53 protein-coding genes and 1 pseudogene (1 of these 54 running past the window's edge) are annotated in these 57,671 nt (G+C 37.1%); 35 read left to right on the forward strand and 19 right to left on the reverse strand.

What is annotated here, in order from left to right; translation table 11 throughout:
* From AC1M9L_RS03525 to AC1M9L_RS03560, 8 genes and pseudogenes are all read left to right on the forward strand, one after another.
* Positions 1–2,451, forward strand: a 2,451-nt coding sequence (locus tag AC1M9L_RS03525) for a DUF2345 domain-containing protein (RefSeq protein ID WP_481591347.1), incomplete at its 5' end; no start/stop codon positions are given.
* Between the two features lie 17 nt (positions 2,452–2,468).
* On the forward strand, positions 2,469–7,202 hold the full coding sequence (locus tag AC1M9L_RS03530) for a glycohydrolase toxin TNT-related protein (protein WP_481591348.1): 4,734 nt from the start codon (positions 2,469–2,471) through the stop codon (positions 7,200–7,202).
* A 20-nt stretch (positions 7,203–7,222) separates the two neighbouring features.
* Positions 7,223–7,600 (forward strand): hypothetical protein, encoded by a 378-nt coding sequence (locus AC1M9L_RS03535; protein WP_481591349.1) that lies wholly within the window; start codon positions 7,223–7,225, stop codon positions 7,598–7,600.
* A gap of 157 nt (positions 7,601–7,757) precedes the next feature.
* Positions 7,758–7,877, forward strand: a pseudogene (locus AC1M9L_RS03540) (helix-turn-helix domain-containing protein); the annotation flags it as partial.
* A 201-nt stretch (positions 7,878–8,078) separates the two neighbouring features.
* Complete coding sequence (locus AC1M9L_RS03545) at positions 8,079–8,267, forward strand: hypothetical protein (RefSeq protein WP_481591350.1); 189 nt, start codon at positions 8,079–8,081, stop codon at positions 8,265–8,267.
* Between the two features lie 235 nt (positions 8,268–8,502).
* Positions 8,503–8,739 carry a helix-turn-helix domain-containing protein gene (locus tag AC1M9L_RS03550; protein WP_481591351.1) on the forward strand — a complete coding sequence of 79 codons (237 nt, stop codon included), beginning with the start codon at positions 8,503–8,505 and terminating at the stop codon, positions 8,737–8,739.
* A gap of 106 nt (positions 8,740–8,845) precedes the next feature.
* A complete protein-coding gene (locus AC1M9L_RS03555) occupies positions 8,846–9,160 on the forward strand; it encodes a transposase (protein ID WP_481591352.1) in 315 nt (104 codons plus the stop codon).
* Between the two features lie 3 nt (positions 9,161–9,163).
* On the forward strand, positions 9,164–9,316 hold the full coding sequence (locus tag AC1M9L_RS03560; protein ID WP_481591441.1) for a transposase: 153 nt from the start codon (positions 9,164–9,166) through the stop codon (positions 9,314–9,316).
* A 233-nt stretch (positions 9,317–9,549) separates the two neighbouring features.
* Here the strand turns inward: AC1M9L_RS03560 and AC1M9L_RS03565 are convergent, their stop codons facing one another.
* A complete protein-coding gene (locus tag AC1M9L_RS03565; RefSeq protein WP_035267346.1) occupies positions 9,550–10,329 on the reverse strand; it encodes a ferredoxin--NADP reductase in 780 nt (259 codons plus the stop codon).
* Positions 10,330–10,434: 105 nt separating this feature from the next.
* On the opposite strand from AC1M9L_RS03565, the gene tsaA reads away from it, so the two are divergent.
* The 5 genes from tsaA to AC1M9L_RS03590 all read left to right on the forward strand — a co-directional run bounded on the left by tsaA (position 10,435) and on the right by AC1M9L_RS03590 (position 15,676).
* Positions 10,435–11,154 (forward strand): tRNA (N6-threonylcarbamoyladenosine(37)-N6)-methyltransferase TrmO, encoded by a 720-nt coding sequence (gene tsaA / locus AC1M9L_RS03570; RefSeq protein ID WP_481591353.1) that lies wholly within the window; start codon positions 10,435–10,437, stop codon positions 11,152–11,154.
* A gap of 128 nt (positions 11,155–11,282) precedes the next feature.
* Positions 11,283–13,040, forward strand: a complete 1,758-nt coding sequence (gene tfpB / locus AC1M9L_RS03575; RefSeq protein WP_035267342.1) for a type IV pilus assembly ATPase TfpB — start codon at positions 11,283–11,285, stop codon at positions 13,038–13,040.
* Between the two features lie 102 nt (positions 13,041–13,142).
* Positions 13,143–13,520 (forward strand): NirD/YgiW/YdeI family stress tolerance protein, encoded by a 378-nt coding sequence (locus tag AC1M9L_RS03580; protein ID WP_481591354.1) that lies wholly within the window; start codon positions 13,143–13,145, stop codon positions 13,518–13,520.
* 146 nt (positions 13,521–13,666) lie between these two features.
* On the forward strand, positions 13,667–14,332 hold the full coding sequence (locus AC1M9L_RS03585) for a response regulator transcription factor (protein ID WP_481591355.1): 666 nt from the start codon (positions 13,667–13,669) through the stop codon (positions 14,330–14,332).
* Between the two features lie 60 nt (positions 14,333–14,392).
* Positions 14,393–15,676: a sensor histidine kinase gene (locus AC1M9L_RS03590; protein WP_481591442.1), complete on the forward strand. Its 1,284-nt coding sequence runs from the start codon at positions 14,393–14,395 to the stop codon at positions 15,674–15,676.
* 101 nt (positions 15,677–15,777) lie between these two features.
* Here the strand turns inward: AC1M9L_RS03590 and hemP are convergent, their stop codons facing one another.
* The gene (gene hemP / locus AC1M9L_RS03595) at positions 15,778–15,948 is read right to left on the reverse strand and encodes a hemin uptake protein HemP (RefSeq protein ID WP_035267337.1); all 171 of its coding nucleotides are present in this window, start codon (positions 15,946–15,948) and stop codon (positions 15,778–15,780) included.
* A 136-nt stretch (positions 15,949–16,084) separates the two neighbouring features.
* Between hemP and AC1M9L_RS03600 the strand changes: the two genes are divergently transcribed.
* Entirely contained in the window at positions 16,085–16,987 is a 903-nt protein-coding gene (locus AC1M9L_RS03600; protein WP_481591356.1) for a thiamine phosphate synthase, read from the forward strand.
* A gap of 30 nt (positions 16,988–17,017) precedes the next feature.
* Here the strand turns inward: AC1M9L_RS03600 and AC1M9L_RS03605 are convergent, their stop codons facing one another.
* The gene (locus AC1M9L_RS03605; protein ID WP_481591357.1) at positions 17,018–17,587 is read right to left on the reverse strand and encodes a tetratricopeptide repeat protein; all 570 of its coding nucleotides are present in this window, start codon (positions 17,585–17,587) and stop codon (positions 17,018–17,020) included.
* Between the two features lie 26 nt (positions 17,588–17,613).
* Entirely contained in the window at positions 17,614–20,010 is a 2,397-nt protein-coding gene (mrcB, locus tag AC1M9L_RS03610) for a penicillin-binding protein 1B (protein WP_481591358.1), read from the reverse strand.
* Positions 20,011–20,237: 227 nt separating this feature from the next.
* Between mrcB and AC1M9L_RS03615 the strand changes: the two genes are divergently transcribed.
* Positions 20,238–21,179: an NAD(+) kinase gene (locus AC1M9L_RS03615; protein ID WP_092767167.1), complete on the forward strand. Its 942-nt coding sequence runs from the start codon at positions 20,238–20,240 to the stop codon at positions 21,177–21,179.
* A 2-nt stretch (positions 21,180–21,181) separates the two neighbouring features.
* Positions 21,182–21,448, forward strand: coding sequence for a YeaC family protein (locus AC1M9L_RS03620; protein ID WP_481591359.1), 267 nt, complete (start codon positions 21,182–21,184; stop codon positions 21,446–21,448).
* Between the two features lie 49 nt (positions 21,449–21,497).
* On the opposite strand, the gene AC1M9L_RS03625 is transcribed toward AC1M9L_RS03620, so the two are convergent.
* Positions 21,498–22,499: a glycosyl transferase family protein gene (locus AC1M9L_RS03625; RefSeq protein WP_481591360.1), complete on the reverse strand. Its 1,002-nt coding sequence runs from the start codon at positions 22,497–22,499 to the stop codon at positions 21,498–21,500.
* A gap of 211 nt (positions 22,500–22,710) precedes the next feature.
* Here AC1M9L_RS03625 and AC1M9L_RS03630 point away from each other — a divergent pair, with 211 nt between their 5' ends.
* From AC1M9L_RS03630 to AC1M9L_RS03645, 4 genes are all read left to right on the forward strand, one after another.
* A complete protein-coding gene (locus tag AC1M9L_RS03630) occupies positions 22,711–23,853 on the forward strand; it encodes an acyl-CoA dehydrogenase family protein (RefSeq protein WP_035267322.1) in 1,143 nt (380 codons plus the stop codon).
* Positions 23,854–24,134: 281 nt separating this feature from the next.
* Positions 24,135–25,244 carry a prephenate dehydratase gene (gene pheA, locus AC1M9L_RS03635; RefSeq protein ID WP_035267321.1) on the forward strand — a complete coding sequence of 370 codons (1,110 nt, stop codon included), beginning with the start codon at positions 24,135–24,137 and terminating at the stop codon, positions 25,242–25,244.
* Positions 25,245–25,263: 19 nt separating this feature from the next.
* Positions 25,264–27,510, forward strand: coding sequence for a bifunctional prephenate dehydrogenase/3-phosphoshikimate 1-carboxyvinyltransferase (locus tag AC1M9L_RS03640; RefSeq protein ID WP_481591361.1), 2,247 nt, complete (start codon positions 25,264–25,266; stop codon positions 27,508–27,510).
* 111 nt (positions 27,511–27,621) lie between these two features.
* Positions 27,622–27,996: a hypothetical protein gene (locus tag AC1M9L_RS03645; protein ID WP_481591362.1), complete on the forward strand. Its 375-nt coding sequence runs from the start codon at positions 27,622–27,624 to the stop codon at positions 27,994–27,996.
* Between the two features lie 67 nt (positions 27,997–28,063).
* Here the strand turns inward: AC1M9L_RS03645 and AC1M9L_RS03650 are convergent, their stop codons facing one another.
* Positions 28,064–28,693 carry an alpha/beta hydrolase gene (locus AC1M9L_RS03650; RefSeq protein WP_481591363.1) on the reverse strand — a complete coding sequence of 210 codons (630 nt, stop codon included), beginning with the start codon at positions 28,691–28,693 and terminating at the stop codon, positions 28,064–28,066.
* A 123-nt stretch (positions 28,694–28,816) separates the two neighbouring features.
* Between AC1M9L_RS03650 and yaaA the strand changes: the two genes are divergently transcribed.
* Together yaaA and AC1M9L_RS03660 are read left to right on the forward strand one after the other, a co-directional pair.
* On the forward strand, positions 28,817–29,596 hold the full coding sequence (yaaA, locus tag AC1M9L_RS03655) for a peroxide stress protein YaaA (protein WP_481591364.1): 780 nt from the start codon (positions 28,817–28,819) through the stop codon (positions 29,594–29,596).
* Between the two features lie 33 nt (positions 29,597–29,629).
* Positions 29,630–30,214: an HD domain-containing protein gene (locus tag AC1M9L_RS03660; RefSeq protein WP_481591365.1), complete on the forward strand. Its 585-nt coding sequence runs from the start codon at positions 29,630–29,632 to the stop codon at positions 30,212–30,214.
* A gap of 37 nt (positions 30,215–30,251) precedes the next feature.
* Here AC1M9L_RS03660 and AC1M9L_RS03665 read toward each other — a convergent pair whose 3' ends face one another.
* The 4 genes from AC1M9L_RS03665 to AC1M9L_RS03680 all read right to left on the reverse strand — a co-directional run bounded on the left by AC1M9L_RS03665 (position 30,252) and on the right by AC1M9L_RS03680 (position 35,133).
* A complete protein-coding gene (locus AC1M9L_RS03665) occupies positions 30,252–31,664 on the reverse strand; it encodes a cryptochrome/photolyase family protein (protein ID WP_481591366.1) in 1,413 nt (470 codons plus the stop codon).
* Between the two features lie 131 nt (positions 31,665–31,795).
* A complete protein-coding gene (locus AC1M9L_RS03670; protein ID WP_092767151.1) occupies positions 31,796–32,278 on the reverse strand; it encodes an FKBP-type peptidyl-prolyl cis-trans isomerase in 483 nt (160 codons plus the stop codon).
* A 135-nt stretch (positions 32,279–32,413) separates the two neighbouring features.
* On the reverse strand, positions 32,414–33,700 hold the full coding sequence (locus AC1M9L_RS03675) for an NAD(P)/FAD-dependent oxidoreductase (RefSeq protein WP_481591367.1): 1,287 nt from the start codon (positions 33,698–33,700) through the stop codon (positions 32,414–32,416).
* Positions 33,701–33,822: 122 nt separating this feature from the next.
* Entirely contained in the window at positions 33,823–35,133 is a 1,311-nt protein-coding gene (locus AC1M9L_RS03680; protein WP_481591368.1) for a D-alanyl-D-alanine carboxypeptidase family protein, read from the reverse strand.
* A gap of 179 nt (positions 35,134–35,312) precedes the next feature.
* Between AC1M9L_RS03680 and AC1M9L_RS03685 the strand changes: the two genes are divergently transcribed.
* Positions 35,313–37,016, forward strand: a complete 1,704-nt coding sequence (locus AC1M9L_RS03685; protein WP_481591369.1) for a M61 family metallopeptidase — start codon at positions 35,313–35,315, stop codon at positions 37,014–37,016.
* A gap of 64 nt (positions 37,017–37,080) precedes the next feature.
* Positions 37,081–37,824, forward strand: coding sequence for a hypothetical protein (locus tag AC1M9L_RS03690; protein ID WP_481591370.1), 744 nt, complete (start codon positions 37,081–37,083; stop codon positions 37,822–37,824).
* On the opposite strand, the gene uraH is transcribed toward AC1M9L_RS03690, so the two are convergent.
* Together uraH and AC1M9L_RS03700 are read right to left on the reverse strand one after the other, a co-directional pair.
* Positions 37,804–38,199 (reverse strand): hydroxyisourate hydrolase, encoded by a 396-nt coding sequence (gene uraH, locus AC1M9L_RS03695; RefSeq protein ID WP_481591371.1) that lies wholly within the window; start codon positions 38,197–38,199, stop codon positions 37,804–37,806. The genes AC1M9L_RS03690 and uraH overlap by 21 nt on opposite strands.
* A 126-nt stretch (positions 38,200–38,325) precedes the next feature.
* The gene (locus AC1M9L_RS03700; RefSeq protein ID WP_035268720.1) at positions 38,326–39,108 is read right to left on the reverse strand and encodes an rRNA large subunit pseudouridine synthase E; all 783 of its coding nucleotides are present in this window, start codon (positions 39,106–39,108) and stop codon (positions 38,326–38,328) included.
* A 304-nt stretch (positions 39,109–39,412) separates the two neighbouring features.
* Here AC1M9L_RS03700 and AC1M9L_RS03705 point away from each other — a divergent pair, with 304 nt between their 5' ends.
* From AC1M9L_RS03705 to AC1M9L_RS03725, 5 genes are all read left to right on the forward strand, one after another.
* A complete protein-coding gene (locus tag AC1M9L_RS03705) occupies positions 39,413–39,952 on the forward strand; it encodes a M23 family metallopeptidase (RefSeq protein ID WP_481591372.1) in 540 nt (179 codons plus the stop codon).
* Positions 39,953–40,187: 235 nt separating this feature from the next.
* Entirely contained in the window at positions 40,188–40,379 is a 192-nt protein-coding gene (locus AC1M9L_RS03710; RefSeq protein ID WP_035268717.1) for a hypothetical protein, read from the forward strand.
* Between the two features lie 104 nt (positions 40,380–40,483).
* Positions 40,484–40,609, forward strand: a complete 126-nt coding sequence (locus AC1M9L_RS03715; RefSeq protein WP_257219857.1) for a hypothetical protein — start codon at positions 40,484–40,486, stop codon at positions 40,607–40,609.
* Positions 40,610–40,782: 173 nt separating this feature from the next.
* A complete protein-coding gene (locus AC1M9L_RS03720) occupies positions 40,783–41,610 on the forward strand; it encodes a PhzF family phenazine biosynthesis protein (protein ID WP_481591373.1) in 828 nt (275 codons plus the stop codon).
* 72 nt (positions 41,611–41,682) lie between these two features.
* Positions 41,683–44,472 (forward strand): M16 family metallopeptidase, encoded by a 2,790-nt coding sequence (locus AC1M9L_RS03725; protein WP_481591374.1) that lies wholly within the window; start codon positions 41,683–41,685, stop codon positions 44,470–44,472.
* A gap of 53 nt (positions 44,473–44,525) precedes the next feature.
* Here the strand turns inward: AC1M9L_RS03725 and AC1M9L_RS03730 are convergent, their stop codons facing one another.
* Both AC1M9L_RS03730 and AC1M9L_RS03735 read right to left on the reverse strand, forming a co-directional pair.
* Positions 44,526–45,590, reverse strand: coding sequence for an amidohydrolase family protein (locus tag AC1M9L_RS03730; protein WP_481588990.1), 1,065 nt, complete (start codon positions 45,588–45,590; stop codon positions 44,526–44,528).
* 141 nt (positions 45,591–45,731) lie between these two features.
* The gene (locus tag AC1M9L_RS03735) at positions 45,732–46,121 is read right to left on the reverse strand and encodes a DUF3144 domain-containing protein (protein WP_092767127.1); all 390 of its coding nucleotides are present in this window, start codon (positions 46,119–46,121) and stop codon (positions 45,732–45,734) included.
* Between the two features lie 115 nt (positions 46,122–46,236).
* On the opposite strand from AC1M9L_RS03735, the gene AC1M9L_RS03740 reads away from it, so the two are divergent.
* Positions 46,237–46,869 (forward strand): hypothetical protein, encoded by a 633-nt coding sequence (locus AC1M9L_RS03740; RefSeq protein ID WP_035268706.1) that lies wholly within the window; start codon positions 46,237–46,239, stop codon positions 46,867–46,869.
* 144 nt (positions 46,870–47,013) lie between these two features.
* Positions 47,014–48,723, forward strand: coding sequence for an ATP-binding cassette domain-containing protein (locus AC1M9L_RS03745; protein ID WP_481586408.1), 1,710 nt, complete (start codon positions 47,014–47,016; stop codon positions 48,721–48,723).
* A gap of 170 nt (positions 48,724–48,893) precedes the next feature.
* Here AC1M9L_RS03745 and AC1M9L_RS03750 read toward each other — a convergent pair whose 3' ends face one another.
* The 3 genes from AC1M9L_RS03750 to AC1M9L_RS03760 form a co-directional block, all read right to left on the reverse strand.
* Positions 48,894–49,583 carry an aspartate/glutamate racemase family protein gene (locus tag AC1M9L_RS03750; RefSeq protein WP_481591375.1) on the reverse strand — a complete coding sequence of 230 codons (690 nt, stop codon included), beginning with the start codon at positions 49,581–49,583 and terminating at the stop codon, positions 48,894–48,896.
* 383 nt (positions 49,584–49,966) lie between these two features.
* Entirely contained in the window at positions 49,967–50,191 is a 225-nt protein-coding gene (locus AC1M9L_RS03755) for a hypothetical protein (RefSeq protein ID WP_180028591.1), read from the reverse strand.
* Between the two features lie 401 nt (positions 50,192–50,592).
* Positions 50,593–51,813 (reverse strand): MFS transporter, encoded by a 1,221-nt coding sequence (locus AC1M9L_RS03760; protein WP_481591443.1) that lies wholly within the window; start codon positions 51,811–51,813, stop codon positions 50,593–50,595.
* 135 nt (positions 51,814–51,948) lie between these two features.
* On the opposite strand from AC1M9L_RS03760, the gene AC1M9L_RS03765 reads away from it, so the two are divergent.
* Positions 51,949–52,596 carry a TetR/AcrR family transcriptional regulator gene (locus AC1M9L_RS03765; protein ID WP_481591376.1) on the forward strand — a complete coding sequence of 216 codons (648 nt, stop codon included), beginning with the start codon at positions 51,949–51,951 and terminating at the stop codon, positions 52,594–52,596.
* Positions 52,597–52,635: 39 nt separating this feature from the next.
* On the opposite strand, the gene AC1M9L_RS03770 is transcribed toward AC1M9L_RS03765, so the two are convergent.
* Positions 52,636–54,102 carry a CYTH domain-containing protein gene (locus AC1M9L_RS03770; RefSeq protein WP_481591377.1) on the reverse strand — a complete coding sequence of 489 codons (1,467 nt, stop codon included), beginning with the start codon at positions 54,100–54,102 and terminating at the stop codon, positions 52,636–52,638.
* Between the two features lie 215 nt (positions 54,103–54,317).
* Between AC1M9L_RS03770 and AC1M9L_RS03775 the strand changes: the two genes are divergently transcribed.
* Both AC1M9L_RS03775 and AC1M9L_RS03780 read left to right on the forward strand, forming a co-directional pair.
* Positions 54,318–54,698: an Mpo1-like protein gene (locus AC1M9L_RS03775; protein ID WP_180028595.1), complete on the forward strand. Its 381-nt coding sequence runs from the start codon at positions 54,318–54,320 to the stop codon at positions 54,696–54,698.
* Positions 54,699–54,992: 294 nt separating this feature from the next.
* Positions 54,993–55,667 carry an HAD family hydrolase gene (locus AC1M9L_RS03780; protein WP_481591378.1) on the forward strand — a complete coding sequence of 225 codons (675 nt, stop codon included), beginning with the start codon at positions 54,993–54,995 and terminating at the stop codon, positions 55,665–55,667.
* Between the two features lie 100 nt (positions 55,668–55,767).
* Here the strand turns inward: AC1M9L_RS03780 and AC1M9L_RS03785 are convergent, their stop codons facing one another.
* Entirely contained in the window at positions 55,768–55,965 is a 198-nt protein-coding gene (locus tag AC1M9L_RS03785) for a hypothetical protein (protein ID WP_481588997.1), read from the reverse strand.
* Positions 55,966–57,189: 1,224 nt separating this feature from the next.
* Between AC1M9L_RS03785 and thiE the strand changes: the two genes are divergently transcribed.
* A protein-coding gene (gene thiE, locus AC1M9L_RS03790) for a thiamine phosphate synthase (protein WP_481586403.1) crosses the window boundary here: on the forward strand, positions 57,190–57,671 show its 5' portion. It continues 139 nt past the right edge of the window; only the first 482 of its 621 coding nucleotides appear in the window; the start codon lies at positions 57,190–57,192; the stop codon falls past the right edge of the window.

A 57,671-nucleotide genomic window follows, 5' to 3' on the forward strand; every position in this document is an offset into this window, starting at 1 on the left:
GGCAAACGCTACTACAACCAAAACAACCTACCCAAAGACTTAGACCAACAAGTCCAACAACTGCTACAACGCAGCCAATGGACGCCAAAACACAAGACAAACACCAACCAAGCAACCCACAGCGACCAAGAACGCCAAGCCAGCGAACTCATCCTACAACGACGCAACATCAAAACCGTACCCGAATACAACCCCTTACAACATCGACCTAGCACCCATCCGCAACGCGCCAAAGTGGTGGGACCTGCAGGAGAAGAAATCCATGTCGATGAATGGGGACGCATCAAAGTACGCTTCCTGTTTACCCGAGCAGAAGACCACCAATTTGATGGCGGTGCCGGCAGTAACAACAACGACACCGATTCAGCTTGGGTCGATGTACTGACCCCATGGGCAGGCGAAGGCTATGGCGCACGCTTCCTTCCTCGAATCAATGAAATCGTGGTCATCGACTTCTTTGACGGCAACATCGACCGTCCCTTTGTGGTGGGCCGCCTACATGAAGCCCAACGCAGCCCAACCCGATTCGACAGTCAAGGCCAACTGCCGGACACCAAAAAACTCGCAGGGATTAAAAGTAAAGAAGTCCAAGGCGAAGGTTATGGACAACTCCGCTTTGATGACACCACAGGACAAATCTCCACCCAACTGCAAAACACCCACGGGGCGAGCCAACTTAACCTAGGGAATCTCAGTCATCCCAAAGCAACAGCAGAAAGTGAAGGACGAGGCGAAGGCTTCGAACTCAGAACTGACCAATGGGGTGCAGTACGAGCGGGCGAAGGCATACTCATCTCCACCTACAAACAAGAACAAGCCAAAGCAAACCATTTAGATGCAAGCGAAGCCAAACAACAACTCGAAAGTAGCTTAAACAACGCCAAAGCCCTCAGTGAAGTGGCAAAAAATCAACAAACTGATCCACTGAGCTTACTCGAAAACCTACAGGGCTATCTCAAGAACTTAGAGAGCGAAGACCAAAGCAAAGCCGCGGCTTTTAAACAAGCGATCATGCTCTTGGCTTCACCAAGTTCAATTGCCGTAGAAAGTAACGAAGAAATCCACCTCAGTGCAGATGGGCAGATCAACCAGATTGCACAAGGAAGCATTAACACCAGCACCCAAGACAGCATCATCGGACATGCCAGCAAGAAGATCAGCTTATTTGCCGCGCAAGAGGGAGCGCGACTGTATGCAGGCAAAGGCAAGATCGAGATTCAAGCTCAAGGAGATGGTGCTGATCTGATTGCAAGAAAGGGGGTGCAGATTATTTCGACGGAAGATCGAATTGAAATTAAAGCGGCAAAAAAAATAGTGTTGATCGGTGGCGGCTCACAGATTGAAATTAGCAGTTCGGGAGTTTTACCTACCACAGCTGGTAAGTTTGAAGTCAAAGCTGGACAACATTTATTTAAGCCGGGAGCGAGTGTAAGTACTTCAGCTCAATTGCCAACAATGCAACCGTTAAAAGGCGCATTGAATCTTTTAAGAAGTTATGGTGGAAGTGAATTCTTTAAAGGAGCTGGATATAAAGTTATTGACTCTCTTGGTAAGACAATAACAGGGAAATTAGATGCGAATGGTTTTGCTCAAGTAACAGGAATTGCTCCTGGTGGTGCACAAGTCATTTTTGATAAAGATGAGCGAAGTCCTTGGGCATTATCAAGTCATTTTTCGCGAAGTTATGATTGGGCAGATGCAGTAATTCCTGGTACATCTAATTTTGTGAACTCGAGCTTAAATCAGCTGGGTCAGAATTTAATGGCTCAAGTTAAAAATAATTTGACTCAACTTGATAGTATGAATTTAAAGGATATAGGCAAGAATGCTTTAAAAGGTCTAGCAGACCAAACTGTTGGGCAACTCAAAAATCAAGTGGCAACTTCTACATTAGGTGGAATTTCTGAAAAATTAAATTTAGGTTTAAGTCCTAATCAATTGAAGACTATAAGCCAAATGGCAGTAAATCCTTCTCAATCACTAGATATGATTCGTACGCAAGGCGTTGATTTTATAACTCAGCAGGCCACATCGAAGTTGATTCCGAATTTTATGAATTCAACTGGGTTTATGCCAAATACAAATTTTGATACAGCATTGGATCAGGAAAATATTCCGAATCAATCTGAAAAGGTCATTGTAACTGACGACTACATTGCACAGAAATATTATCAATCTGGCGGATTAACGTATACAGAAACGACAAGAATCAGTACGAAATCGAATCCAGCTCCATTGTTAACAAATCAAAAGATTGTTGAAGTTAATAAACCTATACAAGTGAATAAAGTAGACGTGAGTACAAAGAATTCAACATCAGCAGATGATCAGTTTATTTCACAAAAATATTATCAATCTGGCGGCATTAAATATACGGAAACAACTCGATTAAAAACGAGTAATGATCGTCCTGATTTAGAACAATATAACGCGAAAAACTTAAAAGATTAAAAATATATAGGTTAGTCATGGCAACTGAAAACGAACAAGTTTCTAATAATGCACAATCGAGTGTTGAACTTGCTGTATTTAATTTAGACAGTATGGGTAGTGTAGCTGACCTACAAGTTATTGCTAATCAAATTGAAAATTTCCTTGTGGTCTGTGGGCAAACATCATTACTTAAAGTCAAAGCAAATGCCAATATAACTACTGTAGCTAATATATATGCTTTAAGTGGAAGTGTGCTTGATTTATTGTTGTATGCAATGTCTCCTCAAACAGAAGTGCTTTCAATACAACGAAATGCTTTGCTTGGTGCGAATTTAATTGGATTGTTTGCAGAGCCTAAACATGAAGCACATGCAAGGATGGGTTTACGTCCTATTTTAGGATTAATGGCTGAATGTCTATATCCTGAAAATGGTAAAATTAAGTCAACTGACATTCGACGTATGGAATTACATCTTAATGCAAGAATGGCAGGTAATTTAGAGACCTATCTAAAAGAGACACAAGCTAAATTAGCGGACTTATTAACGAATGCAAATGCCTTGGCTGTTCAGATTCTAAAATCTCTTCAATCATCTTCATTATCGTCTGTTGTAACGGAAATAACATCGAGCGCATCAGCTGAAAAAAGAGATCCAAATTTACAATTTCAAAATTGGGCAATACCATTAATAGATTTACTCAGTGTTGAGCCTCAAGCAGATTTAACGCCTAAAATTGAAGCAACTCCAAGTCATTTTGAAACTTTACTTGTAGAGGCGATTAGTTCGATTAGTAACGATTTGCAGAATCAGACAAACCCAAGCTTGCAATACAGTCTTGGTTGGCTCATTCAACAAACACTTAAGGCTATTCAAGATAATCAAAATAAGGGTAATGCCAGTGTTCCGATTAATCAAACTGGTGAATTTGAGCGTCAAACTGATGGCGATATCCTTGAATTTGTCAGTTTGCAAGCAGATGCATTAATGGATCCTCCATGTTTGAATCCAGCTGAACCAACAACAAGTGCTGAAACCAATACTGCTCATAGTATTAGCTATTCTATAGGTGCTGAACGAGTTTCCCATGTAGACTTCAGCCTACCTAAGCTGGGATTAGTATTCAATCGACTTTATAACTCCCAAATGTGGGAATTCGATAACGGTGCTTTGGGTGCTCGTTGGTTAACGCCTTTTTCTAATTTGATTGTTCCAAATGAACAGGGTTATTTGTTTATTGATGCGAAAGGCAGAAAACAACAATTGCCATCGATCATTATGAGTGAATCCTATGAAGTTCCAATCCAAGGTATTACAACGCGTCTAAATGAACAGGGTGAATTAGTCCTAAATTTTGGAACAGAATGGGATTATCAATTTAGTACATTCGATCAAGGTCAAAGTTATCAGCTTACGCAAGAGAGAAATTCATCAACTCAAGAACAAGTCGATCTTCGTTATATCTTGCTAAATGGCAAAGCTTATTTACAAACCGTCCATTTTAATTTTAAGAAGACTCAGCAAATTTTGAAATTTGCGTACAATGATCAAGCAAAAATTATTGCTATATTTGTGGATGATCAAGAACAACCACTTGCTCGTTATGGGTACGATCATGACGGAAATTTAGTAGAAGCATATGATGAGAATGGTCACGCTCGTCAGTATTCATACAATGCGTATCATCAATTAACACGTTATACCGATCGATCAGGTCGTGGTCAAAATATTCGTTATGATTCGAATGAACCAAATGCAAAAGCCATTGAAGAATGGGCGGATGATGGAAGTTTTAAAACAACTTTAAAATGGCATCCTCGTCTGCGCCAAGTTGCTGTGTATGATGCTTACAACGTGCCGACTTATTACTACTTTGATTTAGATGGTTTTACTTATCGTATTCGATTAGCAGATGGTCGTGAAAAATGGTATTCACGTGATCAACAAAAACGCATCACCCGAGAGATTGATTACAGTGGTCGTGAAACTCAACAGCAATATAATGAAGAAGGTCAGCTGAGTAAAATCATTCAACCAAATGGCGGAGTGATTCGATTTGCTTATGATGAACATAAAAATCTAACAGAAATAAAAGATCCTGAAGGTCATATTTGGAAACGCGAATACAATGCAGATGGCTTGATGACCAAAGAAATCAATCCATTGGGTCACACAACACAATATAATTACAATGCCGAAGGTCAATTGATTGAAATTACTGATGCCAAAGGTGGTGTTAAAAAAATCCAATACAACGACCTTGGACAAATGATCTCATATACCGATTGTTCGGGTAAAGAAAGTGCTTGGCAATATGATGAGGAAGGGCTACTTAAGCAACAACAAGCCGCAGATCAAACAGGTGTGCAATACATCTATAGTGATCAAGGTATAGACAAAGGACAACTTAAATCCATCATCTATCCAGATGGACAAAAAGAACACTTTGAACATGACCAAGAAGGGCGCCTTCTCAAACACATTGATACCAAAGGACAGGTGACTCAATACCACTACAATGTAGTGGGTCTATTAGAAAAACGCCTTGATGCCAACAAACACCAAATTGCCTATCAGTGGGATAAACAAGGGCGTATTCAGAAACTTATCAACCAAAACCATGCAGAATATGTATTCGAATACAACAGTTATGGTTATCTTACACGAGAACAAGCCTTTGATGGTGAAGAAAAACACTATAGTTACGATGAGCTTGGTCGACTTAGCCACATTCAACAACCGAATATCATCACACAATTTGGCTACTATGAAGACGGACAAATTGCGTCAAAAACCTACATCCACCGCGAAAGCAAACAACACCAAACAGAAGAGTTTAATTACAATCTGAATAGCCAGTTAATTCAAGCAAAGAACCAACAGAGCCAAAACGACTTCTACCATAATGCGATAGGACAATTGGTTAGAGAACACCAACACTACCAAGTGCCAAATCTGAAACCAATGACTGCAGTACTACGCTATGAATACGATGAACTCGGCAATCTCATCAAAACTGTTCGTCCGGATGGTCAGGAAATTAGCCACTTAACTTATGGATCAGGACACATCTATGGTATTGCTCTGAATAAACAAGACATGGTGGGTTTTAAACGTGATGACCTACACCGAGAAACAGAACGTTACCTTGCCAATGGTTTAAGCCAAAGCAACCAATATAATGACGTTGGATTGCTGATTGCACAGCATATACACGCAGAACAAGAAACAGCAGATCGAACACAACATCAGACACAACGCCAATACACTTATGATGCCAACTATTTGTTGACTCAAGTTCAAGATAGTCAAAAAGGTAAACTTAGTTATCAATACGATGCGATTGGTCGCTTAATACAAGCGCAAAGCTCAAAGCAAACTGAACGTTACCATTTTGACCCAGCGGGCAACTTAATAGATCCAGTTGCAACGCAAAGTGCAGAAATCAAAAACAACTTGGTGAAACACTATCAAGGCAAACACTACAAATACGATGCCCAAGGTAATGTGATTGAAACCCAGCAGGCAGATCAACAGTTGAAACTGAAGTGGGACAACTTAAATCGCTTAATCGAAAGCGACCACAACGGGCAAATTATTGAATACGGCTACGATGTCTTTGGACGACGCCTCTATAAAGCCAATAAATCAAATAACAGCCTGACCTTATTTGGTTGGGATGGTGATTTAATGATCTGGGAATCAAAAATCAGTTCAAATCCAACAGATATAAACAATACAGATCAGAGCTATACCAAACACTATATCTATGAGCCGAATAGCTTTGTACCGCTATTACAAGCAGGTTATCAAACTTTCATTAAATTGATAGAAACACCGAATTACGAAAGGTTTAAAACAGAGCCATACTCAATTCATAAAGACCCTGTTTGGCGAACGGATACAAGAAAAAATAGAGCGGAGTTAGAACGGATTGCGTTCTACCATTGTGACCAAGTTGGAACACCTCAAGCCTTAAGTAATGAACAAGGCGAATGTATTTGGGAGTTAACGCTGAATACATGGGGACAAACACAACAGATCAAAGTGAAGCACCAAGAGAACCCATTAGAACAAAGTGATATCCGTTTCCAAGGGCAATATTACGATGAGGAAACAGGATTACATTACAACCGTTACAGATATTACGAACCATTTAGTGCACGTTATATCAGTAAGGACCCAATAGGGTTGTTTGGTGGTATTAATACTTCAGCTTATGTAAGTGATCCGAATCAGTGGGTGGATCCGTTGGGATTAGAGGATATTAAATGGCCTCCAAATAATGGGGCGGTAAAAGGAACAGAAGTAAAAGATTATACACTCAAAGGAAGTAAATGGTACAAATCACGATATATAGATAGATTTGGTAGTGAGCGTGGTTGTTATACTGGTAAATGTGGTACTGCATTTGAGCAAAGGAGTTTACCGCCAAACACTGATAGAAGCCCAAAAAACTTCCATAAATATAAAATATTGAAGGATATAAAAGGGGTTGAGAAGGCTAAAATTGCTCCTTGGTTTAATCAACCTGGTGGAGGAACACAGTATAAACTTCCAAAGTCGGTAGGTGAATTAATTAAAGAAGGTCATTTAAAAGAGGTTAAACCTTTACAATTAGGTAATATAGCTTCAAAAGCTCTAAATGTAGTAGGTCGTGTTGGTACTGTTACCCTTTTGCTTACACCTACATCAATTAGTAAGTGTCAAGACTTGGATTATAGCATCCAGAATCCTAAAGAATGTCATTTTGGGCAATATTCACATTAATATACTTAAAGGTTTAAACTATGAGTAAAATAATAGATTTGTTAAGAAAAAGTTATCTTATTGGTAGGTTAACGAAAGAAGAAAGAATTGATATTGATGAAAATATGGAACTTTCTAGTGATAGTAAAAAAATTGTGAAATATACTCAGCTAGAAAAATATTTACACGAAAAAAGAATACCTAAAAAGTATTATTCGATTGGTAAAGATAAAGAGGATTCAATCTGTATTACATTTGAAAATATTTGGGTGATTTATTATAGTGAAAGGGGGGAGAGAAGAATTTTTTTAGAAACTTTTAGTGAAGTGGAAGCATGCCAAAATTTTTTGCTAACTATCAAGAAAACCATAGCTACAGATACTGGTAGAGATAGTATATATCTCTATGAAAATTTATAAGATATTATAGAAAGGCTTCGTTGCATAATGCTGTATTTATAGGCGTATTTAACAACGTAGATTCAAATCACAAGTGCGACACATTTGTAATTAGTTGAAAAATTAGGTGTATTCATAGCATCTTAGACTTTTTCAACTCGCAATTGGAAAGTACACAATGAAGAAATATTCCCAACTTTCTCAAAACGAAAGATACGAAATTTATACCACTTTGAAAAGTGGGAGTTCAATCACTAGCCATGCTAGGGAGTTAGGGCGTTCACGATCAACTATTTTTATGTTTATCTACTAGTGCATTCTTAAGTTTAGTTTTTATGATTCTGTTTGGTGTAAGAAATTCAAAATTTTAATCTGACATAAAAGAGTTTATTTGAGATATTATTATGGATAAAAAAGGTATCTTTCACTTATTACAGTGATTTTAGCTATTCCATTTTCAGTATTCGCTTTTAACTATGATAATAACAAAAGAAATGAGGTGTTAGACAAAAAATTAAGATCTGTTGCTAATGAGGAACGTGAAAAATTACCTTTAGATGTGGGAAATAGTACTACCTGGGTTAAAGTTGAATACAACAAATTTAAATATGTTTATATTGTTGATACATCAAAAATAGAATGGAATCCATCTTTCTATGAGGAATCGATAAATTATTCTTTAAAATAAATATGTAATCAATTAAAAGATGAGATAGGAAATGATGTTCAGTATGAGTATGAATATCAAGATGAAAAAATAATAAATTAGTTGCTTTTACTGCTAATAAAAAGATATGATCAAATTTATAGCTTTTTAAATAATAAATTTAGGATAATAGATCTCTTTCATAAATCAAAAAACGATCTACCCCTTGCTGATTATTTGTACCGAATAATTTTAAATATTCATGCATAATTTGCGAATGAAATACATCGACTCAAAGAAGCTTTCTGAAACACAGTTTAAACGATATACAGGCATCTCATGGTCAACCTTTGATTTAATGGCTAAACAGCTAAAAATGCTTGTACCTGCTAAAGGTAGACCATCTAAGTTAAGTGTAGAAGATCAAATCCTTCTGTGCTTAAGTTATTGGCGTGAATATCGAACATTGTTTCATGTCGCAACGAGTTATGGTGTGTCAGAGCCTACTGCTTAAAGAATCGTCCGCCACGTAGAGGATTGCCTGATCAAGTCCAATCTATTTAATTTACCCAAGAGTTTGCCTGAAGGCGAAAGTATCGACTGGAATGTGGTGATCGTAGATGCCACAGAAATTCCAATACAAAGACCTAAAAAAACAGAAGAAAAGCTATAGTGGTAAGAAGAAAGCTCATACTTTCAATGTACAAGCCATCATCCACTATAAGACTCAGCAAATTCTGAGTTTATGTACGAGTCGTGGTGCAGTACATGATTTCGAGCTCTTCAAACATAACCTGAATCAAATTCCTAAAGGGTCTTTTATCCTTGCAGATAAAGGCTATCAAGGGATTTATACGGTGTATCCAAATAGTCTATTGCCATTAAAAGCAAAAAAGCACTGTAAACTAGAACCTGAGCTAAAAGTTTACAATTAAGAAATCAATAAAAGAAGAATTGGGATTGAGCATGTATTTGGGACTTTGAAGACCTTCAAAATCCTTGCTGAGCGATATCGCAACCGTGGCAAAAGATTGGGATTAAGATTCAGTTTAATCGCAGGGATTTATAATTTAGAACTGAGTAAAAAATGATTTATGAAAGAACCCTATTGTTTACTAGTATTAAAGTTAATACATTAGAAACTAAGTGTTAGTGATTACTGTGAATGTTGAATATCTGAAATGACGATATTGCTTCTAGTTCAGCATTGCTGAATAAAGTTACTACAGAGTTAAATCAAGATAAAATCGATTTAAATAATAGGGAAAATAAAACACTCCATAAAAAAACCGAGCAAAAAAGCTCGGTTTTTTTTGTACGTTATTTATTTTTCAACAAAAGCACGTTCAATCACATAATCACCAAGAACACCCATACGTGGAGATTCTTTTAAGCCATGTTGATCAAGAAGTGCAGCTACATCGTCAAGGAATGCAGGAGAACCACATAACATTGCACGGTCAGTTTCAGGATTAAAACGAGGTAAGCCGATTTTCTCGAAAAGAGCACCAGTTTCAATCGCAGTTGTAACACGACCTTGAGTATGGAAGTCTTCGCGTGTAACTGTTGGGTAATAAATTAACTTTTCTTTCGCACCAAGTTCCCCAAAGAACTCATGGTTTGGAATTTCATTTTGAATAAGGTCTTGATAAGCCAATTCTGAGATATAGCGTGTACCGTGTACAACGATGATTTTCTCGAAACGCTCATAAGTTTCAGGATCACGGATAGTCGAAAGGAAAGGAGCTAAACCAGTACCTGATGATAAAAGATACAAGTTTTTACCAGGATTTAAATCATCAAGAACAAGTGTACCAGTCGGTTTTTTAGAAACTAAAATTTCATCACCAACTTTTACTTTTTGTAGGATTGATGTCAAAGGACCATCTGGAACTTTAATAGAGAAAAACTCAAGTTCTTCTTCATAGTTCGCGCTAGCAATCGAATACGCACGCATTAAAGGCTTGCCATTGACTTCTAAACCAATCATCACAAATTGACCATTTTTAAAACGCAATGCTGTATCGCGAGTCGTTTTAAAACTGAATAATGTGTCATTCCAGTGGTGTACGTGAGTAATCTTTTCGACGTTAAAAGCAGCCATTAAAGGTCTCAATAAATTATCAAATTAGAACAGCTTGCTATTCTAAACTAAAACCATTCTCGATAAACTGAATATATTTAATTGAGCTTATCAAAAAAAGTGATTATGAATGAGCTGACTTTACCTGTGATTGGTATAATGAGATCTCCCTACAAAGAAAAGTTTGGTATTCCACGTCAGCCAAATTTAGTAAATGTTGAAAGTTATATTGAACTATTGGCGCCATATAATGATGAATTGGCTTTTGAAGGTATACATGATTTCAGTCACTTATGGCTGATTTGGCAGTTTCACGATAATAAAAATCAGAATAATCAAAAATTTAAGCCTCAAGTCAGACCACCACGTTTAGGTGGAAATAAAAAAATGGGGGTCTTTGCGACAAGAAGCATGTACCGTCCAGCACCTATCGGTATGTCAGTCGTACAATTCAAAAAACTTTTTAAAGAAGGTGATTCTTTGAGATTGTATGTGTCTGGCAGTGATTTACTAGATGGAACACCCATTATCGATATCAAACCATATATTCAATATTCTGATGCCGTGGTTGAGGCGACGAGCGGTTATGCACAGGATAAGCCAATTCAAAAAAAAGTTGTTTGGTCAAAAACTGCTGAAATTCAGCGAAATCAACTGTTGGATCAACAATGTGTCGCTGAAAGTTTAATCAAGGAATTGGAACAAGTTTTGTCATTTGATCCAAGACCATCTTATCAAAATGATCCTGAGCGAATTTATGGGCTAAGTTTCGGCCCCTTAAATGTCAAATTTAAAGTGGATACTGAGGTTGAGATCGTTGCACTGGAACTTTGTTCAAACGAATAAATTGTTGGACTGATGTATTTAAAGCTGAATTTGATCTAATGAATTTAATTGTAAATTCTGAATAGGCTAAAGGCTAATGTTGAATAAAGAATTTGCTATAGTTGGGCTCAAGGAATGGGGCAATTTGAATGAATTTTAATTTTGAAATTGATACAACATGGTGTTTAGAACAACTACTAAAAGATGGTCGTATTTTAGAGCGAGATAAGTTGCTCATACAAACCCGACACCGTCAAAAAGATCAATTTAAATGGCATCCATTGCAGTGGATTGCACATTTTGAATTGGTTGATCAAGTTCAACCTCAACATAAGTTAACATTGCAACGCTTATGTGAATGGTTAGCATTAAAAACACAACTCCAATATTATGTGATCGACCCGCTTAAAGCAGATGTTGCAGCACTGACTCAGGTCATGTCACAAGAATATGCATTCAAAAATAAAATTCTAGCGGTGGAGGTGCATCCTGATCAGATCTTAATTGGTACAGATCAACCATTCTTGGATGATTGGGTTAAGAATTTAGAAAAGAGCTTAAGTCCTAAAAAAATTGTTAAGGTTTTACTGAATCCAGAGCAGTTACAACGTTACTTGATTGAATATTATCAAGTGAGCCGAGCAGTAAACTCTTCTCAATATTCAGGAGCTTACGACCGACAGAGCCGAGGTGTTGAATCCCTTTTACAATTGGGTGATAGTCAAAATCCTGATGCCAACGATCAGCACATCGTAAAATTAGTCGACTGGTTGCTTCAATTTGCCTTTGAACAGGGTGCGAGTGATATTCATCTTGAGCCTCGTGCGGAGAAAGGACGTGTTAGATTCCGTATCGATGGTGTGCTGCATACGATTTATAACATGCCTAGTAATACACTCACGGCAGTAATTTCTCGTATTAAAATTCTGGGTCGTATGAACGTTGCAGAAAAACGACGTCCTCAGGATGGGCGTTTAAAAACGCGTACACCTAAGGGTCAAGAAACTGAACTGCGTTTATCAACTCTGCCTACTGCAGCAGGCGAAAAAATGGTAATGCGAATTTTTGATCCTGAAGTATTAGTGAGGAGTTTCCAACAACTGGGTTTTGAAGGAAAACTGCTAGAACAATGGAATGCCATTACCAAAAATAGTCACGGCATCATTTTAGTGACAGGTCCAACTGGTTCAGGTAAAACCACAACCCTGTATTCATCAATGAAACAACTTGCGACTGAGCAATTAAATGTTTGTACGATTGAAGATCCTATCGAGATGATAGAGCCGAGCTTTAATCAGATGCAGGTAAACCCTGCAATTGATCTTCATTTTGCCGATGGTGTACGTGCCCTCATGCGCCAAGATCCAGACATTATCATGGTAGGGGAAATCCGAGACCAAGATACAGCGAATATGGCGATTCAAGCTGCGTTAACAGGTCATCTCGTACTTTCAACACTTCATACAAACGATGCACCTTCAAGCTTGACTCGTTTACATGATCTAGGGGTGCAGCCATTTTTAACAGCGGCAACAATCTTAGGGGTTTTGGCGCAAAGGCTAGTCAGAAAATTATGTTCTCATTGTAAAGAAAAACGGGAAATTAATGCTCAAGAATGGGAGCATCTGACCTATGGGTATTTAGTGAAGATGCCTGCTCAAGTGTATCATGCCAAAGGCTGTGAACATTGTCGTCACACAGGTTATAAGGGTCGGGTGGGTATATATGAGTTTATGCCTGTGTCTCTAGAAACAAAACAAAAAATCAGTGCTAATCTTAATTTAGATGAATTACGTGCTCACGCAAAAAAAGAAGGTGTAGAGCCGTTGCGTATCGCGGGTGCTCGAAAAGTCCTTGAAGGGGTAACGACATTAGAAGAGGTACTAAGAGTCGTACCACTAAGTTAATTGTCAAAGATTAATAAATATTCATATTTCTTAAGATTCGCTTCAGCTTTGTTTGTTTTAATAGCTTCATCGAAACAAACATCACATGAAAAGGTATAGAAAATGAAAGTGTTAAATCAAGCTTTAATCGCGACAGTTTTAGTCGGTGCAACTACATTTGCAATGGCTAATACGGCAGTGAACCAAAGTGCTGTTAATCATGCAGCCATTGCACCACAAGCAATTACGACTGTTAAAAGTGCTTTAACTGCCAAAGATGATACCCCAGTGAAATTAAAAGGCTATATTGTTAAGGCAACTGGTGATGAAAAATATCAATTCCGCGATAGCACGGGTGTGATCACTGTGGATATTGATGATGAACTTTGGCAAGGTAAACCAATCTCTGCAAAAACACCTGTTGTATTAATTGGTGAAGTGGATATTGATTATAAGCCTGCTAAGCGTGTAGAAATTGATGTAGATCAAGTTCAATTTTAATGAGCTATCTACTGAATTGAGTATTTGATTTATGGCTTTTAAGTACTCAAACCAAAAAAACCACATTCTCCAGAAATGTGGTTTTTTTATGCATCTTTTTTTGAAAAAATTTATAGTGAATGAATTGTGGCTTAGTGAAGAGAGACATGCGTATATTGTTAGCAGAAGATGATGTGTCACAAGCTGAAAGTATCAAAGCTTGGTTAGAAATGGATGGATATAGTGTTGATTGGGTCGAGCGTGGAGATCATGCGATATTAGCAATTGAGCAGCATCAATATGATTGTTTATTACTTGATCGTGGATTACCGAAAGCGACTGGTGATGACATTCTGACACATTTAAGAAAACACCAACACAATACACCAGTTATTTTTATTACAGCCCAAGACAGTATCCAAGATCGTGTTGGAGGACTTGATTTGGGGGCTAATGATTATCTAGTTAAACCATTCAGTTTAGATGAGCTCTCAGCGAGAGTGAGAGCACAATTACGTACTCAGCACAAAGGCACGTCTCAAATCCTAATGTATGGATCCGTGAGTTTGGACCCCCAAACCAAAGTTGTTAAATTGAATTCAGAAATTGTCAATCTCACAGCGAAAGAGTACCAAATTTTATATAAGTTGATGCAACATCCTGAACGTGTTGTGACACGTGAACAACTAGAAGAGTCCTTATATGCTTGGGGTGATGAAATCGAAAGTAATGCAGTTGAAGTTTTTATTTATCAGATTCGGAAAAAAATAGGCTCAACCATGATTAAAACGATTCGCGGATTAGGTTATAGAATGAATTTAGATCAGGCTTAAGGTAGAACAGCGTTGCATCAGCACCCTATTTCTTTACAAAATCGTCTTGTTAAGTCTTCAATGCTCAGTTCGATGTTGGCGGGCGTTATCGCATTAATTCTTTTATTGGTGATCTCGCTTTACCAAAACATGCAGACCCATGACAATATGATGGATGAAATCGCCGATTTGATTTTGGTCAGTGATATTTCAAGTCATGTGGGAAATGAGTTAGATGATTTAAGTGAACAATTTGATATCAAATATGAATTAAAGCTCGATGAACTTATTTTGATTGAATCCCAAGACCTTGCTTTCAATCAAATTGGTTCCAAGGTGTTTTTTCAGAATGATCACTTTGGTTTTGTTTGGCTAGAAGGACGATTTTTTCGTTATTACAGTGAGCAAAGTGATCAGCAAATTCTAACTATGCTTCAACCCATGTCATCGCGTGTTGATCAGTTATTCAAAAGTTTGCTGGGCTACGGTGGTGTTCTCATTATTTTATGGGGCATTCAATGGTTTATTCTACACTTTATTATACGACGTCAGTTTAGATCTATTCACCAACTTTCAAAATTAATTTCCCAAAAGACTGTTAAGGATTTATCACCGATTACACCTTCAAAACCAGAACTAAAAGAACTGCAACCTATTGTGAGTCAAATAAACCAAATGATGGAGCGTTTAGATCGGGCAATTACTGCGGAACAACGTTTTACAGCTGATGCATCCCATGAATTAAGGTCGCCACTTTCTGCGATTCAAATGCGGTTACAACTTTTAAAACGAAAATACCAGTCTGATCATGAGGATTTGTCACAAGACTTAGAGCAGATTCTAAAAGATGTGAGTAGGGGCTCAAATATTTTAGAAAATTTACTTTTGTTGGCCAGACTTGATCCGTCTTCAACGCAAGATGTACCGATACAGTCCATAGATTTAGACCGTTTGACGAAAGAGGTTTTACATTCAGTACAACCTTTGAGCCAAGAAAAAAATATTCAGTTTAAAACTGAGTTAGGAAATCATGCGATTAAGGCAAATCCTGAGTTAATGTTTAGCTGCATTCGAAATTTAGTCGATAATGCAATCCGCTATACGCCACAGAATGGAATCGTTGATATTTTAATCAAACAAAATAATAATGAAATTCTATTTGTGATTGAAAATGAAGGTCACGGCATTGAGCAAACAGTGATTGATCGGCTGGGAGAAAGATTTTATCGTCAGTTAGGCACACGTACAACGGGCTCAGGATTAGGATTATCAATTTGCCGTAAAATTGTCGAATTACATCAAGCCGAGATTGTATTTAAGAAATCAGAGTTAGGTGGTTTAAAAGTTGAAATAAAATTTCATTAAAACCAATTGTCTATAAAGTTGAAGAAATAAAATTAAAGAAGCAGTATGCGCTGATTCATACTGCTTAGTTCCACGATTATTATTATCAAATTTTAGAATTTTTATTTTGTCAAAATGAGTCGATTATTTCGTGTGAGACGAAGGCGATATTCTTCTCCTGCATGCATGATGCGAATTTCTCTGCCTAGAGCAAATAGATTATTTGAGTGAAGCATTGGCAATGCTTGGTGGTTTTCGTTATTACGTGTAAATAAGCTAAATGGTGCGTTCATTCCTTGGACTCCGTGGTATGTGGTGAACGATTTAAATGATAATCATTATCGAATAGAGCTGTCAATGATAATTTTTCTCATTTATAAAAAAACATAAAATGCTTACAATTAAGCACTCATTTTTTGAAAGAAAATCATGTCAAAAAAAACACTTAATGTTTCTATAGCGTTGTTATTCCATAAAAATCAAGTTCTTGTCGGGTGGAGAGAACCCTCTTTACATCAGGGGGGGAAAGCTGAGTTTCCTGGAGGGAAAGTGGAGTTAGGAGAAACTCCTGAACAAGCTTGCCAGCGTGAAGTTCAAGAAGAGGTGGGACTTTTTCTAGATCATGTCTATTTATTTGATGTTATTACGCATGAATATGAAGATCTAATCGTAAAATTGCATATTTATCAGGCTTATATTGATCAGTTGCTACTAGATCATATTCAAAGTCCTTGGACATGGTATGATCGTTCAGCACTAACCATTTTGAATTTTCCTAAAGCCAATGATGCCATTGTTAAACGACTACTCTGGCCGAATAAAATTGCAATAAAAAATATAGATCGTATCGATACAACCATTGATCTTAATCAAGTTAGCTATTTGAGAACTGAAAATGCTTTAGATTTTGCGCTGCAACTCAACCAGTATAATCAACTGGATCAGCTCATTATCAATCGTGATGTGTGGATAGGATTATCAGAATCAAATCAGAAAAAAGTATTTGCCGTACAATTTAAACATGATCAGTTGATGCAATTAAATTCTGATTCATTTATGGAGGAATGGAAGGGCATTAAACGCATCGCATCCTGTCATGACCATTCTAGTGTCAGTCGAGCTGTAGCATTAGGTTTTGATGCAATATTTTTAAGTCCAGTACTGAGTACAACATCGCATCCTCAGCAAGACCCCTTAGGTTGGTCGCAGTTTGAATTGTTATCAAAAGATATTCATATACCAGTTTATGCGCTAGGCGGTATGCAGCCTGAATTATTAGATCAGGCTATACAACATGGAGCTTATGGAATTGCTGGAATTCGTGCTTTTTAAAGGCATTAAAAAGTAAAACTCATGCTTAAATCAAAATTTCTTGATTTGATTTTGTGCTTCTTGGATGAGTTTTTGATTTTTTTGGAGTTGACCTGATTTCAAAATAATTTGCCAAAGTTGTCGTTTCATCGTTGCTGTTTGAGCATAACTGAGACCTCGTTTTGCCAACGATTCAGCATTTTTTGCCTCATTTTTTTGATTGGCAATCATCGCGAGATACATATAGGTCTCTGCAGATTGAGGGGCAAGTCTTTGTGCTTGGAGTGCGGCTTTTTCAGCTTCACTCCATTTTGCCTGACGAAATGCATGATGGGTTTGTTGCATTAAGTTTTTAAATGCGGGAAGTTGGCGGCCATCATCGAATTTTTGAGTTGAGCTTTTCTGTTCAGGAATAACAATTTGTAATTGTTCCCGTTTAATCTCAGGTCGATCGTAAGGCGTAATTTTAATACCATCGGCATCTTTTTTGGATGGTGTTGTTTTAGTCTCAGCTTGTTTAGGTTTCTGAGACGGTTGTGAGTTTTGAGAGGAGGTTAAAGTTTGGCAACCGCCTAAGAGTAATATGCTGGCGAATAGTACGCTAAAATTCAGTTTTGTCATTAACCTTAACTCCTCCTAAACTTATTTTAAGGATTATAACTTCCACTCGAAAGTACTCGAGTGGCATTCGTATTTAAATCCCGTTCCATTTCTGTTTCGCTCTCACGAATATATTGGTCGATGCTGTCTTCTGCTGGAATTTCTTCTGCATTCGTTTCAGGAACGTAAGTCGGCTCTACTTGGTAGTGTGGTAAGCCACATGCTGTTGCGCGACGAGGAACAGTATATTTAAGTATCGGTACATAGAGCGCACCTTGACAACCTTGTGCTGAAAGCTCGCCGCTATTTGAGTCAATCCAATGCCACTGTACTTCATCAGGTTGACGTAAATTGACAGGTTTTTGCTTCAGTTGCTTCATTACGTTGGTCCACACGGGTAAAGCACCAGATGAGCCCGTTAACCCTGTCACTTTATTATCATCTAATCCGAGCCATACAACTGCCAAATGATTACCTGAATACCCCGCGAACCACGAGTCCCTTGTATCATTGGTCGTACCTGATTTACCTGCTAGATTTAGATTCGGAGCTAGGCCGTTATAAGCAGCACGTCCTGTGCCTGCCGACATCACACGTTGTAATCCGTAATTTAAAATATAAGCAGCCGATGGGTCGATCGTTTGTTGAACATTTAAACTGTAGCGATTAATGAGCTGACCATTGGTATCAACAACTGTTCGGATAGATTTTGTAGGATATTTAAACCCTCCAGTTGCAAAGTTACCATAAATATTCATGATTTCCATAGGCGACATTTCAACAGCCCCTAAGAAAATCGATGGATAATTCGGAATAGGTGAAGTCACGCCAAACTTCATTAAATGATTGGTAAATGAAGAAAGTCCAAATTCTTGTCCCAAGCGAACTGTAGATAGGTTATATGAATTGGCTAAAGCTTGAACCATTGGGACGTAACCATACGAAGTTCCGCTATAATTTTTTGGGGTCCAAGTCTGATTGCGATCGACTGGCACACTAATTGGCGAGTCTTCGATTGCCGTCGCCCAGTTATAACGACCAGATTCCAAAGCAGTTAGGAAAATAACAGGTTTTAATAATGAGCCTACCTGACGTTTTGCATCAACTGCGCGGTTAAAACCTGTGAAGTCAGATACTGAACCTACGGCCGCAATCAATTCACCATTTTCAGGGTGAGAAACTAATACCGCGCCTTGAAGCTCTTTCAAGCGTGCAGGATTGGCCTTAGACAGTCTTGATACTGAATCTGTAAATGATTTTTGTACTTTGATTTGTGCGATTGGATCTAATGTTGTGAAAATTCGAAGACCTTGTTTCGTTAAATCGCTTTCTTGGTATTCTGTTCTGAGTTGACGACGTACGATGTCTAGGAAATCAGGGAAGCGAGCTGGACCTAAAGTCGGTTTTTTAATCACGTTTAAAGGTTTAGCTGACTCAGTTTCATATTGATCTTCAGTCAAATATCCCATGACTAACATATTGTTTAGAACAACATTACGGCGTTTTAATGCACTTTCAGGATTTCTCCAAGGATTGTATAAGCTAGGACCTTGAACGAGTCCAACAAGGAAAGCCTGTTGCGCTACACTCAATTCTCTAAGTGGTAAACCAAAATAAAATTGAGACGCTAAACCATAGCCATTGATCGAGTAATTACCATTTTGTCCTAAATTAACTTCATTCAAATATGCTTCCAGAATTTCATCTTTGTCATAATGAAACTCAAGCAACAACGCCATAAAGGCTTCATTTACTTTACGTTTGATTGTACGTTCAGGGGTCAAATAAAAGTTTTTAACCAATTGCTGCGTGAGTGTAGAACCACCTTGACGCTTACCACCAGTAACGTTGCTTACAACTGCGCGTGCTGTACCACGAAACGAGACGCCGTGATGGTGATAGAAGTTACGGTCTTCAGTGGCAATAAGCGCTTGAATTAAAGGTTTAGGAACACGATTGAGTTTAATGAGAACACGGTCTTCGTTGTGTTGAGGGTAGATTCCCCCAACTAACATTGGTTCTAGACGGGCAATCCCCGTACTCGATGGTTTTGTTGCTTTAATCTCTGAAATTTGACTAGCGCCAAAACTGACTTGGAGGATTTGTTCTGGTTCTACACTATCACCAAAATCGAAACCACGCGTGTGGACATAAATGGTATTACCTTGAACCAAAAAATTACCTGGTTTGGTATAGTCTTCAGCGTTTTTATAACCCAACAGACCTAGCTCTTGAATGAAGTTTTGTTGCTCAACGGGTGCATTAGCATAAACTTCCAAGGGACGTGCATATACTTTCGCTGGAATATCCCAACGATTGCCTTCAAATTTATCGCGAATAATATTATCTAAACGGATTAGATAAATACTAAAAGCTACAAATGCAGAAATCACCAGCACTGAGAAAATCAATGCAATTAAGCCAATACCACGTTCAAACTTCATAGATCAAAAAGCAAAACCCTGTTTTATTGCGCTCATCATGCGAAGCTTTTTTATAATTTGCAATAATTAAACTGTGAATTTATGCCTTTTTTAGATAAATGTAATGATTTATCTAATTCAATATTAAGGAGAAAATTAAGATTTTAAGTTGGGGAAATGTGAAATTATTCGTGAAATTCATAACATGAAACAGGCTTGAAATATGTAAGTCACAGAATGATGATGATATGATACTCAACAATTCATCTGGAGCCGTAGCATACGTGCAACTTTCAGCAAAGTCATTTCGTAATATTGGATTAATTGGACGACCAGATAAATCATCTGTGGTTGAGACTTTAAGTCTAATTCATGACCATTTGATTAGTTTAGGTTTGCATCCAGTTTTTGATTCAGAAACCGCTAAATTGGTCCCTTATAAAAATTCGCAAACGGTCAGTCGAGCTTTATTGGGTGAAGTTACAGATTTGGTGATTGTCGTAGGTGGTGATGGTTCATTGCTTCAAGCGGCTAGATCTTTAGTGAAATACAATACTCCCGTCATCGGGGTAAACCGTGGGCGTTTAGGTTTCCTAACAGATATCAAACCGACAGAAGTGTTATTTAAATTAGATCAAGTCTTGAAAGGTGAGTTTCAGCTAGATCGCCGTTTTTTATTAGAAGTCGAAGTTCGTAGTAAAAATGAACTGATTTATGATGCAATAGCATTGAATGATGTGGTTCTGCATTCAGGTAAGTCAGTCCATATGATTGAGTTTGATCTTCATATTGATGGTCAATATGTTTATCGCCAACACAGTGATGGTTTGATTGTATCGACACCTACGGGTTCAACAGCATACGCACTTTCTGGTGGCGGTCCAATTTTGCACCCAAGTATGGATGCGATCGCGCTAGTGCCAATGCACCCGCATACGCTTTCTTCTCGTCCGATTGTGGTGGGTGGTCAAAGTGAAATTAAAATTCAAATTCGTAAGAATCGAGTGTTGCCAATGGTGAGTGCTGATGGGCAACACAGTGTTTCTTTAAATGAAGGTGATTGGTTGCATATTCGCAAACATCCTTTCAAACTTACTTTATTACATCCACCTGGATACGACTTTTATATGGCATGTCGTACCAAACTAGGATGGAATCAAGATTACGATTCATTTCATCAGCAGGACTAAACATGAATATTGAACAAATGTTATCAGTTTTGGATGCAGACATCGTTGCTCGTTTAAGAACTGCCGTTGAAATCGGTAAATGGCCAAACGGTATAGCTTTAACTCAAGAGCAGCGTCAGATTTCAATGCAAGCAGTCATTGCTTGGGAAGCTAAAAATCTGCCAGAAACAGAAAGATCAGGGTATATTGATAAAGGTCATAAAGAGGAAGGTGATGAATGTGATTCACATGTTCCAGAGCCAGAATTTCAACCTATACGTTTTGTATAATCTTCTATGTTAAAAAAGACACCTGATAGTGTCTTTTTTTAATCCGAAGTTAAACTCGATGACGTGACTGCCAGTATTCTTGAGCCAAGGTCTGTGCTTGTGTAAATGTTTCAGCCACATTCATAGTGTAGATTGCGATTGCCATAGTTTCAATAACAGCCACCTCTCCATAGCTATGGTGGGCATCACCTAACCATACGGCATTGAAAGTATCTAAGTTCAACTCTTCTTCAATTGCTGAACGATCAGCTGTGAGTTTCGGAAGTTCAAGCTCATACAGTTCACCGTCTCGTATACCGCAAATTAAGGTTTTTGCATCTGGGTTTCGTTCAAATTCACCGCCTTCACCTTTAATCACCGCACTGTTAACGTAACCTAATTTGGCAGCAGTCTGTTGATGAGAACTGCGATACGCTGGGTGAAATATCGCTTGCAAAGTGGCTTTGGCATTGAAGGGATTGATGAGTCGTGAAAGCGTATGAATGGGTGAGCGTAAGCCCATGATATTGCGTAATGCAATTAAGTCACTCAAGGTCGGTGAAATGACTTCGAGTGGTATATAGGCAAAGTTATGCTGATTAAGTTCTGATGCCATTTCGTTTTCATTTTGACAAATGGTATAACCTAAATACTCTAAAACTTGTTCTGTATATAATCGATTAATGGTATGTCCAGAAGCCCCATGCATTACAATACGATGACCATGTTTTGCTAAGGTTAACGCCGATAAGATAAACCACGGATAGTGTTTGCGTTTCCCCGCGTAAGAAGACCAGTCTAGGTCGACATCAATAGCTCTAAATTTAAGTTGATCACGAGTCGCTTGCACAAATCCAGCCAGTTCATCTACAGATTCTTCTTTCACTCGTAAAAGCATTAAAAATGCACCCAGCTGAACGTCTAATACCTCATTTTTTAAAATCATCTCAAATGCTTGATAGGCTTCTTCATAGGTCAGTGATCGCGCACCATTTTTTCCTTTGCCAAGAATACGAACAAATTGCGCAAATGGATGTTCAAAGTCTTTATATAAATTACGTTTTGTATTCATGATCAATGCAGTTGGATGTTCTTAATGACAGTGTAACGTGGAATGATGCTTCGAATAAAAGCTAAATATCAAATTCAATGATCAAGCATTATTTTTAGCTTTTGAGACTGACCAAATTGTATGAATTTTCAAGCGCTTTTGTCCATGACAACTGGAAAAAAACGGGATAGCATGAAAACTTATAAAAAAATGAAGTGTAAGGAACACAAGAATGTTGGCATATGATGCAGATTTAGAATTATTCCGTGATAATTTCAAACGTTTTATGAGTGAGCACGTTGCTCCTCATTATGAGCAGTGGGAACGTGAAGGAAAAATGCCACGTTCAGTGTGGAATGCACTTGGTGAAAATGGCTTCTTGTGCGTAGATGTTCCTGAAGAATATGGTGGTTATGGTGTCCCAACAGAATATTCTTTAATGTTGGTTGAAGAGTCGGCACGTGCAGGTTATAGCGCATTATCGACAGGTATTTCATGTCACTCAGAAATTGCAGCACCATATATTTTGCACATTGCAAATGAAGAACAAAAAAAATATTGGTTGCCAAAAATGGTTTCTGGTGAAGTGGTCGGGGCAATTGGAATGACAGAGCCAGGTGCTGGTTCTGATTTACAAGCCATCCGTACGAATGCCATTTTGAATGGTGATCATTATGTTTTGAATGGCTCTAAAACCTTTATTTCAAATGGTCAGCATGCAGACTTGGTTGTGCTTGCCGTTAAAACAGATCCTCAGGCACGTGCTAAAGGCGTCTCACTTCTATTGGTTGATACTCATTTAGAAGGGTTTAAAAAAGGCACAAATCTCGACAAAATCGGTTTGCATTCCCAAGATACCTCGGAACTCTTTTTTGACAACGTTAAAGTTCCAGCTGATCAGCTTTTAGGTCAAGCGGGTCAGGGATTTGCCTATTTGATGCAAGAATTACCACGTGAGCGGACAGCGATTGCTGCGACAGCATTAGGAGCAATTCGAGGTTCAATTGATGTGACAGTTCAATATGTCCAAGAACGTCAGGCTTTTGGTCAAAAAATTGGACAATTCCAAAATTCTCGTTTTGTTTTAGCACAAGCGAAAATCGATGAACTGGCTACAGCCGCTTTTTATAATCAAAACCTAGCATTGTATAAAGAAGGGAAATTGGATGTTGAAACAGCAGCTGCATTAAAAAGTTTCAGTACAGATATGCAAATGAAAGTGGCGGATAATCTACTGCAACTCTTTGGTGGCTATGGCTATATGACGGAATATCCTATTTCACGCTTCTTTGTGGATGCACGTATTCAACGAATCTACGGCGGAACCAACGAAATCATGAAAGAAATCGTAGCACGTGGCATGCTAGGACGTTAATTTTTATCCGTATTTACATCTCGCTTGAGGAATACAAGCGAGATGTATTCGAATGTGTTTTCAATTTTAAAACTTATAGAACGAACTGATTTTAAAAAAAAGATTAAAGCTATCCTATTCAATGTTCTTGTCTTTTTTCTAATTTATAGCGCGTATTGGATTGATGATTATTTCAACTGTATATTTTTAAGTCTTATTGCCATAAAGTTTGGTTGCTTAACATTTGAAAGCTAACTATTGTTATACTGTTTACATAACTGATTCTGTAAGGCGACATTACAATGATCAACGATGATCAAAACACGACGAATTCTTTAGACTTAGCTAAAATCCGCGAAGATATCGACTCAGTAGATCAACAACTCCAACAACTGATTAACCGTCGAGCACGACTTGCTGAAGCTGTAGCAAAAGCAAAATTTGCTTCTGAAGAAAATCCAATGTTTTATCGTCCTGAGCGTGAAGCACAAGTTTTGCGTAATGTGATGGAGCGTAATGAAGGTCCTTTATCTGACGTGACGATGGCGCGTTTGTTTAGAGAAATTATGTCTGCGTGCCTTGCTTTAGAAGCACCACAAAGCATTGCTTTCCTTGGTCCAGTAGGAACTTACACCCATTCGGCAGTACTGAAGCATTTTGGACATGATGCGGTTGTGCGCCCACTTCCTACAATTGATGAAGTGTTCCGTGAAGTCGAAGCAGGCAGTGCACATTATGGTTTAGTTCCTGTTGAGAACTCATCCGAAGGTGTGGTTAACCACACGCTTGATTGTTTTAAAGCGTCACATTTAAATGTGATTGGTGAAGTTGAATTACGTATTCATCATCAATTTTTGATTTCTTCAAATACGCGTAAAGACAGCATTAAACAAATCTATGCGCATCAACAAACTTTAGCTCAATGTCGTGGCTGGCTCGATGCTCATTATCCAGGTGTTGAACGTGTGGCTTTGAGTTCGAATGCTGAAGCTGCTCGCCGTATCCGTAATGAATGGCATTCTGCGGCAATCGCATCTGAAACAGCTGCGAGCTTATATGATTTAGAAATCTTACATAGCAATATTGAAGATAATCCAGAAAATACAACACGCTTCTTAGTTATTGGGCGTGAAAAAGTACCACAAAGTGGTAATGATAAAACTTCTTTATTGATCTCTGCACATGACCGTGCAGGTGCGTTATTAGAAATTTTAGCGCCGTTCGCTAAACATAACATTAGCTTGACCAGTATCGAAACAAGACCTGCTTTGCCTGAAAAATGGGCTTATGTATTCTTTATCGATTTAGAAGGGCATATCGAACAAGAGAACGTACGTGCGGCTGTCGAAGAAATTCGTCCATTAGTCAAAGAAATCCGTGTTCTTGGTTCATACCCAATTGCGGTACTTTAAAAAGAGTTGAAACTTAGATATGTCTCAACCTTTATTTAAAAAAGTTGCATTTATTGGGCTAGGATTGATTGGATCAAGTTTAGCACGTGTCATTCAAGCACATGGTCTTGCTGAAAATGTTGTGGCATCTACGCGATCTGTTCAAACGTTAGAAGATGCTAAAGCTTTAGGTTTGATTAGTGAAGGATATGCTGATGCCAAAGATGCAGTGGTTGATGCAGATTTAATTGTTCTTGCTTTACCCGTGAGAGCTACACAATCTGTATTAAACTCGATCAAATCTGTGATTACTCCTGATACTATAATTACAGATGTGGGCAGTACCAAAGGCAATGTGGTTGAGGCTGCAATTGCGGTTTTTGGTGAGCAGTTACCCGTAGGTTTTGTTCCAGGGCATCCAATAGCTGGTGCTGAACATACTGGTGTTCATGCAGGTAAAGTAGATTTATTTGCTAACCACAAAGTGATATTAACGCCGTTAGCAACAAGTGCTGAGTGGGCAGTGCAAAAACTGATTCAGTTATGGCAAGCTGCTCAAGCTGAAGTAATTTGTATGGATGTGGAAAAGCATGATGAGGTGCTTGCGCATACAAGTCATCTGCCACATTTAATGGCATTCAATTTGGTTGAGCAACTTGCAAATCGTGAAGATAATCTGGACATTTTCCGTTATGCAGCAGGTGGTTTCAGAGACTTTTCTCGCATTGCGGCGAGTGATCCACAAATGTGGCATGACATATTCTTTGCCAATAAAAAAGCGATTTTGAATGCTGTTGATGGATTTGAGAACCAATTGGCTCATATTCGACAGCTCATTGAAAACGAAGATTCAAAAGCACTCATGGGATTGCTTGGACATGCTCAAGCAGCACGCCAACATTTTAACCATATGCTTGCCAAGAAACCTTTAATGGAGAACAAAACTGTGACACAGCAATTTACTATTCTGCCGGGTGCTAAATCATTTACTGGAAAATTTAGCGTGCCAGGTGACAAATCTGTGTCACACCGTTCAATCATGTTTGGTGCGATCGCTGAAGGTACAACACATGTTACTGGTTTCTTAGAAGGTGAAGATGCCTTAGCAACACTTCAAGCATTCCGTGATATGGGTGTAAATATTGAAGGTCCAAAAAATGGTGAAGTCACGATTCATGGTGTAGGAATGTATGGCCTTAAAGCTCCAGCAAGTGAGCTTTATATGGGTAACTCTGGGACTTCGATGCGTCTTCTGTCAGGGATGTTGTCTGCGCAAAAATTTGACTCAGTAATGACTGGTGATGCATCGTTGAGCAAACGTCCTATGGAACGTATTGCAAAGCCACTCCGTGAAATGGGTGCTCAAATTCAAACAACAGGTGAGCGTGGCACACCGCCAGTATCGATCACAGGTAATCAGCAACTTAAAGGTATTCATTACGATTTACCGATGGCTTCTGCACAAGTGAAGTCTGGCATTCTGCTCGCTGGTTTATGGGCAGAAGGTGTAACGTCGGTGACTGAGCCAGAACCGACACGTGATCACTCTGAGCGTATGTTACGTGCATTTGGTTATGATGTGAAAACTGAAGGTAACCGTATTTCTTTAAAAGGTGGTGGTAAGTTAGTTGGCACGAATATTCAAGTGCCTTCAGATATTTCATCTGCTGCGTTCTTTATGGTGGGTGCTGCCATTACTGAAAATTCAGATGTAACACTTGAGGCAGTGGGTATTAACCCTACTCGTACTGGTGTGATCGAAATTTTGAAGCAAATGGGGGCTGATATTTCAGTTGAGAATGAACGAATTGCAGGTGGTGAACCAATCGCTGATATTCGAATTCGTGGCACTCGTACTTTGAAAGGCATCCACATGCCTGAAGATCAAGTACCTTTAGCGATTGATGAATTCCCAGCATTATTTATTGCTGCAGCTTGTGCTGAAGGTCAAACAGTGTTAACTGGTGCAGCTGAACTTCGTGTAAAAGAGTCTGATCGAATCCAAGTGATGGCTGATGGATTGAAAACAATGGGTGTTGATTGTACGCCTACGGATGATGGTATTATTATTGAAGGTAAAGGTAAGTCTGGTGATTGGTCTGCTATCTTTACAGGTGGTGAAATTGAGTCACATCATGATCATCGTATTGCCATGAGTTTCTCCATTGCGGGTCTGCGTACTTCAGGCGCAATTAAAATTGTGGGAACTGAAACCGTTGCAACAAGTTTCCCAACATTTACTCAACTCACTGAACAAGCGGGTTTATCTATTCAAGTTAGTGAATAATACGACCAAAGATTTGTATATTTCTTTTCAAACAGCCAAGCAAAAGCTTGGCTGTTTTGATTATATTGCTTATTCTAATTCTATATAATTAAAAAGCCTTTGGACGAGGAAATGAAAAAATTACAATTTTTAGTTGATCAAACGAAATACGCTAAGGCTCATTCAAGTCATTCTCATGATAATGCACAAACTTACGTTACAGCATTGTTATCTGAACAGTTGGTGCAACATGGATTTCACACTCAAAATACGAATCCGCATGAATTGGAAGTCAGTGTCTCTAATCACCCAATCGCTTTAGGGGTGAACTGTAATCAACCAGATGGCGAAGGACATTTTGTATGTGAAATAAGTGCGCATGCAGATGAGGAACAGGATTGGTTCCAAAAAATTGAGACGCAGAGTGTGATTAAACAACTTGCGCAAGCAGTAGAGCAGACATTAAGAGAAGATGAGTCGTTCCAATCGCTAGAGTGGAAATCCTAACGAGGAATAAAACAAACCCAATGTAAAGAATCTACACTGGGTTTTTCTGAAACACGTAATATTTATATTAAGCCGTAAGGAAGCGAGTGATCGCGACGCGAAGTTGCTTCAAATAACCTGTGAAAAAGTGATTAGCACCAGGTAGCACTGTAATAATATGGCGTTGAGGCTTTGCCCATTCAATTAAATCGGACAATAAAGTGACTTCATCTGCCTCACCATGAATAAACAGAATATCGCCTTTAATTGCTGGAGTAACATAGTGACGGATACCAGCAACTGTGGCTGTTGGTAAACCGCATAGAATGACTTGTTCAGGTTGAATTTCTTGAGGTAGTGCATGATATGCCTTCGCCATAACATGTGCACCAAAACTAAAGCCTCCAACATAAAAAGGCAATGTAAGGTGTTTTGCACGTACTTGACGAATGACTTCTAAAATATCTTCTGTTTCACCAAATCCTTCATCGTGAACCCCTTCACTTTGACCTGATCCACGGAAACTTGGACGATAAACGATATAACCACGCTCAAGGAACATTTGAGCTAGCAGAGTGGGAACTTTGTGCTGAGGAGTACCACCTTGAAGCGGGTGAGGGTGACAAACGACCGCAAATCCTTTTACTTCAGACTGAGGAAAATCTACAAAAACCTCAATTTTGCCAACAGGGCCTTGAATGAACATTTGTTCAGACATAAAAATACCGATTAACGTGCAGGAGAATCGTATATTTTAACGTCAATAATTAAAAAAAACACAATTGGAAATAAAATAAGTCTACTGTTATAGTTTGATTAATTGTTTTTTGATCAGGTTTCTATGTTTGCCTTAATTTCTCCTGCTAAGACATTAGATTATGAATCTACACTTCCAACTGATGAGCATACTTTACCAAGATTGCTTGACCACTCACAACAGCTTATAGACGTAAGTCGTAAATTGTCTGCTTCAGAAATCGCCAAGTTAATGAGTGTGAGTGAAAAGATTGCGAATGTTAACGTGGAGCGTTTTAGAGATTGGCAATCAGATTTTGATTTATCAAATGCACGCCAAGCAATATTTGCCTTTAAGGGCGATGTTTATACAGGTCTGGATGCGTATTCGCTTACGCAAGCTGATTTAGAATATGCTCAACGCCATTTAAGAATGCTATCAGGTCTCTATGGATTACTTCGACCACTGGATTTAATGATGCCTTATCGTTTAGAAATGGGCACGAAATTAGCAAATCCACGCGGTCACAATCTTTACGAATTTTGGGGAGATGAAATTACCCAATTGATCAACCAAGATTTATCAGAAGCCAAGAGTGATTTATTGGTCAATATCGCATCCGATGAATATTATAAATCGGTGAAAGAAAGCAAAATTAAAGCTGAAATTATCAAGCCCGTGTTTTTAGACCAGAAAAATGGGAAATATAAAGTGATAAGCTTCTATGCTAAAAAAGCGCGTGGATTGATGGCACGTTATATTATCGAAAATAAACCTAATACTGTGGATGATCTTAAATCATTCAATACAGACGGCTATTATTTCGATGCTGAAAGTTCTTTGAAAGGTGAGCTCGTATTTAAACGTGATGAGCAGGCTGCTTGAAAATAAATAGGCGTTAGCTGGGCAAGGTGTCTGATGATTGATTCATATTTAAAACAGTTGAGAAGATACTGGGCCGCTACTGCACAACAGCTTGAACTATCCTCAGAGGATTCCATATCTATTCTTGATAGATTAGAAGTTCATTACAGTGAGCCTCATCGGCATTATCATACAGTGCAGCATATCGTTGAATGTATGGATCACTTACAATTGGTTCTACCAAATTTAAAAGATCCTTTATCAGTCTCTATAGCTCTTTGGTTTCATGATGTCATATATGAGCCTAAGGCACACGATAATGAACAACAAAGTGCTGATCTGATGCTGAACATCATATCTCCCCACATGGAGATGAGGAGATATGAGAAAATTTATCAGTGGATATTAGCGACCAAAGAGCATCGTGCTTCAGTTGATTCAGACCTTAACTATTTACTTGATATTGATCTTGCAATTCTTGGTTCAACCGCCAAACGTTTTGAAGAATATCAGCAGCAAATTCATCAAGAATTCAGTTGGGTACCCTCTGAAATTTCTACACTAAAACGAAATGAAGTTCTTAATAGCTTTTATCAAATGGAATCCATTTATAAAACAGCATATTTTCATGACACTTAAGAAAATCAAGCCAAACAAAATTTTGAGCGAGCATTCGTTAGGCTGATTTGAAAGCAGCTAATGCGCGCTGTCTACTCATCTTTAAATCAACAATAGGTTTTGGATAATTGAGTTTAAGATTCGGATATTTAGCATAAGGCTCATGAATGATTTTCGCATCAAGATGAGCTAATTCAGGTATCCATTTGCGAATATAATCACCTTGACTATCAAATTTTTGTGATTGACTAATGGGGTTAAAAATACGGAAATAAGGTACAGCATCTGTACCTGTTGAAGCACACCATTGCCAGCCACCATTATTTGCCGCTAAATCCCCATCTATCAAATGTTGCATAAACCATTGTTCGCCTTTACGCCAGTCGATGAGCAAATTCTTACTAAGGAACATGGCGACAATCATTCTGACACGATTGTGCATCCAACCTGTTTGAAGCATTTGACGGATTCCAGCGTCCACAATTGGAATACCCGTTTGTCCAAATTTCCAAGCATTTAATTCATCGGGTGCATCACGCCATGGCACATTAGACGTATTTAAATTGAATGGTTGATATTTCGATAATCTTGGAAAATCAAATAGGATGTGTTGATAAAATTCTCGCCATAATAACTCATCTAACCAAGTTTGTTGACCATCAGAGTAGAGATGAAAATTGCCATTTGAGCGACTAAAAATTGCAGCCAAACATTGTCGAATCGAAATAATTCCTAGATTTAAATACGGTGATAATTGACTGGTAGCATCAATGTTTGGAAAGTCGCGTTGTTGTTTGTAGGGCTCTAAATTCTCGTCAACAAATTTCTCGAGCATTTGTAGTGCAAATGACTCTCCAACAGGCCATTGATATTTAATCTGAGCATCAGGATAAAAATCATGTATCGATGGAATTTTGGAGGTATGAAAGCGTTGTATAAGCTCATGAGGCTGTACTTTCGGTACAGGGAGTGGTTGAGGAACAGAGATATTCAAGATCTCATAGCATGCACGTTTATAAGCACCAAAAACTTGGTAAGGCTGGTGCGTCTTATTACGAATTGATCCAAGTGGGAAAATTGTGCGGTCATGATAATACTCGACAGTTACTTGATGCGATTCTAATAAGGTCTGGACTTGTGCATCACGATGTAACTCATTCACGCCGATTTCAATGTTGGCGTGTATCGCAGTAATTTGATATTTATTTGCGAAAGTTAATAATCTAGCTGGTACATCATCCCATTGGGGAACGATTTCCACTACAAGTGGGATATTGAATTGCTTTAACTCACTTTCAAGTGATTTAAGTTGGCGAAGATAAAAGTCAATTTTAATCACTGCATCATCATGCAATTTCCATTGTTCAGGTGAAAGTATCACCAATGCACAAGTATTCCCATGCCGGTTTGCCTCCATTAACGCCGTGTTGTCCCTAACTCTTAAATCCTGACGAAACCAAATGAGATTCATATGATTAATATCCAAATATCCTCAGGAAATTATAAGAATTTGAATCATTTAAATCGTTAAGCATTGTAATTTTTTGCATAAAAAAAAGGCGAAGCAGGAGCTTCACCTTTTTGTCCTAAAATCCGTAGATCTTAGTGGTGGTGACCACCTACACCGTGAACGTGACCGTGATCTAACTCTTCTTGAGTAGCTTCACGGATTTCAACGATTTCAACATCAAATGTTAAGTCTTGACCAGCAAGCGGGAAGTTAGCATCAACGATTACGTTTTCGCCTTCAACCGCTTTAACAGTCACAATTTGAACGCCATCATCAGTTTGCGCTTGGAATTGCATACCAGCTTCGATGTTGTCTACGCCTTGGAACATTTGTTTAGGTACTTCTTGAACTAAATCAGTGTTGTACTCACCATAAGCTTCAGCAGCAGGAATCGTTACTGTGAATTTGTCACCAGTCGTTTTACCTAACATTGCTTTTTCTAAGCCAGGGATAATGTTGCCAGCGCCTTGCAAATATGCAAGTGGTTCACCTTGAGATTGATCGAGAGTTTCACCCTCTGCATTAGTCAATTTATAGTTAAATAAAACCACAAGGTCATTTGCAATAACTGTCATGTTAATGATCCATTCAAATATTTTAAGGGTACATCATAAAGTGAAAACCAATTTTTGTAGACAATTTTCTAAAAAAAATGCAGTTTCGATAATTTATAACGCTTAAATATTACATTGGGGCGTCTTTTAGATTTTTCAATGCAATTTGATTTTAGGTGCTATTTTTCTGGTCACAAAATCTTTGGCTGTGAGTAATCCTGCCTGTGCATAACCATAAATCGTGGCTTGATGCAGTCGGTAAAGCGATACATACATCGACTTCGCCACAAATCCTTGGACATTGACCTGACCTAGTAATTCGCCGACTGCTTTATTCTCACTTAAAGACACAAGTGAACCTTTGTCAGAAAAATTGAACATCGGTTGTGATCTTCCTGAAATTCGCGCTTTCATTGCATCAACGAGGAAAGCAGCCTGTTGACTTGCTACTTGCGCACGCGGTCCTAAAGCTGTTTCACGGGCATCTAAAATACAGTATGCGCAATCACCGAAAGCAAAAACATTCGGATCTGCTTTGGTTTGGAGTGTTGCAAATACGTGTAAGCGACCCATACGATCTTTTTCGAAGCCTTCTAGGTTTTGAATCACTGCTGGAGTTTTAATGCCTGCAGCCCAAACTTTTAATTGTGCTGGAATTGAACTTCCATCATTAAAGTAAATTTGATCAGCATCCACTTTTTCGACACGCTTAGACGTTAAAATATCCACATTCATGCGCTTAAGCTGCTTAGTGCTGTGGTCTGACATTTTTTCAGAAAGAGCTGGTAGAATACGATCAGCGCCTTCGATTAGTGAAATTTTGACGTTTTTAGGGTCAATTTTATTAAGACCGTATTTAAAGAAGTTTTGTTTGGCTTGAACTAATGCAGCTGCAAGCTCAACACCTGTTGCACCTGCACCTATAATGCCAATATGTAGCTCACGATGGTCATTATTATTTTGAGCTTCGATATAAAGATGAAGTAGATGCTGCTGGAACTGTTCAGCCTGTTTTGGATTATCTAAATAGTGACAATGTTCTTGCACACCTGAAGTATTGAAATCATTGGAAATCGAACCAACCGCCAGAATAAGAGTGTCATAACTTAGCGTTAAATGATCAGTCGATTGGTCATAGGTCGATGCAACAGGTTTGAGCAATTGAATGGTCTTGGCTTCACGATCTAATTGTTCGAATTTACCCAATACAAACTCATAATGATGCTTCGCAGCATGACCAAAATAATTTGTTTCTTCATCACTAGGGCTCAACGTACCTGCTGCAATTTCGTGTAAAAGTGGTTTCCAGATATGTGTGAGCTTTTGGTCCACTAATGTAATTTTTGCTTTTTTCGATTTGCCCAGCGTGTCACCCAGTTGTGTTGCTAGTTCTAAGCCACCAGCACCACCACCCACAATGACAATATGATGAAGATTCGACATTTAATATTCCTATTTTTATAGCGTCATAAATAAAAAAGAGATGGGGTTAATATGCCATCTCATTTTTAAAAGAATTGTTCTTTTTGTATTACAAGTTACAGATTTACAATAAAAAACTGCAATCAGTTTAAAGGATAGATTTTTGCTTGATTTGCACTGCTAGATCCGAAACTAAATAATTGTTTAAACCAATTCAAAATACTTTCAAACCATGATGCTTCATCAATTTGAAGTTCATCCTCAATCATTACCGTTTGAATGAGCCGGTTATTTTGATAGATATGAATACGTGCCAACTGCTGAATTTGCGCAATAGGTGCGGTTAATGATTGTGTTAGTAGCTCGACGTTCATATGCGTTTGAGTTTGCTGTAAAGGCTCAAGAGCTGAAGTGAATCCAAAAGCATCTGCTTGAATCAAACGATGAGTTTGATTGTCAAAATTACGCATATCAATCATTTGATTCGCGTTATACAAAGAGGTCGTCACGATACTTGGCTTTTTAGTTTCGACTTTGAACCTTTTTAAGGTAGATGCGACTACAGGGAGTTCAGCAATTAGTTGCTTATTTTTAATTGCAATTTCATTGCGTGTATAGGCATAGGATAGGTTTAAAAGTTGATGTGCGATTTCAGCGCGTTTAAAGCCACTTTGAGCACCGAGTACCACAACAATAAGTCTCCTTTGATTGAGGTCAAATTGTTGAGTTGGTCGGTTGGCTGTAAGTGCAAGGTTATAGCCTGCAGCACGAGTAAACCCTGTTTTTAAACCATCAACAGTAGCATCTTGTTTAAGTAAGATATTCGTTGCACGGTGAAAATGCTGATTGTAAGTAAAACTTTGCTGTTTCGAGTAGTCAAGGTAATCGGGTGTTTCATTGGTGAGTGCTTGTGCGAGCACGGCTAAATCATGCGCTGTTGAATAGTGCATATCCATTGTAATGCCCGCGGGATTGGCAAAGTTTGTATCTTTCATGCCAAGTGCTTTGGCTTCTTGATTCATGCGTTGAACAAATGCAGGCACTGATCCTGAAATTCGTTCAGCCAATGTGACAGCAGCATCGTTGGCAGACATGATAATTAAGCCTGCCAAAAGCTGATCAATCGTAATTTGTTGAGTCGGCTTCAGATACATCTGAGACTCATCCCATTGAACTACATTGACAACTGGTGTGGCAGTAATAACTTCATTTTTGCTAATTTTACCCGCTTGAATGTCTTTCAGCGCGATGTAAGCCACCATCATTTTGGTTAACGAAGCTGGTGCACGTTGGACATGGCTATTGTGTTCAGTAATGACTTGACCTGATTGTGGATCTAAGACAGTCCATGCTTCAGCTTCTAAACTTTCTGGTGCAACTTCGAACAAGGAAGCATGTGTGATATTTACTATAAAAAAACTAAAAATTATGAGTAGAGCAGAGTAGAGTTTCAACGGGTTTACCTATATAAGCCAATCCAATGGCATAGATCATCAAGCACACCGCATGCTATGCCTTTTTTTTCTGAAACTCTAGTCAGATTTGTAGACAATTAATACGAATCGCGCAACTCCAAGTAAAAAAATGCTAATCTAAATACAAGTTGGTTCTATAGTTTCTCAATTAAGACATTATGTTGCATTATCAGATCGAATTTGACGACTTTCGTCAGCATCTCATTCACGTTACTGTTCGTTTCGTTGCTCAACCAACTCAAGTATTGAGCTTGCCAACTTGGATTCCAGGAAGTTATCTCATTCGAGAGTTTTCAAAACATATTGAGTCTGTTCGTGCCTATGATGAAGATGGTCGAATACTCAAGATTCGTAAAAATGAAAAAAATAAGTGGCAGTTATTTAATACTGATTTTGAGCTGATTACGGTTGAGTACGACGTCTATGCATACGACCTCTCAGTACGTGGTGCTTATGTTGATGAAACACGCTTATATGTGAATCCTGCTTGTGCATGTTTAGGTTTAGAAGGACAAGAAGATAAAGCGGTAGAAGTTGAGTTATTTTTGCCAGATGAATTGAAACATTTCCAACTCGCTACAGGATTGGCATCTAAAAGTTTAGTGCGTGGTCGCTATACGCTTAAGGCAAAAAACTACGCTGAATTGATTGATGCACCATTTGAACTTGCAGATCAAACTCGTTTTGCTTTTGAAGCAAATGGTATACCACATGAGTTTGTGGTTTCTGGCAAACATGCGATGAATGTCGAACGTATGAAACAAGATATTGAGAAAATCTGTACGACAGAAATATCCATGTTTGGTTCAGCACCATTTGAAAACTACACTTTTATGACCATCGCGACGGGTAACAGTTATGGTGGTTTAGAGCACCCGAACTCAACAAGTTTGATTTCTCCACGTGATGATCTACCTAAGTCCAATGAGCCTGTTGAACCTTCCGCTGATTATCAGCGTTTCTTAGGGTTGTGTAGCCATGAATATTTTCATTCATGGTTGGTGAAATTTATTCGCCCTGAAAATTTTGTGAATTATGATTTAGACAAAGAGGGCTATACCTCTTTGCTGTGGATTTTTGAAGGCTTTACGTCCTACTATGATGATTTGATTCTACTGCGTAGTGGTGTGATTTCTCAGGAATCTTACTTGAAGTTGTTAAAGGCGCAGATCGATCGTTATTTGCAAAATCCAGGTCGTTTTGTTCAAACTGTTGCAGAGTCAAGTTTTGATGCATGGGTCAAATTCTATCGTCAAGATGAAAACTCTAACAATGCTGGCACAAGTTACTATAACAAGGGTTGCTTAGTAGCGCTGTGTCTAGATTTAGGTTTACGTTTAAGAGGTTCAAGTCTTGATGCATTGATGCGTAAGCTGTATGAAAATACGCAAAAGGGTACACAGGTTCATGAACGTACCATCTATGAATTATGCCAGGAATTAACAGGTGATGATTGGTCTGAACAAATTAATCATTTGATTAATACCACGGATGAGTTACCGCTTGATCAATTGTTCCCTGAATTTGGCTTAGACTATGTTTTTAAGCATGATAAATCTTTACCATTTGGTTTAAAACTTGTAGATAAACCTGAAGGTGTATTAATTCAGTCTGCTCGTCGTGATGGCGCTGGTGTTAAAGCTGGGCTTTCTGCTCATGATATTATCATCGCAGTTGATGGTTTGAAGGCGACCACTAAACAACTCGACAAGTATGCAAAATTGGAAGGTACTTTTAATGTGCATGCTTTCCGTCGTGATGAATTAATGCAATTTGAAGTTCAATCAGGTGGTAGTGAACTCACTGAAGTAGAACTTAAGGTTTCCGATCAATCTAGAGTGGAGAAATGGCTTAAAGCTTAATTTGCCTAGGTCATAAAATTCATGTAAAACCCATACTTAGCTATGGGTTTTTTATTGTCAGAAGATGAATCAGAAAAGTTTGGTGTGGGGTATTGTAATTACAGTCATATGGCTTTTAGTCATTGCGTTGATTTGGTTTTTTGCTAACTTACAAAGTCCAGTATCTCTCAATGAATTGGGGGATGCACTTGCTGGAATTTTTGCACCTATTGCTTTTCTTTGGCTTGTTCTTGGTTATGTTCAGCAAGGTAAACAGCTTGAACAAAATACCAAAGCCTTAGAACAACAAGAAAAAGCATTACAGCTTCAAATTGATGAAATACGAGAGAATGTCAAACAACAGAAAAGATTAGTAGATGATCAGAAAAATTATTATAGTTCGATACATGAGTCTGTGAAACCAATTTTAGTTGTAGCTCAGTCAAAAATTAGATTAAATCCACACCCTATCGATGCGGTAAATGCAAAAATAGAATATCAAGAAGCACCATTACTTCAGTTTAGAATTTTCAATGATGGTAAGGAAAAGGCATGTTTTGTTGAGGTGTTAGGTGGAGTTGACAATCTTAGACTATTACAGCAACTTAACCGAATTAATGACTTTACTAGTGTTTGGATCTCAAATTATTTATCTAAAGGTGAATCAGAGATTTTAAGTAAATGTTGCGAATTAACATACAGACTAATTATTAATTTTGAAGATATATATGGAAATAAATTTCAATCGCAACATTACTTTGATATTCGAATAAATAATGAAAATCATGTATCAATTATCGGAAGAGAATCAATTCCCTCGATAGGTTGAATAACCATATGAACTTAATAACAACGGAATATGGTAATGATCTAAACTACCATCAATCACAAAAACCACTGGCACTTCTGGGAAGAAAGTACGTTTGTTATTTGCTTTAAACCAGTCACCCGTTTTAAAAGTTACTCTGTAAACACCTTTTTGAAGATCTGTTTCAGCTGGATATAGAGCCTTGATACGACCATTTTCATCCGTTTTAGCTTCGTTGAGCTTTACCCATTTTTCACCCTGCTGCGCTTCAAGGGTAACTGCAATATTTGAGGATGGAAGACCAGTTTCTTGATTAAGCACATGAACACTTAAAGGATTTGCCAAAGTGAATGTTGAAAATGCAAAACCTGAAAGAGCAAGCGTAAATTTTTTCATAAGTATCAACTCACAATAAGCAAATAATCGAAAAAGTGTACTTAAAATGAGAGATTATTTAAGTTAATTTATGTATAAAAAAAGGATGCAATCGCATCCTTTTACTTTTTATACAATAGCTTGAGCTTAGCGTGCGCGTCCACGTGGAGCTTTTGTATTTGGGCGAGTAGTACCATTGGTCTTACGACGTGGTTTCTCATGTTCTTCCATTTGCCAAATACGTTTAGTACCCGATTTTTTCTTAGTACCATCTTTATTGACTTTCTTATTAATCGGCTTGCCACCTGTACCGCCTGGTTTCTTCACATAAGAGCGTGAGCGGTATGGCTCTTCTGCAGGAACATTTTGAAAGTCAGGATAAAGTAATGGTTCAATTTCTCTAGTTTCGCCAGATTCAAGACCCATCTGTACTAAGTCTATTGATCCAATTTTAGTGCGAATAAGACGTAAAGTTGGGAAACCTACTGCTGCAGTCATACGTCGAACTTGGCGGTTACGACCTTCGCAAATCGAAATTTCAACCCAAGAAGTAGGTACAGAAGCACGGAAACGAACAGGAGGATCACGATCCCATAACCACTCAGGCTGTTCAACTTTTACAGCTTTTGCAGGTAGAGTCATACCGTCTTTAAGCTCTACACCTTTACGAAGCTGTTCTAAAGCCTCTTCAGTCACATCACCATCAACTTGAACCAAATAAGTTTTAAATTTCTTATTGGCAGGGTTGGTAATGTACTGATTTAAACCACCATGGTCGGTTAAAAACACTAGACCTTCAGAGTCCATGTCTAAACGTCCAGCAAGACGTAAAGTCGGATCGTCAACGAAATCAGACATTGTCATATGCGCTTCGTCTTTACGAAACTGGGAGAGAACGCCATAAGGTTTATTGAGAATGACGATTTTCATATAAAAACTTCAATAATGTGCAAATAGTGAAAGGTCTGACTTATCAAGAATTTATGAACATCCTGAATTGATCTGAGGATTCAATCATTGAAGTCAAACAAAATAAATCGGGGAATTGGTGACTATTATGCGTGATTCAAAAAAGAAAGTATCGTATTGATCAAAAAAAATATGTAATTCTGACGATTTAATCGGTATAAGCAGGCTTTTATTGGTTTCTGACAAGTGCTTTTAATTTAAACAATACAATGCAAACGTCGATCAGACGCTAAAATTTAACTTAATTTAAGATGTTAGGTTGTATATGAAAAAAAGGATTATCGGATCACTCATTGCAATCAGTTGGATGCTTACTGCTTGTCAGCCCCCAAATTCAGGCGCAACAGCAGGAATACAATATCCATATTTATACTGGAAACTTCAACAGCAAGCGTTGACAGAGCCGTTGGCGATACCCGTTGAAGGAGTCAAAGTAACTCAAATAGCAGATACTTGGGGGGCAGCACGTTCAAATGGTCGTACACATCAAGGAATTGATATTTTTGCCAAACGAGGTACGCCTGTATTGAGTACAACACAAGGTATTGTAAGTCGTATCGGCACAAATAGTTTGGGAGGTAAAGTCATCTGGGTGGTAGGACCTCAGTTAAGTCGCCATTACTATGCACATTTAGATGAATATGCAGCACAAATCCAAGAAGGTGACTGGGTTGAAGTCGGTGAAGTATTAGGATATGTGGGAAATACTGGCAATGCGATCAATACACCTCCACATTTACATTATGGGATTTATTTAACGAGTGGTGCTACAAATCCATATCCATATTTAAAACCAGAGGAATAAGTCTCGTTAATACAAGTAAACAAATGAGAGAGCCTTGTAAGCCTCGTAACATATATCAATTTTAATCCTCTGAAATTTAAATAGCTTACACAATGGAAGTTACGATGCAGTATTTTGATACAGCTCTATGCTCGCAGTTTCGTGCAAAAGGTTTATTGTTATTTGTACTGGTCTAATTCAAGTAAAAAAGAATTTAAGATCCGTATCAAAAAACTGATAATCATGGAGATATGAAATGAGTAATCAATACAATCAAGATCAAAATGAGCAACAGCAACAAAATCACCAACAACGTCAACAAGGTCAACAGCCACATCAACAACAACCGAATCAGCAGCAACAGCAACAAGATCAACAGCAGCAGAATCAGCAACAGTCCCGTCAACAATCACAACAGCAATCTGATTTAGATCAACAAAATCGTTAATCCATTAATCATGAATTGAATGGGAATTTAGGGATGAATGCCCATTCTTGTCAGTAAATTCAAGCATTAACAATTTAAAGTGAATGACACGAGGAAGATAAGATATGGCGAATAAGTCCAAGTTAAAAATTAAAGATTTGAAAGATCAAATTAAATCGAGACTTAAGAAAATTTCTAAACATGAATCTAAGTTAAAAGATTTAAAGAAAGCGCTCAAAAAGCGTAAATAGCAAAAGACCCTCATGTGAGGGTTTTTTTATTGAAGATCATTAGAAATATACAGTTTATGAACGAATCTTTGTGAAGCAATAATTTATAGTCAAGATTGAAATTAATCTATGATTTGAAATGATAAAAGATTATTATTCTCAATTAGAAGTTTGGAAATATTAGGGGTGTATTTATGAAAATGTATCAAGTTGATGCCTTTACTACAGCGTTGTTTAAGGGGAATCCTGCAGCTGTAGTGGTCAGTGAAGAATGGCTTGATACATCACTCATGCAAAATATTGCATTTGAAAATAATTTGGCTGAAACGGCTTTTGTTAAAATTATTGATGATGAAAATTATGAAATCCGTTGGTTTACACCTAAAGTTGAAGTCGATTTTTGTGGTCATGCCACTTTAGCGAGCAGTTATGTACTTTTTAATGAGTATACTCAAGCGAAAAAAATTAAATTTCATGTCAAAGATTTAGGAATTTTTACCATCACTCGACAAGATGATGGAAAAATTACAATGAATTTCCCTGTTCGAATCCCTCATTTAACTGAAGAGTTTCCTGAGTTATTAAAAGAAGTGGTTGATTGTCCAATCAAGGAAATTTATCTAAATCAACAAGCTTATATTTTAGTCTTGGAAAGTGAACAAGATGTGCTTGATGCCAAACCTAATTTTGCCAATATTAATGCAATTGCTGAAGCTTATGAGGTTAGTACTTGTATTACAGCATCCGATCATCCCGATATTGCTATAACTGCAGCATCAGAACAATATGATTATGTGGCACGTTATTTTGCACCACATAAAGGCATCAATGAAGATCCTGTAACAGGTTCTATGCATACAGGATTAGCACCCTTGTGGGCTGAGAAATTGAATAAAACAGAACTTATTGCTTTTCAAAGCTCAGAACGAGGTGGCGTGTTGTATTGCCAACTTAAAGAGAATCAAAGAATTGAAATTTCTGGCTATGCCAAACTTTATATGAAAGCTGAAATTTACCTTTAAAGCATAAACCCTATTGATCATACCCTTGTCAGGCGTGTGATCAATTTTTTTATATCAATAATTGGAAGAACAATGCTAACTCGTTTTAAAAAACTTTCACTTACTTTAATGATCGTTGCGGTCAGTTCTAGCGGTTTAGCACAACCTGTTTTGGTCAAGACTGAACAAAATATTGAAGAATACAAACTAGAAAATGGTTTACGGGTGATTTTGGCACCGATACCTAAAGAAAATAAAATTTTTATGAATATGGTGTATTTAACGGGAGCTTTGAATGACCCACAAGGTAAAGGTGGTTTAGCACATTTACTTGAGCATCTCGCGTTTAAAGGCACAGAAAATGTAAAAGGAGATGAGTTTCAACGTCGTCTAGATCAGCATACGCTCATGAGTAATGCGATGACTGACTACTATTCTACCCAGTATATGAGTGTCATCCGTCCAGAACAAAAAGCCATTGATGAAATGTTGTATCTGGAGGCAGAGCGGATGGATAAGCTCGTACTTCAGGAAAAATTTGTTCCGTCAGAAATCGCAATCGTAAAACGAGAGCGTGAGGTTCGAATGGATCAACCTTTTTCAGTATTGATGGATCAAATTTGGAAATCTGCTTACGGAAATCAGTATCTAGGTCGTCTACCGATTGGTGATTTAACTGAGCTTCAGTCAATCAACATGAAGGAACTGAATCAATTTTACCGACAATGGTATGCACCGAATAATGCAGTTCTAGTGATTGCAGGTAAATTTAATAAAACGGATATCCTGAAAGCAGTGGATAAAAATTTTAATCAAATTCCTGCGCGTCAAATTCCTGAGTCAACCAAAGTTCCAATGCTTGATTCGACCAAGATCAAAGATCGTCAATTTATCGTGCAAAAGGGAAGTGATTTAGGCAAATACAATATTTATCTCAATGGCACCCAGCAAAAAACGCAGACTGCACTCGCTTTAGCACCTTATTTATTTACAATGCAACCTAGTGGTCACTTGTACAAAGATATTGTAGAAACAGGTACGGCTACACAGGTTCAATCGACGACATGGTTAACACCAGATTTTAATCTTGTTTTTATGGGGGCAGTGTATGCTCCTAATCATGATGAGAAAAAAGTTGCCCTTTCTCTAGAGAAAGGAATTGAGAAAAAGCATCAATTTAATGAAACAGAATTAAATCGTGTCAAAAACATGATTAAAAATGGTCAAGAGAGCATGATGACCAATGCCTCTTCTGTGGGTGGTTTCATTAGTGATTATGTGGTTTCATCCAATGGGGATTGGACAAAATATTTTAAAGACCAAGCAGAGATACAAAGTTTAAATGTCGATCAGGTTAATCAGGCAATAAATCAATTCTTGGTTGCTGAGCATCGTATTTCGGGAGACATACAACCTACGCCTGAGGATCAAAAAAAGGCACTCGAGCTAGACGCTCATGAGCAAGAATCAAAAACTTTAGATCAAGTGACAACTCAAGAAGAGCCTTTAAAAGACCCAGCTGTGTATAAAGCTGAAGTGGCTGAGCACTTAAAAAATTCCAAACAGTATGTTGAAAAGTTAGAGAAAAAAATCAAGCGTGGTACTTTGAAAAATGGGATGCAGTATGCACTATTCCCAACGTCAACACGCGATGACAAAACTTACGCATCGATATCTTTAAATTTCGGGACAGCACAATCACTCAAGCATCAAGGTGAAGCACTAGGCTTTATGTCTTATTTGCTATTGAGAGCATCTGAGCAGTATAGCCTGCAAGATATTGCAGACAAATCAATCGAGGCGGGTGGTCGAGCATCTGCTTCAGCTGTTGATAATGGTATTGTGATTAACGTATCTGCGAAGAAAGAAAAATTTACAGAATTCTTCAAGTTTATTGTCGACGTTATGAATAATCCGAAATTTGAGCAAAGTCAGTTTGACCTCATCAAATCGCAAACATTGTCGTCATTAAATCGACCATATACAGAGCCTGAAACTGTTGCAGGACTGACTATCGCTAGAATCGTAGAGCGATATGAACCAGGTGATTTGCGATATCATTTTGAACCTAAGCTGGCAAAGCAGCAAATTGAAACCATCACCAATGATCAAATTAAAGCTTTGTACCAAAAGTATTTTACAACTCAAAATGGTCAAATATCGGTGACTGGTGATTTTGATGACAAAGCCATTCTGAAATATTTGAATTCATCTTTAGGTCAGTCTAAGACAAAAGAACCATACCAACGTTTGCAGGGCAGTCATATAGATTATCCTGCTCAAAAAGTTCATGCGCTGGCTGAACAGCGTCAATTTGGTAATTATCAAGCGGTTATTGCCATTCCAGTGGGTAATAATCATCCTGATGCAGAAGCATTATATGTGTTGAGCCATATTCTAGGCGAGTCACAATTATCATCACGCCTTGCCATGGAGTTACGTGAAAAAAATGCGTTGGTTTACAGCTTTGGAAGTAGTTTGAGTTTGGATAATTTTATCAATGCTGGTGCTCTAGGTGTAAGTGCTAATTATGCAGCAGGAAAATCAGCTCAAGTTTCTCAAGGTGTGCATAAAGTATTCACTGACTTATTAAAGAATGGTGTGACGGAGCAAGAGCTTGAAGCGGCTAAAGCCAATATTATGAAACAGCGTGTCACGAATTTAGAGGATGAGCGCCGTATTCATCGTGGATTGAACAGTCAGCTTGAGCAAAATAAAACACAGCTTTCAAGACTAGAGCGAGATCAGGCATTTGCAAAACTGACGAAGCAAGATATAGATGCAGTGATCAAAAAATATATTAAGCCTGAGTTTTTGGTTGAAGTTATGGCAGATCAGTATGGTAAACCACAACCTGAAATGATTTTAAAGCCTAAAACTTAGAGCCACAATGTACGATTCAAAAAGGCTCATTCGATCGTGAATGAGCCTTTTTTTTAAAGCTTATAAAATTGCTGCGCATTTTTACAAAATATCTGTTCAACAACATCTGAATTATAGGTAGCGACAATGTCGCTAAAGGCATCAATGATATTTGTGAGTGATGTGCTCACTTTATCCATCGGGAAGTTGGATGCAAACATGACACGATAAGGCCCAAAACATTGTAAAGCATGAATAATCATAGGAGAGACCAATTCAATGATTTGTTGTTTAGATGCTAGTGTTCGTCGTGTATGAAATTGATGACCTAAAACAGGCATGAAGAGTCCAGACATTTTTGTATATACATTCGGACATTGAGCTAATTCTGCAAGATCTTCTTTCCAGTGGAAATAGATATTGTCTCGCGCAGTTTGGGTGATTCCTGTGTGTTTACCTACTGGGCCGAATAAACCTGCTGGTGTGCCCAAATGGTCTAAGACAATCGAAGTCTCAGGAAAACGTTTTGCCAAAGCAATAACATCTTTAAGCTGGCTAGAATAAACCCAAGCATCAAAGCTTAAATTGTACTGGGCTAAGGCTTCAAAACCTTTTAAAAATTTTCGATCAGTGTAGAGGTGGGGATCATCGTTCCATGCATGAATTCCAGGATCTTCATGATGTGCAGCCATTTTTCGAATACCACGAAAATGCGGAGATGCCTTTTTATGCATTTTAAGAATTTTTTTGAAATTACTTTCACGAGGATCAGCTGTTGCAACGATTCCAGCCAATTTGATGTTTTCTTGAGAAAAAGGAAGCTGCTGAATAAATTGCGTTTCTTCTACAACGCCAGTCCCTTTTTGATGATGCCAGCTGGCTTCGACATGTACAACACGGCTCACAGTATAGTGTCCAATGTCTTTGTGGTAATCCGCTGGTAAATAGGGTGCTGTGATGTAATCTGTAAGTCCTACTGTATCAATTAAATCTTTAGGTTTTACGAGACGAACGACTTTATCCAATATTTTTGGATGTTTTCCAAAAAGCTTAACAGCTAAAGCGGCAGCATGCGGTGTGTGATAAGGATCCCATTGATGGATATGGGCATCGACGATGGGAAAGTTGAGTTGATTCATCGCTATCCTTAGTTGAGTCATCAATAAGAATAACATACGAGAAATTGATCAATTTTTGAATTGCATTTTCGTTTGAATATTAGAGTTTAAGCATTAAAAAAGCCCCCTATAGGAGGCCCAATGCACACAATGCAAATCTATTTAATGTTCGTGGTCATGTTTATTTGCATGAAACTCTTCATTACGACGGAAGCGAAGGTAGTTCTCAAACTGTTCGCAGTATTCGTCATAATTATCTTCAAGCATCATATGAAACTGTTGCATGATATAAGACATCACTTGTTCTTTAGCATCACGCATTTCATTGCCATCTTTAAAGTTATTGGCAGCAACCCATGTATTAAAACGAGCAGTACCAAATAGCATCGCAGCACTGACTTGACCACGAGCATCGGCTGGTTTAACAGTAGAACCTTTTTCAACACGGCAAAATTCATTGGCTTGCTTAATAAATTCATCAGCACGTTCGAAGAAAATCGCATTCAATGCTTCTTCTTCAGTGACATCAGTCGCTTGAATCTTTTGAACCATGAATTGTTCCTAATAAATAACTTAATTCAAGCACTATTATAGGCAAAGGCTTGCATAAACTAAACCTTTCACTTAATCTAAAAATAGCCTAAGTAATTTTTTTATGAGCTTTTCTATGCAAGATGCTATCGCAGTTCAAAGTTTAAAAAGTGATATTGCGTTACTGAGACAGAATATTTGGCCACCTGTTGATCTTGCGAATGTCGAAGGTCTTCCCATTTATTATGGAAGCAAAGAGCAAGTAGCTGCTTATTACCAGCAGTGGACAGGTCTAATCGAAAGGGCACAAGATTTATTTCAACCTTTTATGGAAGATGAGGTTTTAGATGCCATTCATTTACCGAGTCATCTAAATTTACCGCTGTTTTATTTTCATGTAGACCGAATTCGCATTAACAAAACACGTGCAAAGGAATCAAAGACTTTTCGTGGTATTGCTAGTGTATTAGAGAAGTGTGGACAGTTTGAACCTGAACAAGTTTTGGCAATGAGTCGTTGGTTGGATCATGATGACACTGCTGCATTAGTTGCGCATCGCGAATTTATAGATTTAAGAACTTATGTATTTCAGCATGGGCAAAGTGAATATACGAGAACACGTTTTTATGTAAATGGTATTGTCTTAAGTGTTGAGCCTCATTTCGAGTTGGTTGATGCTCGCGATAAACCACGTAAGCAACGAAATGACTCATATAGCGATCCATTGGCGGATAACAACACGTGGCGTATTTATGGTAAATATCGTTAGTTGAGCTGATTGAACTTAGTTTTTAGACATTAGAATCAATGATTAGCTACTTTATAAGTACAAAGCTTCTACGATCAATATCCAAACTTATTGATTAGTATTGTTTAAAATAGTCATCACAAAAAATAACTAATTTAAAGAATGATGACTGAAAAGATTAAACAATTTAAAAAGGCGTGGATGTTATTCCGTCAACATGATGAAAATGGATTAAGTGTATTCTTCGTTTTAGCCATACTTCAAATTTTAATTATTGGTACGAGTGTTGGTTTACCGTATTTGTTTAAGCTGCTGATTGACCAGACCAGTGAACCTGATCATTACTATTCGATTCAAGACTTTTTTCAAATTCATCTGCTCTATTTATTCGCCGTTGCTTATGCACTCGCTTGGTTTATCAATGAGGGGATGAAGAATATAAATAATTTTGCCATGTCTATGATGATCAGAAATGTTGATGCATCCATGCTTAAAGCTGGAGTATTTAATTTTCTTGATTTGAAATTAAAAGATCAACGACAACAAGATATCGGTGTATTTAATGCAAATCTAATTCGTGGCAGTGAAGCACTTGGTACAATTATTTTTACTATATTTTTTGTCATTGTACCTACGGTATTTAAAATCTTAGGTATGGTGTATGTGCTCGGAAATACGATCAATCTTGAATTTGGTGTGTATTTTTTCGTATTCTCAGCTTGTACAGTTGCTTTATCGCTCATCATTACCTTTAAGACACAAGATATCTTTACGATTATGTATGGTGCTCGAAATCAACTGAATCAATTTGTGATTGAAAAACTCCAACAAAGTTATGATATCAAACTCAGTCATTCGAAATATTACGAATTTGAAGAGTTTAGCCGCAGAATCGATGACTATAAAATAAAGACTCAGGATACCTATAAAAAACTTCAGTATCTCATGATATATCAACTGTTATTTGTGTCATTTTTTCTTTTGGTATTCATGGTTTTATCAGTCTATATGTTTGAATATCAAAGTTTTAGTTCAGGTGATTTTGTTTTAGTCAGTACCTATATTATAGGTTTAACCATTCCTTTAATGATGATGTCTCAAAATATCATTCATTTGAAAGGTCATATTGTGGCTATTGATCAGTACCTAGAATATTTTGAATTGGAACATGAGTCATTCAGTACGAATGATCTAACAGCTGAGGAACAGAAAGAAAGTGAGGTGGCGTATTCATTTCAAAATGTGACATTTGATCTAGGTCAGCAGACGATTGAAAATTTTAATTTAGACATCGTGTGTGGAAAAATATATTTAATTCAAGGTCGAACAGGTATTGGAAAATCAAGTTTCCTCAATTATTTGGTGGGAATAGAAAAGATCAAATCTGGACGACTATTCTTTAGAAATTTAGAGATCACTTCAGTATTTTCAGAAAAGATATTTGATCAGATTGCTGTGGTCAGCCAAACTCCGATCGTTTATTCAACCTCATTAAGACAAAATTTGATTCAAAATACTGAGATCAAATATTCTGATGAGGAGCTTAAACATTGGCTAAAAGAGTTTGATTTACTCCATTTGCTGGAAAAAAATCAAATTGAGTTAGACGATGATATACAAGAAATTTATAAAAATTTTTCTGGTGGTGAAAAACAACGATTGAACATCATTCGTGCATTACTAAAACAACCAAAGTTCCTGATCTTAGATGAACCTACAGCAGCCTTAGATGAGAAAACAAGTTCGAAAATTTTAAAATTTATTCAAGAGCGAGTTGAAACAGTCATTATGATTTCTCATGAACGTATGGCGACAGAAATTGCTGATGAAATTATTGATTTCAACATCATTTTAAATTCTAAGAATGAGGATTAAATGATGATTGTTCTGGCATGAATATCATTCAAAAAAAAGCGATTTTTAAAAATATGTATTTATTTGATTAAATTTAGTCATGAGCAACGATTCAAGTACTTGATGATAGATTTTGATGTCAGTTAAATATTTTTTAGCGTGAGCTGAATGATGTTTATGCTATGAAATATTTATGATAATACAAAATCTACAGCTGCTTGCGCATGAATAGAAGTTGTATCAAATAGTGGGACTGAGAATTTTAGATCTCCTATAAGCATACAAATCTCAGTGCATCCTAAAATGATTCCTTCAGCGCCAGAAGATATTAATTCTTCGGCAATATGAATATATTTCTTTTGCGAAGCTTCGCTAATTATTCCTAAACATAATTCGTTGTAAATAATATCATGAACAATTTTTCTACTCGCTTTATTAGGTGTTATTACTTTAAGTCCTTTTTCCTCCAATCTGCTTTTATAAAAATCTTGTTCCATCGTAAATGCAGTACCAAGCAGCCCAATTTTTGTAATTTTCTGGCTCATGATTTCCATGGCTGTCGCATCTGCTATATGAATAAATGGTATGTTGGTTGATTCCTCAATATAAGTTGCTACTTTGTGCATTGTATTTGTACAAAGTACTATGCCATCTGCACCTGCTTTTTCTAATTGTATGGCTTGATCTCTTAAATAGATTCCTGCATCTTCCCATAATCCTTTGCGTTGTAATTCCTCAATTTCAGCGAAATCAACGCTAATAAGAATAACCTTAGCAGAGTGTAACTTGCCAAGTTTCGTTTGAACCATCTTATTGATTTGTTGATAGTACAAATCAGTCGACTCCCAACTCATTCCACCTAATAAACCAATTGTCTTCAAGTTCGCACCTTTAAAAATTAAATATTTAATTTATCAATATAATGAAAATTATCGAGTATGAAATTGCTACTTTTTAAAATAATGACTTAATCAAAGTGAGAAAAGTTCAGCTTTTGATGTGTATTTTTAGGGATGAATGTATATAAGTTTAGCAGCAGAATTTACCAATCTTATGGTTGAGTAAGTTTCTCATCGGAAGAATTCACATTAACCCCGACCTTAGATGCCATAAATAGAGGAAAATTATTGTATTGCTGAACAATCCATGTATAGAGCATTCTAGTTCAAAATCTTGTAGGATATCAATCAAAAGGCTCATTCATGAGCCTTTTGATGAGTGATTCGAAAGATTAAAAAGTCTATTGTTCATAAGATTTTTAAAATTAAATCAACGTGTCTACAACACCTTTTAATACACCTAATCCTAGTGAATCAATTGTTCCATTAAGTGTTTCATTTACGCCAGTGCCAATTTTCACTAAAGGATCTTTTAATCCTACAAGAGAGCCGACAGTACCAAGCAAATTAGTCACTAAACCTGCACCAGATACTGCTTCAATTTCATCTAATGTAAGTTCTTTTAAAGTTGTTGGATTTGAATTATTCATTGTATTCACCATTCATGTTTGATTTTATTTTCAAGTAAATCGAATAACTAGCGTTAAACGATAGACTCATCATAATGAATGCATTTTGTATGCCAACTAATAAATAATGATAAATATATAATTTAGGTATAATTAATAATATGGAGGAGTGATTAACGGATTTTTCATGAAAAAATTCATCATTTTTGTGCAAATGTCACCAGATTAGTGCATAGCTCGAGTCGAATGATGGTTGAGAATTGAGTGGGTTAATTTTATAAATTGATTTCACTCAACGAAATGAGTTTATATTTCATAGAATTATTTAAGAATTGAGCGTAAAAAATTACACTCAACTCAACTCAACTCAACTCAACTCAACTCAACTCAACTCAACTCAACTCAACTCAACTTAACTTAACTCAACTAATTGATGTACATTGCTGAGCTTTAGGATTATTCAAACCTCGACTATGAGTGAATACAGCAATTACAGCTAAAGAGATAAAAATCAATACACTGTAAATTAAGGTACTGGTATTGAAGTGATCTACCATAAAACCACCAAATAAAGCGCCTGCTGCAATCATGATTTGGAACATACTGACAAAAAGAGGCATCCCTTTTTCAACCGCATGTGGCGCATGTAAAAACATCCAAATATTGGCTGTCGTAGGAAAGGCACCAAAAGCAAAACCCCATAATGCTGTAAGAATATATGCACCAAGTAAGAATTTGGCATAAACCGGGAATGTAAGGAATACGATTGCTAAACACAATGCAACAGCAAAAAGCGTATAGCGGACATTGATATTGCTGCTATAACCTGAGAATGCATTGCCTAAGAAGCCTGCTGCTCCATAAATAAGAAGTAATGAACTGATGGTTGAACCATCAAATCCTGCTTCATTTTTATAGAATGGCGCCAAGTAACTGTATGTTGAAAAATGCGCTAATCCGATAAATAAAACAATGATTAACCCTTTACGAGCTTTTGGATCTCGAAACAATGCGGGTAAATCACTATATTGAATAGCTGAAGTCGGCGGTAATTTCGGTAGGAATTTAATCTCAAATAACAGAATAATGGCACCAATCACTGAGGTGATCATAAAAGCATTACGCCAACCGTAAATTTCACTTAGCCATGTTCCAACCGGAACACCCAGCACAGTTGCCAGAGTCACGCCAGCCATGACGATAGCTGTTGCTTTGGCGATGGGTAGGTGAGGAGGTGCAACACGACCACTTAAGGCGATTGCAGTTGCCCAGAATCCGCCTATCGCGATACCCAAGAAAAAACGACTCAATAGAATCCAAGTGAAACTTTCTGAATAGCTCGTAATGAAATTTGCAATGACCATGACCGCTGTGAGTGCGATTAATAAATAGCGTCGATCAAGTTGCTTCACCCAGACCGAGATAAGCGGTGCTGCGAAAGCACCCATCATGCCTGGAAGGGTAATGAACAGGCCAGCAGTACCGACTGAAATGTTGAGATCTAGTGCGATTGCATTGAGCACACCAATAGGGAGAAACTCACTGGTCACTAATATAAAAGCGGTGATGGAAAGTGTAATAACAGCAAACCAATTTCCTTGATTTTCTGTAGGAGATGGAGAATGAACATCGGTTTCAGTCATATGAGATTCAGATTTCATTGACCAACGCTCCTTGAAAATAATTTCATAATGATTGTTATAAAAATAAAATATTTGAATTTAAGATCTGGGTCAATTAATTTATTAACGATCATTATAAAATTAATTGGGTTGAATATGCATGAAAGTTCAAAGCCAATAAATCAAATGGATAGTGTCAAATCAATATCTAAGGGGCGCGGACGTCCTAAGTGTTTTAATGAAGAACAAGCACTTGAAAAAGCCATGACACTATTTTGGAAATACGGTTATGAAGCCACGTCAATAAGTGACTTAACATTCGCCATGGGAATCACTGCACCTAGTCTTTATAGTACGTATGGTGATAAATCTGAGCTCTTTAATCGTTGCATTGACTATTATCTCAAGCATGAATCATGCTCGATGGAAATGATTTTTAAACAGGCACATTACATAAAATTAGCAATGGAACTCTATTTGATTGAAAATCTAAAACGACTGGTGCAAGAAGACAAACCAAAAGGATGTATGTTGGTCGTGTCGACAATGAACTGTTCGATTCAAAATCAACAAATACAACAATCAATTTCGGAAAAAAGACAGCTATCTAAATCGAATTTAATTGAAAAATTATTAGCTGCCCAAGCCTCAGGTGAAATTAGTGCACAAACTAATATTCAGGCAATGACAGATTATTATATTACGATTTTACAAGGGCTAAGCTTGCAAGCACGTGATGGCGCAACTTTTGAACAATTGGAAAGCGTTGTACACATGGCGATGCAAACTTGGGATTGTTTTTAAGTCAGAACTTCTCATTGACGAAAAGTTCTGACTTGAATTTTATGACTTGATAAATTTTCGACTGACTAGGAATTGTTCAGTCGCTTCCAAAAGTTTTTCAGCGTAAATTTCTTGCTTTGCCGTCAACCAACCTAAGGCGAACCAGTCACTGGCTTCTAATTCTGTTTGCTGTAAGTAGGATGATGAGGAAGATAATACTTGATATTGTTCAGCTGCATAATGTGCATCATTAAGCGCCTTGCCGTATTTTTGTAAATTTTTCACATCAAAAATTTGTGTTAAGACTGGGAAACTGAATCTTAATTCACTTAAATGTATTGCCAATTGGTCAAGACTTTCAAAGTTAGAGGAATCAGCTTCATTTAGACATTCCTGTAAAACTTTATACTGTTGTTGAAGCGTATTTTGAGCATAGGTTTTGAGGTCTTGGGTTTGCACCTTCTTAGAATTGCCTAAACTAAAACTCAAAAGTTCAAGATAGTGTTGAACGTTTTGGGTAGATTTGACTAAGTTGTTTAATTTTTCTCGGGCGTAGAGCACATCTTTGCTGAGCATTTCAGCAGTTTTAGGGTTTTGCAGAATAGCACCTAAGGTGTGTTGCATATGCTCATAATGTTTTAGGTTTTCAAAATGACTTTTAAATGCAGATAACTGATGTGCCCATTTATCTGTGCTCTTTGATGTCCAGTCTTTAAAAATAGATAGACTTAAAAACAAATAGTTCAAAGCAATATGTGCTTGTTCGATGTGTTCCTGTTCAGCCACTTCCGCAGAAATCGCAGCAATATTCGGCAGCAAATGTTGCATATGGTGACCGATCATCATTCGAATCGTTTTTTCTGCGCTTTCTTTTTTTGCAACGATCCATTCTTTTTCAGTTCGCGCTGGGCTTACAACTAAATTTGAAACCAATAAATTACCAAACTCAGCCTTACTTCGAACGTCTAGCCAAAGTTGATATTTTTTGACCCACTCAAAACTAAACGCTAGTAATGTTTCAACTTTTCCTTGTTTGAGTTCAAACTCTACTTCATGAATCTCATGTTCTCGATCATCTGATCGTACAACGCCAATATCTAGACTCACTTCAATCTCGGCATCTTCAAAGCTAATCACTCGAACTGTACGTTGAATGTCTGTTTCAAACTGCAAGACTAATTGGTCAAAATCACCTTTCAATGCGTCATTTAAGACCTCATAAGCTTCGGAATCATCTGAATAAATAGATAGATCTAAATTCGGTGCAGCCTCAAGATTACCTAAATCATGATTATGTTCGAAACGGTGTAAATGGCTTTTACTTTTCGTCGCTTTTAGGGTTTGAACCCAATTGGTATTTTCAAGACGTTGTCGAATGGCTATCCCATGCTGAGAGAGTAGGCGATCTGGAGTGTCATAGTACTTTGCTTGCATTTGAATGAGTTCAGACTTTTTTGGATCGATTGCTTTTAAAATCGCATTCCGTCGAGCTTCTGGGATCTGAAACTTTAATTCAATTTCAAGCATGTGATTTTCCTAATCGATCAATCATTTTCGTAGAAGTAAGACATTTGATTGCCTTTTAATTTAAAGGGGATTGTAACTGATTCAGTTAGAACCACAATCTTGACAATTCACTTACATTTACTTGAATGAATGATTAATCACAATATTTGTAAGATAAGCTTTTCAAGTGCGATTTTTTGAATTATGGTGGTCAAAAAAAGGACAGGAATACAACAATGAATGCTTATGTAGAGCCATCTTCATCGCAAGAAGAAGCTAAATTTCAATTACCCATCAAGAATTACTCAGAATTTTATCGTTTTTATTTGACTGAACACCGCAGCATTATGAGTCGTCGTTTACATGCAGCAGGTAGCTCAATCGGTATTTATTTTTTTACTCAAGCGATTCGTCAGCGTAAAGCTAAATATCTGGTCTACGGATTAGTTTCAGGCTACGCATGCGCGTGGGTGGGGCATTTTGTTTTTGAAAAAAATAAGCCAGCAAGCTTTAAACAACCGTTGTATAGCTTTATTTCAGACTGGAGAATGTTATCGGATATTTTGCGCGGAAACTTGAGTTTGAAAGATCGTAAATTTGATAAAATTGATAGCTAAATTTATATATTGTTAAAAAAGCTCAGCAGATTCTGGGCTTTTTTTGTCATGAAATGTTTTAAGAAAGCTACACAAAAATATGATTATATGATAGCTGGAGAGGCTTAACATCCAATGAATAAATCCAAATTATAAATATTGGGATTAAATAAAAAATTAACGTATTCAGTTAGATGAGTTAACGGTATTATTCTGATAAACCGCATATAATACATATTATGTTAATTTAAATAATACTGAAAAAAAGAAGATGAACTATATATAGAACTTTTATTATGAGAGTGAGTATTTTTAATGCGAAACATACTTCTGTTTGATTTGGATCAAACTATTTTGAATAGGAATGAGTCACTTATTCGTTTTATAAGTTGGCAAGTAAATTTTTTCCAATTAGTACCACAAGAACTAAAAGATGCATTTATAAAAAAATTTATTGAATTGGATGATAATGGAAATGTTTGGAAAGATATCGTTTACAGTCAATTAATCAAAGATTTTAATATAAAAAAATTTACTGTTGATGAATTACTTAATTCTTACATTACTGATTTCAATAAATTTTCAATTGGTTTTGATGACGTCCAAAAAGTCATTTCAGATCTTTATCAAAAGGGATATAAGATTGGGTTAGTCTCCAATGGAAAAAGCCCATTTCAGGAACATAATTTTTATGCTTTAGGTCTTACCGAATATTTCTCGACTATCATAGTTTCAGAAGCGATTGGCTTAAGAAAGCCCGATAAAAAAATATTTGCTTATGCTTGTAACCAGTTAAATTGTTCACCTTCTGATTGTATTTTTATTGGTGACAATCCTAAAGCTGATATAGAAGGTGCAAAAAATGTTGGTATGAAAACTATTTTTTTTCACCCAAATCAAATACTAAAAAAACCTATTACAGATGAGAGTATTCATCATTATGATGAATTAGAGCTGGCTATCAATAGAATAAATAAAGAGGGCGTATGATGAATGATAAAATTAACTCATATGATAACTTTTTTTATAGAATTGAATGGATTAAGTGATGAATCAGATAATTAAATTCGACTATTTAACATAATAGAGCTCATCCTAAGTTTTTTAAATCAGGTCGAATTTTATAAATATTATTTTGGAGTTCAAAAATATGACTTAGAGCTTTTCCTATCAGTAATATATTTTCTCTATTTTCTAGTGATGGATCTGATTGAATCTTACTAGGAATACTGTCTAATAATATGGCGGCTTGATGCAAATCATCATTTATTTTTTTTAATTGATCCATTTTTCTCTTCTATACATATTGGTTAGGATATAAATAATATTACGTTGAGATCCTGAATTATTCAATTATATGGTGTATTGTTGTTCAAATAAGAACTTTTTAGAACATATAGATCTGTTTCATAAATCTTAGATTAGCATTTGAAGTGCAACACCATCTTTTTTAACTACACCTTACACATGTAAGCGGTTTGTATAATTCAAATATTCTTCTGCTATCTATTTTCTTTACTGGATAGTCGGACGTAATGTCTTTGCCATCTAGTACTACCGAAATTTCTTCAAAATCAAAATAAATATTTACTAAATTTTCTTTAAAACAAATAAATTCAATTTGACTTTCTTTACTCGTGTCAGAAAATTTTCACTGAAAGTGGTTTAATTAGATAAATCGTTATTTACTTTTCAATAATTACATTTACTAAGTCCTTACTATTATTTTTATACATAAATTTATGATTTTTAATAATATTTTATTTGCCTCCTAATCTTAAAAGGGAATCTCTTAATCATTTGCTGTACATGACATGCCAAAAGGTGTTTTCATACTGATTCGTCTATAACTAATGCCAAGTATGGGCTCCTTCGCAGGTAACATCTCTCTTTTTTCGCAAACTTCCTTTATGTACATAAGCGTGTCTTTCGAAGAACTATATGGAATATATTCAAGCGTATTTGAGTCAATGACTTTAAATCTCTGTCTTAGTTCATAAATTTTTTCACTAGGAGCTTGTGCTGAAAGCTTTCTTTCAATAATTTGATTTTCAGCTTCATACCAAGAGCGATCAACAAACCCTTCTTTGTCATGTTTAAAAAATCATTTCTGCATGAGCGAAATTATTAGCTAATAATAAAATTAAAATTCTCATAAACATCTATTTTTTCTTATATATATTTTAAATATTCAATTAAACCTCAATATTTATCCCAAGAGTTGGCCACAGAACTTGTGGATGAATTTGAGCTTGAAAAAATATAAAATAGATGAAATTTCGATTTTGATTAATTTTTGTCATATTTTGCCAAAAAGGTCTATCCAGCAATTAGCTTCGAATGATTAGTCAAATTTTCTTGGATTAAATTTCACAAATTCATTTCAATCAATATCTTTAACACGCTTAGTCAACAATAGAGCCTGTTAATTTCTACATTTTATCAATGTGTTCTTCCAAGGCTTTGTCCTATAATGTTTTAAATTTTTAGTATTTGCCTAGAGTTATTCTTTATGCGCGGTTTGTATTTAATCACCAACGATGATCCTATTGAACTTCTATTAGCAAAGCTTGAAGGAGCGATGGCAACTTATGAAGTTGCAGTACTTCAGTATCGTCGTAAAAACGTTGCGAAAGAAGATCAAGCTTATGAAATTGAATACATGAAGAATATGTGTAATCAATATAAGGTTCCTTTTGTCATCAATGATGATTTAGAGGCCGCAGTCAAATATGGCGTGGGTGTGCATCTTGGTCAAGATGATGGTTCAATCCAAGAGGCTGTGGAAAGATTGCCAAAAAACGTCTTAATTGGACGTAGTTGTAATAATTCTATTGAACTAGCTGAGCAAGCGATCGCAGACGGCGCAAATTATGTAGCCTTCGGCGCAATTTATGCGACACAAAGCAAACCTGAAGCAGGTAATATTGGTTTAGAAACATTAAAAGCTGCAAAAGCAAAATTAAATGTACCTATTTGCGCGATTGGAGGTTT

Source organism: Acinetobacter sp. ANC_7511 (assembly GCF_056779975.1).

Bases quoted from the DNA above. Each gene is read 5' to 3' on its own strand.
- AC1M9L_RS03715 (WP_257219857.1), top strand. From the start codon at position 40,484: ATGGCGAATAAGTCCAAGTTAAAAATTAAAGATTTGAAAGATCAAATT.
- hemP (WP_035267337.1), bottom strand. From the start codon at position 15,948: ATGAACGCACCATTTAGCTTATTTACACGTAATAACGAAAACCACCAA.
- AC1M9L_RS03645 (WP_481591362.1), top strand. From the start codon at position 27,622: ATGAAAAAATTACAATTTTTAGTTGATCAAACGAAATACGCTAAGGCT.
- AC1M9L_RS03615 (WP_092767167.1), top strand. From the start codon at position 20,238: ATGATACTCAACAATTCATCTGGAGCCGTAGCATACGTGCAACTTTCA.
- pheA (WP_035267321.1), top strand. From the start codon at position 24,135: ATGATCAACGATGATCAAAACACGACGAATTCTTTAGACTTAGCTAAA.
- mrcB (WP_481591358.1), bottom strand. From the start codon at position 20,010: ATGAAGTTTGAACGTGGTATTGGCTTAATTGCATTGATTTTCTCAGTG.
- AC1M9L_RS03665 (WP_481591366.1), bottom strand. From the start codon at position 31,664: ATGAATCTCATTTGGTTTCGTCAGGATTTAAGAGTTAGGGACAACACG.
- AC1M9L_RS03660 (WP_481591365.1), top strand. From the start codon at position 29,630: ATGATTGATTCATATTTAAAACAGTTGAGAAGATACTGGGCCGCTACT.
- AC1M9L_RS03690 (WP_481591370.1), top strand. From the start codon at position 37,081: ATGAATCAGAAAAGTTTGGTGTGGGGTATTGTAATTACAGTCATATGG.
- AC1M9L_RS03720 (WP_481591373.1), top strand. From the start codon at position 40,783: ATGAAAATGTATCAAGTTGATGCCTTTACTACAGCGTTGTTTAAGGGG.
- AC1M9L_RS03555 (WP_481591352.1), top strand. From the start codon at position 8,846: ATGCCACAGAAATTCCAATACAAAGACCTAAAAAAACAGAAGAAAAGC.
- AC1M9L_RS03585 (WP_481591355.1), top strand. From the start codon at position 13,667: ATGCGTATATTGTTAGCAGAAGATGATGTGTCACAAGCTGAAAGTATC.
- AC1M9L_RS03785 (WP_481588997.1), bottom strand. From the start codon at position 55,965: ATGGATCAATTAAAAAAAATAAATGATGATTTGCATCAAGCCGCCATA.
- yaaA (WP_481591364.1), top strand. From the start codon at position 28,817: ATGTTTGCCTTAATTTCTCCTGCTAAGACATTAGATTATGAATCTACA.
- AC1M9L_RS03605 (WP_481591357.1), bottom strand. From the start codon at position 17,587: ATGACAAAACTGAATTTTAGCGTACTATTCGCCAGCATATTACTCTTA.
- AC1M9L_RS03600 (WP_481591356.1), top strand. From the start codon at position 16,085: ATGTCAAAAAAAACACTTAATGTTTCTATAGCGTTGTTATTCCATAAA.
- AC1M9L_RS03640 (WP_481591361.1), top strand. From the start codon at position 25,264: ATGTCTCAACCTTTATTTAAAAAAGTTGCATTTATTGGGCTAGGATTG.
- AC1M9L_RS03580 (WP_481591354.1), top strand. From the start codon at position 13,143: ATGAAAGTGTTAAATCAAGCTTTAATCGCGACAGTTTTAGTCGGTGCA.
- AC1M9L_RS03760 (WP_481591443.1), bottom strand. From the start codon at position 51,813: ATGACTGAAACCGATGTTCATTCTCCATCTCCTACAGAAAATCAAGGA.
- AC1M9L_RS03705 (WP_481591372.1), top strand. From the start codon at position 39,413: ATGAAAAAAAGGATTATCGGATCACTCATTGCAATCAGTTGGATGCTT.
- AC1M9L_RS03735 (WP_092767127.1), bottom strand. From the start codon at position 46,121: ATGGTTCAAAAGATTCAAGCGACTGATGTCACTGAAGAAGAAGCATTG.
- AC1M9L_RS03740 (WP_035268706.1), top strand. From the start codon at position 46,237: ATGCAAGATGCTATCGCAGTTCAAAGTTTAAAAAGTGATATTGCGTTA.
- AC1M9L_RS03590 (WP_481591442.1), top strand. From the start codon at position 14,393: ATGCTCAGTTCGATGTTGGCGGGCGTTATCGCATTAATTCTTTTATTG.
- AC1M9L_RS03780 (WP_481591378.1), top strand. From the start codon at position 54,993: ATGCGAAACATACTTCTGTTTGATTTGGATCAAACTATTTTGAATAGG.
- uraH (WP_481591371.1), bottom strand. From the start codon at position 38,199: ATGAAAAAATTTACGCTTGCTCTTTCAGGTTTTGCATTTTCAACATTC.
- tfpB (WP_035267342.1), top strand. From the start codon at position 11,283: ATGAATTTTAATTTTGAAATTGATACAACATGGTGTTTAGAACAACTA.
- AC1M9L_RS03775 (WP_180028595.1), top strand. From the start codon at position 54,318: ATGAATGCTTATGTAGAGCCATCTTCATCGCAAGAAGAAGCTAAATTT.
- AC1M9L_RS03700 (WP_035268720.1), bottom strand. From the start codon at position 39,108: ATGAAAATCGTCATTCTCAATAAACCTTATGGCGTTCTCTCCCAGTTT.
- AC1M9L_RS03710 (WP_035268717.1), top strand. From the start codon at position 40,188: ATGAGTAATCAATACAATCAAGATCAAAATGAGCAACAGCAACAAAAT.
- AC1M9L_RS03650 (WP_481591363.1), bottom strand. From the start codon at position 28,693: ATGTCTGAACAAATGTTCATTCAAGGCCCTGTTGGCAAAATTGAGGTT.
- AC1M9L_RS03765 (WP_481591376.1), top strand. From the start codon at position 51,949: ATGCATGAAAGTTCAAAGCCAATAAATCAAATGGATAGTGTCAAATCA.
- AC1M9L_RS03730 (WP_481588990.1), bottom strand. From the start codon at position 45,590: ATGAATCAACTCAACTTTCCCATCGTCGATGCCCATATCCATCAATGG.
- tsaA (WP_481591353.1), top strand. From the start codon at position 10,435: ATGAATGAGCTGACTTTACCTGTGATTGGTATAATGAGATCTCCCTAC.
- AC1M9L_RS03535 (WP_481591349.1), top strand. From the start codon at position 7,223: ATGAGTAAAATAATAGATTTGTTAAGAAAAAGTTATCTTATTGGTAGG.
- AC1M9L_RS03755 (WP_180028591.1), bottom strand. From the start codon at position 50,191: ATGAATAATTCAAATCCAACAACTTTAAAAGAACTTACATTAGATGAA.
- AC1M9L_RS03530 (WP_481591348.1), top strand. From the start codon at position 2,469: ATGGCAACTGAAAACGAACAAGTTTCTAATAATGCACAATCGAGTGTT.
- AC1M9L_RS03630 (WP_035267322.1), top strand. From the start codon at position 22,711: ATGTTGGCATATGATGCAGATTTAGAATTATTCCGTGATAATTTCAAA.
- AC1M9L_RS03770 (WP_481591377.1), bottom strand. From the start codon at position 54,102: ATGCTTGAAATTGAATTAAAGTTTCAGATCCCAGAAGCTCGACGGAAT.
- AC1M9L_RS03745 (WP_481586408.1), top strand. From the start codon at position 47,014: ATGACTGAAAAGATTAAACAATTTAAAAAGGCGTGGATGTTATTCCGT.
- AC1M9L_RS03725 (WP_481591374.1), top strand. From the start codon at position 41,683: ATGCTAACTCGTTTTAAAAAACTTTCACTTACTTTAATGATCGTTGCG.
- AC1M9L_RS03625 (WP_481591360.1), bottom strand. From the start codon at position 22,499: ATGAATACAAAACGTAATTTATATAAAGACTTTGAACATCCATTTGCG.
- AC1M9L_RS03675 (WP_481591367.1), bottom strand. From the start codon at position 33,700: ATGTCGAATCTTCATCATATTGTCATTGTGGGTGGTGGTGCTGGTGGC.
- AC1M9L_RS03620 (WP_481591359.1), top strand. From the start codon at position 21,182: ATGAATATTGAACAAATGTTATCAGTTTTGGATGCAGACATCGTTGCT.
- AC1M9L_RS03565 (WP_035267346.1), bottom strand. From the start codon at position 10,329: ATGGCTGCTTTTAACGTCGAAAAGATTACTCACGTACACCACTGGAAT.
- AC1M9L_RS03685 (WP_481591369.1), top strand. From the start codon at position 35,313: ATGTTGCATTATCAGATCGAATTTGACGACTTTCGTCAGCATCTCATT.
- AC1M9L_RS03550 (WP_481591351.1), top strand. From the start codon at position 8,503: ATGAAATACATCGACTCAAAGAAGCTTTCTGAAACACAGTTTAAACGA.
- AC1M9L_RS03670 (WP_092767151.1), bottom strand. From the start codon at position 32,278: ATGACAGTTATTGCAAATGACCTTGTGGTTTTATTTAACTATAAATTG.